The following is a 57,671-nucleotide window of genomic DNA, read 5'->3' as shown; positions in this document are numbered from 1 at the left end:
AAAAATGAATCAACAAAAAATTATTTATATATCAATTTAAAAGATAATTCTGTAAACCATAAGTGGAATTATGAAAAAAGCTCTTCGGTTTTTATAAATTCTAATATTGAATTACTTGAAAAAAGTTTGAATGTTTTGGATTTTTATTTGGATGACTTAATTGAGCAAAAGGAATTAGGGGAATATCATATTTTCCATCAACGATATGCAAACCTTTTAGAAAGATTACTCACTAAAATTGATAGTAAGTCTGTGTTAATTGGATTCTGGCAAAATCTTATTGAAGAAATGAAATTAGGGGTTATCTAAAATGAAATTTCTTTTCTCTCAGCTGCTCGAAGTATTCTCCCGATCGCGCGGATATGTCTCTACGTAAGATAGCGCGGAATTGTATTCCGTGCCCACAATCAAAGTCAAATAATACAAGTAAAAACAAAAAGCAACAAGTAAAATTGTTGCTTTTTTGTTTTGAAATTTCCTGCTGGCGATCGTTTGCAACGATTGCCAACAGCCTGTTATGCCAATGTCTCTGACTTCGTGCCTACTCCAATTCCATAATGCAAAGACGGTAACACAAAAAATAATTTCCTATAATTATATAAAGACTTAGACCAAACAGGTTTTAAAAACCTGTTAGGTGTAAAATAAATATATGAGCTATTCCCAACTGAGAATAAGCGCAGACAAACAAAGCAGAATGTGTTTACATCGCACATTTATAAAGCTAGAAATATAACTGCTCTTGAAAATTGAAGAGAGAATCGCTTATAAATCGACCATAATTTAGTATTTGATAAAAAGTTCAAAAAGTTTTAAAAAAATATCATACTATTGTAGTAAAAATCAACAATGTATATTTTATGAAAACAAAATTACTTTTGATGTTTATGTTTTTGACAATTACCTTGCAAGCCCAAACTAATTTGGTGCCCAATGGAAACTTTGAAAACTGGACATCCTCCTCACAACCAAATAATTGGTTTAGATTCTTTAACGGATTAGTATTCCAGAGTCCTTCGGCTCAAAATGGAAGCTCTAGTACCAAAATGCAAATTACAAGTGGTACTTTTAATTACATCAACAGTGAATTTTTTCCGGTTATAGCTGGTAAAACGTATCGCATTACGATGTATCACAAACTCGTTACGGGAACTTTCTCGGCCATTGACTTAAGTTTGTATCACAAACCAGGTACTTTTAAAACAGAAATTACCAAAAAAACCGATGCCATAACTTCAAGCACCGAATGGAGAAAAATAGAATTTGACTACACCCCAACCGTAAGCGAATCTATTGAAGTAGACATTTGGACAACCGGTACGCTGAACTCAGAAATCTTAGTAGACAATGTATCTGTGATAGATGTGGCAACTTTAGGACCACAATATACCCTGATCCCAGACCTTAATTTTGAGAAAAAATTAATTGCTTTAGGACACGACTCTGGAACTCCTGATGGTAAAGTATTGACTTCAAATATAGCATCAGTAACATCATTAAGTGTTTCTTCTAGCGCAATTGCTGATCTAACTGGAATTCAAGATTTTGTGGCTTTAAATAGTTTAACATGTTTTTCAAATCAAATACAAGTTCTTGATTTATCCAAAAATCCTGCACTTTCTATGATATCTTGTTCTAATAACAATATTCAAAGTATAAATTTATCAAATCAAAGCAACTTGATAACCTTGTATCTTAGATATAATAATTTAAAGAATCTGGACATATCAAATTGTAAAAAAATTGTAACTCTAGATTGCAGCATGAATAGCGAATTGACCGCTTTAAATCTATCAAACAACAAATCTTTACAACAATTAGAACTAATTGCATGCCCATTAACGTCTTTAGATTTATCTCAAAATAATGAGTTAACATTGGTAGATTGTACTGCAAACAGTATAACAAATTTGATTTTACCTGTTTCAAGCACTTTAAAAACACTGCGATGTCCACAAAATAAATTAACAAGCATTGATGTGACAAAAAATCCAAATTTGCTAACTTTAGTATGTTCTTTTAATCAACTCCCGAGTCTCGATGTTACTAACAATAAATTAATACAATTACTTTATTGTCATGCTAATAAATTAAAAACATTAGATGTTTCTCAAAACACAGTTCTTACTAGCTTATTTTGTCATAACAATTTACTTGAAAGTTTAAATTTAAAAAATGCAAATAACCCTTTGATAACAGGTTCTAAAATTCTGCTCAACTTAAATCCTAATTTAACTTGTATTCAAGTCGATAGTAAAACGTATGCTGATGCCAATTGGTCATCTGCTAAAGATGCTGCTGCCTCCTTCGCAGAGTCTTGTGGCAATTTATCTACATCAGATATTGTATTTGAAAAACTAAATATGTATCCTAACCCTACGAAAGGAGAATTGTACTTTGATAATGTTGCTATCGATAAAATAGCTGTTTATAATGCATTAGGTAAGCTCATGAAGGTTCCCTTCACAAGTACTGGAAATCGTTCTACTACAAATTTAGAACAATTACCAGCTGGTATTTATTATATTTACCTTACAAGCGATACGGCTACAACTGTTAAAAAGGTGATTGTTAATTAATTGATTAAAGTTTTTATTAATTTTAAAAGACGCTATTTCTTAATTGAAATAGCGTCTTTTGTTTTTAAAAACCTAGAACTGTATAAGTATCTAGCACTAACAGATTTTAAAAACCTGTTGTCTTAACAAAACGTTCTACACTAGCCCCGATGGAAGTGGAAATCCTTTGTTGAGAGCCGGTTTTTTACCCGGATCTTAATAAAGATTGTAGCGTACAGCGGGACAACTCTTATGCTGGGCAACAAATATGCTGCTCCTAGAAAAACACACGCATACTTGTGACGGACGTGCTTTGGGAATAAGCTTAAGGCATCTCACCACATTTTTAAGGTGCTGTTTCAATAAAAACAATCGATTATCAGGATTTTATATTGCTTCAAATAATTTGCCAGGTAATGGCCTTATAACGCCTTTTAGCTCCATATTTAAGAGCATTCCTGATATTTTATAAATAGGAAAATTACAATGTAGTGCAATAATATCCATCAATTCTTTTCCTGTTTTTAGGAGGTAATCGTATACTTTTTGTTCATCCTCATCAAGCGTTACGAACAATTGCTTTTGTACGGGTTTAGAATCCTGCTGAATGTCCCAATTTAAGATATACACCAAATCAGCAGCACTAGTAAGCACATTTGCTTTTTGGGTTTTAATGAGGTTGTTGCAACCTTGACTGTATTTATCGGTAACACGGCCGGGAACCGCAAATACGTCACGGTTGTAATCATTGGCCATATTGGCCGTAATCAAAGAGCCACCTCTATCTGCTGATTCAATAACGATGGTTGCCTCAGACATGCCTGCAACAATGCGGTTTCTGCGCACAAAGTTTTCTTTGTCTGGGTTGGTAGTACTCCAAAATTCGGTCATAAAACCTCCGTTTTGCTCAACTGCAGCAACATATTTTTTATGAGTTTTAGGATAAATTTGGTTCAATCCATGGGCTACAACTCCTATCGTTTGCAACTGAAATTCTATAGCCAGTTGATGGGCCACGATATCAACTCCGTAAGCAAAACCACTCACAATTATTGGATTAAGTGGAGCCAAATCTGAGATAAATTTTCTGCAAAATTCAATACCGTATGCTGTGATTTGTCGGGTACCCACTATGCTTATTATTTTTTTATTTTTTAAGTCTATATTTCCAGATTGAAACAATAATAAGGGTCCGTCAAAGCAATGTTTGAGTCGTTCCGGATAATCTTGATCTAAAAAACTGGTTGTCTTAATAGCATTAGCTTTTAGGAATGCTAATTCTTGATTTGCCTTTTCAAAAATTGATTTATCTTTGATGTTTTTTAAAAGCATTGCCCCAACACCATCAATGGCAGCAAGTTGAGAAGTTTTGGTTTTAAACACTTCTTCGGCAGAACCACAATGTGATAGTAATTTTTTGGCCATAATGTCCCCTACTCCCTCTACACGTTGCAAAGCTAAAATATAAAATAAATCTTGTTCGTTCATGCTAAATATTTGAAGGTGAAATGTATAAATTTTTATGGAAATTGTTAATAAAAATTGTGAATAAAATTGTGATAACTATTTTCATTGTATAACTTTGCTATTATGAAAATCGAAATTTACATCGCTCAGCTTTTATACCGTTACCAATGTGTAACTGTACCCGGTCTTGGGGCATTTTTGACTGAAATCCAATCTGCGAAACTTGAGCAAGGTTCTCATTCTTTTTCTCCGCCTACAAAGAAAATTGCTTTTAATGCCAATTTAAAAAATAATGATGGCTTACTGGCCAATCACATTGCGTTAGCAGAGAAAAAATCTTATGATTATGCCGTGGGCGCTATACAATATGAAGTATTCAAATGGAAAAAATCATTAGAAGAAAATAAGTATTTGACCCTTAATAATATCGGTGACTTGCGTTTGAATGATGAAAATAATATAGTTTTCACCCCATTTGACCAAACCAATTACTTGACCAGTTCTTTTGGTTTAGCTCCATTTGTTTCACCACAAGTAAAAAGGCTAGTTGAAGAACACGTGTTGAGTACTGAAGACAACACACCAACAGTAACTTTTATCCCTACTGAACCTAGAAGAATTTCTCCATACTTAAAATATGCAGCTGTATTTGTATTAGGTCTAGGACTTGTAGGCAGTGTGGGTTACCCTGTGTATGAAAACCAAGTTGCATCGCAAACCTTATTGGTTAAAACAGCGGTACAAAAACAAGTTCAAAATAAGATTCAAGAAGCTACTTTTATTATTGAAAATCCTATACCAGCGGTTACTTTAACTGTAAAATCTTCAGAAAAAGCTACCCTTCCTTACCACATTATGGCTGGAGTGTATAGAGATCAACATAATGCTGATGCAAGTTTAAAAAATCTTAAAAAATTAGGGTTTCCTGCTAGACGTATAGCACCTAACAAAAACGGATACTACCCTGTTTTATACGGAAGTTATGCCACATTTGCAGAAGCAGAAAAAGCAAAAAAAGAAATCAACGACACGCACAATCCTGATGCTTGGATTTTAATTCAATCCTTGTAAACCGAATTTATAAATACTAACTAAAATCCTCAAATAGCGAAAGTTGTTTGAGGATTTTTTTTTGGAGCTATTACCAGCTATTCGTTACAATCTTTTGCGCTAAAAGCTAGCGCATAAGGATTTTCACTTCTATCTGGGCTATGTTATGGTTGCCTGAAGGCGTATTTACTTGCTTTAGGCTCCTTATAAACGTTCTTTATAAAGATATTAATTCAGAATCAAAGGGGCTTAAAACTATTCCTTTACATAAAAAACTTAATTCAAACTCGCTTTAAACATGCGCGCTTCATCCCAAGAAAATTTGGTGCCGTGTTGCTCCATCAATGCATTAAGTGATTCTTCTTTATAACCTGCAAAAGCAATAGCTAATTCCTGAAGTTTATCTTCGGGTAGTACCTCATTTATAGCAACAGCTTTGGTTTGTATCAGTTTTACAAAATGTCCGTAAATGGTTTGCTTGGTCAAAACACGAATAGCAGCAATATCTTCAATCGACTTTTTCTCTACCCACAACTCGTAGGTTTCTTGCACGGTTGTTTTTTTAGGAACAGTCGTTTTACCCTTTTTGGATGTGTAACGTTCCAAATCTTTTTCGTCTTCGATGAGCGTAACATTCAATTCTTTAAACTGCTTTTGGATCGCTTCGGTTTTTCGAATGATATATGTTTTGATTTCCGAAGAAGTTAGTTTTTCTTTCGAGATGGTTTCGCCAGACACCACGGTTTCAATCAACAATTTGGCTTTCATCAAACGCAATACCGTTTTGGTTTGCATTTCCTCCAATATAGTTAATTCATCAAAAAAAGTTTTGGCTTTCTTACTGCGCTTTACTTCTTCAATTTTCCATAGAATCTCAAAAACAAGATCATCCAAAGATTTGAAAAAATAAGCATATGCAGCTTGAACGCGACCCGCAATGTGATTTAAATCAGCCGTTTCTTGACTAAAAAGCAGGTGTAATTGTTTAATAAATTTTTGCGAAGGCTCTAGCAATTCATCCATGGCATTAGCTTGGTTTTTCGCCCAAACCGCATGTTTTGATTTCTCAGAATTTTGAGCATCCTCGTTGTAGCTAAAGCGGTGATTGCGCCATTCTTGCGCCACATCATTCCAATCAAAAGATTGAACCAAATATTGATGAATAAAATTTTTAGTTTCAAAATGCAATGCATTAGCCAAAAAATCCTCGCTTGCTTTGTTATTGGCATAATCCATAACGTCTTGATCATTCGAAATGCCATTCATTCGCAACGCAGAAAGCAAAACAAGGCCGTTTAACGTACGTAAACGCGATAATGCTACGTATGCTTGTCCAGGCAAAAAAACTTGCGATACATCAAGCGCTGCTTTGTCAAAAGTTAAACCTTGACTTTTATGCACCGTAATAGCCCACGCTAATTTGATAGGATAATGTACAAAAGTCCCTAAAACTTCCTCTTCAATCTCTTTAGTAGCGGGATCTACTCTATACCTAATGTTTTGCCATTCGTATTTTTCAACTTCAATCGTTTTATTTTCTTCAGTAAAATGAACCAAAATTTCTTGACTTGCAAGTGATTTTATTACACCCATCTTCCCGTTAAAATAATGTTTATCAAACGACAAATCATTTTTTACAAACATAATCTGGGCACCCACTTTTAATTTTAAATCATGTTCCACGGGGAAAATTTTATCCGGAAAGTCACCGGTAATCTCGGGCTTATAGGTTATCAACTCTCCTTTCAAATCAGTTAGCGCATGCGCATTCATAGCGTCTGCTTTATGATTGTGAGTCGTCAAGGTAATATAGCCTTTATTGGCTTTTAAATCAAAATCAGGTTTTACGTATTGATTTAATGTTTGTAAATCCTGTTGCGTAATTTGATTGTTACGCAAATTATTAAGTACTGAAATAAAGGCATCATCGGTTTGACGGAAAATTTTGGATAGTTCAATGTACAAAGGCGGATGTTGCTGAATGACATGCGAATGAAAGAAAAACTTACCGCGGTAATAATTTTTTAAAGTACTCCACTCCTCATCTCGAATCACCGGTGGCAATTGCAGTAAATCACCAATATATAATACTTGAACCCCACCAAAAGGAAGACTTTTCTTTCGTACGGTTTGCATCATAAAATCCATAGCATCCAGTAAATCAGCACGTAACATACTTACTTCATCAATAATCAAAAGCTCCATATTACGAATGACCGATTTTTTTAAACCACTCATTTTAAAATGCCTCCGCAAAGTCGCTTTGGTTTCAAACTTGGTACTAGCAGAAAATTGTGGCGCCGAATTGTCAGGAATAAAACCTCCAAAAGGCAATTGAAACATGGAGTGAATAGTAACCCCTCCAGCATTTAAGGCAGCAATCCCTGTAGGGGCAACCACTACTGTATTTTTATGCGTGGTAGCAATGATTTCTTTAAGTAAAGTGGTTTTTCCCGTGCCCGCTTTTCCTGTTAGAAAAATAGAACGGTGCGTTTGATTGATAAAACGAAGGGTGTAAGCTGCTGCTTCAGAGATGGTTTGCATTAGGCGTGTATATAAAAAGCAAATATAGTAAACGAAAATTCAATTAAAAATAGGCCTAGAATTCTAAATGCGTATTTGAAGCAAATTTTGAGTTTAATCAATGTACTATTAGGCCGATAAATAGCATTCATAAATAAACTAAAAGAATTGTGTGGAATGAATGATTACATTAGATAATTAAGTCCACAAAATTTAATAGGTTGTATGTTAAAACAATGAAATACATAGAATTAAAATTTTAATTACAACAATTATAATCTTTTCACAAATAAAAAAACGATGGATACCTATAAAAAAATAAGCAAAAAAAAGCCTTCAATCTAATAATAGATGAAGGCAATATTTTGAATTTAGATACTAATTATTTTTTAGGATCTGCTTTTTCTTCTGTTTTTGCAGGAGCTTTGTATTTGTCATTCAATGCTTTAATGATATCTTTTGTTATATCAAATTTATCTTCGGCATATAAGATAGAGGCAGCATCACCTGTTCCATATATGTAAGCGTAACCTTTTTCTTTACCGTAAGATTTTATAAATTTCTTTACACCGCTTACTAGTGAATCCATTTCTTTACCACTTTCTGCTTGTAATTCTTGTGCTAAAGCTTGTTGCGCATAACCTAATTGTTGTTCTCTTTTTTGCAATTCAGCACCTTTTTTCTGAGCCCATTCTTGTCCGTTGGCTTGAGCTTGTGACTGAAAACCTGCTGCTTCTTGTTTAAATCTATTGATTTCGGCTTCTAATTGTCTTCCCTTTTCCTCTGCTTTAGATTTGTATTTAGCTTCAAGATCTTTAGCTTCGGTATATTGTTTCATTAATTCAGACGTATCTACATAAGCAGTTTTTACTTCCTTAGTCGCTTCTGCTGGTTTGTTACAGGATACAAGTGCAATTGTTAAAGCAACAAGTACTAACGCTTTTTTATTCATAGTAATTTTATTTATTATTTGAGATTGGTAATTATTAAATTTTGTTGTGATTGAAAATCAATTTTTAGTAACTGTGACAAAAATATAAAAAAATAGACAGCATTGACAAAAACTTAAAAAATTAGTCATTTTAATCGCTATAGTATTTACTTATGCCACTCATTAAAAAAATAATTTCAGCCTATTAAAAACAAAGCTCACAATTGATTTTAAATTAAAAATTAAAAAAAAGCGATATTTAGAGTGTTTAAACTCAAAATAGCGCCTTAAAAGCGCTTAAATTGATTTTTGATCGTTTTTAAGCACATAAATGTGCGATGAGTACTCTAAATTTTTCTTTCCGTACCAATTTGATTTGAGTCCTGTATAAATTGCCGAAAAATAATTCATTTTCCCAGTTTTGTATTTTTCAGATAGCAAGCTTACATAAAAGGCATCAAATTTCATTGGAAGTACTTTTACTAATTTCATTCCTTGTTTTTCGAAAAGCATTTTTATAGCTGTTTTCGAAAAATGCCAAAAATGAATAGGCACATCATAAGCTGCCCAAAAAGTTCCGTACTGTTTTGCATCGAAAGATTTAAAATTTGGAACGGCTACAATTAAAGTTCCATTTGGCTTAAGCAATCGTTTCAGTTCTAAAATTTGCTCCTCTAAATTAGGAACATGTTCTAGCACATGCCACATGGTAATTACATCAAAAGAATTATTTTCTAATACTGCTGTTTTTTCAACAAAAGAAACACCTTTATTTTTTGCAATGGTTTTAGCTTTTTCACTTGGCTCTACTCCTATGGTTTGCCAACCGTTTTGTTTTGCCACAGATAAAAAATCTCCTGTTCCTGCTCCAATATCCAAAATGCTTCCTTTATTTGGTTGAAAGGAATTAATCAAATCTAACTTATTTTTTAATGCAATGTTTTTTACAAAGTGATATGCTTTTTCAAACAACGAACGCTTACTATCAGTATGTGAAATATAATCTACGCTTTCGTAATACTTTCCTAAATTTTCTAAACTTGGTTGCGGAGTTGTTATCAACATGTCCAAATCTTCGTCATGATACAACTGAAAAGTTTCTTTTGAAACGGAATAATCTTTAACGGTTAAAAAATGCTTTTTGTTTGAAATATCCATTAATTAAATCTTCTTTATGTTTTGTTTTTAAACTAAACCCTGAAAGCATTTATAAAAGCTTTCAGGGTTAAAATTATGTATTATTCTAAATTCTCAATAACAGCAAGACTTCACGCCGTAGTTTCACGTGGAACAATTTTAGCACTCAGTAATCAATAACAGTATAATTAAAAATCAACGAATAACTAAAAACTGTATACTAAATACTGAAAACATACTTAACGCCCCATATAAATCAACAATACAGAAATATCACTTGGAGATACACCACTTATTCTTGAGGCTTGTGAAATTGTAACCGGTCTGATTTTGGATAATTTCTGTTTAGCTTCAATAGACATAGACTTGATTTTTTCATAATCAAAATTCTCTGGAATCTTAACATCTTCTAGTCGCAACAACTTATCAGCATTATTTCGCTCCTTTTCAATATAACCAGAATACTTTACTTGAATTTCTGCTTGTTCCAAGATTTCTTGATCTAAATCGTGCTCATCAATATAAGCAGTAACTTTTTCGAATTTTAAAATATCTTCTAAATCAATTTGTGGTCTAGAGAAAACTTTAAACATTTTATCCCCTTGCGTAATCAATGCAGTATTTTTTGACTCCAAAATAGGATTGGCTTCAGAAACAGAAATACTAGTCTCTTTAAAAAAAGCAACCATCTTTTCAGACTCTTTTAATTTATGTTCCATTCTCCGCAAACGAGCTTCAGAGGCAAGACCAATTTCATACGACATTGGAGTTAATCTAAAATCCGCGTTGTCCTGACGCAATAGAGTTCTGTACTCTGCACGCGAGGTAAACATTCTATATGGCTCCTCCGTTCCTTTAGTAATCAAGTCATCTATTAAAACCCCAATATAAGCTTCGTCTCTTTTTAAAATCAAAGGCGCTTTTTCGTTAATCTTTAAATGTGCATTTATTCCTGCCATCAATCCTTGAGCAGCTGCTTCTTCATATCCTGTAGTTCCGTTTATTTGACCAGCAAAAAACAAACCTGACACCAATTTCGTTTCAAGAGTATGCTTCAATTGCGTTGGCGGAAAATAATCATACTCTATGGCATAACCCGGTCTAAAAAATTTAACGTTTTCAAAACCTACAACAGAACGCAACGCTTTAAATTGAATATCCTCGGGTAATGAAGTAGAAAAACCATTTACATACACTTCACAGGTATTCCAACCTTCAGGCTCCACAAAAAGTTGATGTCTTTCCTTGTCTGCAAAACGATTAATTTTATCTTCAATAGACGGACAATACCTCGGGCCTAAACTTTTGATACGACCATTAAACATGGGTGAACGATCGAAACCTTCTCTAAGAATATCATGAACTTCAAGAGAAGTGTATGTCATGTGACATGATTTTTGGAAAGTCAAAGGTTTTGTGAAATCAGAATAAGAAAACTTATCCGGCTTTGCATCACCTTTCTCTTCATTCATTTTAGAATAATCAAGTGATCGTCCATCAACACGCGGTGGCGTTCCTGTTTTCATTCGGCCAGATTCAAAACCAACCGCAACGAGATCTTCAGTAATTCCATAAGAAGCACTCTCCCCTGCACGACCTCCACCAAATTGCTTATCACCAATATGAATCAATCCATTCAAAAAAGTACCATTTGTAAGCACCACAGATTTTGAACGAATCTCCAAGCCCAATGAAGTTTTGATTCCTTTGACTACTCCATTCTCGATAATCAACCCACTAACCATTTCTTGGTAAAAATCAAGATTAGGTGTTCCTTCAAGCATCAACCTCCATTCCTCAGCAAAACGCATTCGATCACTTTGAACTCTTGGAGACCACATAGCAGGTCCTTTTGATTTATTGAGCATCTTAAACTGAATTGCCGTCTTGTCTGAAACAATTCCAGAATAACCGCCAAGAGCATCAATCTCTCGAACAATTTGTCCTTTTGCTATACCCCCCATTGCAGGATTGCACGACATTTGCGCAATGTTTTGCAAACTCATGGTAACCAAAAGCGTCTTCGATCCCAAATTAGCAGCGGCAGCGGCAGCCTCAGAACCAGCATGACCCGCCCCAACTACAATAACATCATATTCTTGATAAAACATTTTTATAAAAGTTTAATCCTTACGGATTGAATTAAAAAATTCAGTGTGTGTTCCACGTGGAACTAAATATGCCCTTCGTTAAATTTGCGTTCCACGTGGAACTAATTTAAAACTTTAATTTTTTCGGTTCAACAAAAAACCAAAAAAAAAGAGTTATGTTCCACGTGGAACGATATGGTGTTAATAAAAGATTAGTGTTCCACGTGAAACATAACAATCTTTTCGTCTTCTTTCTTTCTCATTAATAAAGATTCAGAATTACTCTTATCTTTATAACCACAATAATGAAGTATACCATGGGCTAAGACTCTTTTTAATTCTTGATCAAAACTTACCTCGAAGTCATTAGCATTATCTTGAACACGTTCAATGGAAATGAAAATATCTCCATTTAATTCATTACCTATAGAGTAATCAAAACTAATGATATCTGTAAGAGTATCGTGATTAAGGTACTCTAGATTAATTTTGTGAAGGTATTCATCATCACAAAAAATATAATTTATTTCTCCTTCTTTTTTATTTTCTGAAACTATTACAGCAGACAACCATGTAGCATAACTATCTTCGTTGTCTAATGTAAACGTGGATTCGTAATTAAAATTGATCATTTGCTTTTAAAATAAACTTGAACTTTAGTGTTAAAATTTGAGCGCAAAGGTAAGGATTGTCTATTTAAAATCTCTTTACTATTTAAATAATCTAGTAACGCAGCTGGAATCCTATTTGAACTACCGTTAAACTCTTTTTGATTGGTCTCTGATTGTCTTTTAGTATCTTCTCCTTGCTCTTGAATAGCTGACTTTAATTTAAGTAGTTCTTGTTTAATATTCAGAATACGTTGCATGTTTTCATTATTGAAACCCTTATTGAGTAACTGCTTTTCTAAAGCTTTCATTTGTTCTAAGGCATTCTGACCCTTAGCTCCAATGCCTTTATTGTTAAGTTCATTTTGAAGAGACTCTCTCAACTGGCGTTGTTCTTTATAAATGTCCATTATGTCTTGAGCTTCTCCCTCACCCGATTCACCTTTTGACCCCGATTGAGATGGCTTTCCACTACTACCTGGTTTAGGGGTTTTGCCACTCTTTTGATCTTCTTTCATTTTATCGGCTAAACCATCCATCTTTTTAATAATATCCGGTAGTTGCATTCCATCATTGCTTCCGGATTTAGGCTTACCTTGACCCATACCCGACATCTGAGATTGCATACTGCTTAGAATAGAACTTAAAAAATCAGCAAGTTTATTAGCACTCGAAACTGTGTATTGCTGATGAGAGAGTCCTTTAGCAATTTGAGCATCGGTGAAAGTGCTAAGTGACTTATCTAAATTATAAGAAACGTTTCCAATTTCCTTAGTAATGTCATCAGTAAATTTTGGATTTCTAAGTGACATTGCAAACAAACTATCATCAGCATGTTTGAACTGTTGTTTTAAATCTTGTTGGATTTTAATGTTTTTATTAAACGCAGGAGAACCAGGTTTAAATTTTTTAAACTGATACATTAGGTCTTCTTGAGTCAAAGAAAAGGATAGTAAATTATCTAAAATTTGTCTCAACATAGCTACGTCCTCCTCCATTTGTTCTTGTTCAGCAGACTCCATTTCTTGAGCCATTTCTTGAGCCATTTGCTTCATCTTTTTAGATGCGTTCTTTTGATTAGATTTAGCTTTTTCTTTGTTATTTTTTGATAATTCAGAAATAGCTTTATTCAATTCCTCATCAACATCTTTCTTTTTAGAATCAGAATTTGGCAAAGATAAAGGTGCTTTTAATTCTTTATTATCTTTAGACAATGCATCCAATTCTTGCTTTAAAGAATTAAATTCTTCATTAATCTCCTTTTGATTATCCGTTTTATTGAGTTTATCATCATTAGATAAATTCTCTTGCTTGTTAGCTAGTTTTGAAAGTTGTTCTTGTAATTGTTCCACTTTCTTTTCTACGTAATATTTTTTTGTAAGCTCAACTAATTGTTCCAAACTCTTAACTTGATTCTTACTGTTTTGTTTGAATTTTTCCAATTTAGAAAACAATTGATCGTTCTGAATTTTTTCAGTTAAGGATTTTAATTCGTCTAATAACTTATCATTTTTATCTAAATCTTTCTCCGCTTTCTCTAAACGTTTTTGAAGTTCTTCTTTAAAAGCATCTTTCTTTTCCGTTTTAAATTGAGAAAGGTTTTCATTCATTTTCCTTGTGAAATCTTTCATGACAGCATCTTGCTTCATTTGACGTTGCATAAAATCATCTAATTTTTGTTGGTCTTTAAAATCAAGAATGTCCTTTTCTTTGCCTAGTTGCTGTAATTTATCTAAAGACGAAAATTGATTATCTTGTTGCTTTAAAGATTTAGAAAGTCCAGAAACATTACGGGACTGCGACTCTAAAACTTCAGCTACTTTTTCCTCTTCAGTTACTACCCTATTTGAGAAAATAGAAGACTTTGAACTTTTGAAATTATGCAAAGCATCCGTATCAAATACTTCAAAATAATACTCATAATCTACCCCTTCACTAACAGGTAGATTGCTTGGAAAGGCAAAAACAAACTGATCAAAAGAAGCTTTTTTAATAGCAATAGTTCCACGTTTAATCTGAGATGGATTCTTTCGATCATAGTAAACAATTTGTAGTTTCGAAAGTCCATAATCATCAGATACTTGACCAATAACAAAATTCTTACTAACATTGAGACTATCTGGAGCTTTTGATACCATAATAGAAGGAAACTGATCTGCTATTGTATTAATTTCATAATTAAGCTTCTCAAAGTTAGTAACAGCAGTATTAGAAGTAGTAATTTGATAATCCAGATTTCTAGAAATTCGCTTTGACAATTGGAAAGTATTATTCGATTTAACGAAAAAAGATTTTTGATTATCTTCAAAAAACGATACAGATTGTGTTTTAGAAGTGTTCAACTTCCATGTAACAACTGTGCCTTCTGGAACCATAGCATTGCCTGTTCCTTTAATAATTTCAGACTTTTTATTTAGGTAACCGGGAAATTGTAAATACATTTCAAAGTCGGCAATAGAGGGAACTTCAATTACATTCAATTCATAATCTGGGGATAAAACTCCGTTAGCCTCCACGTGAAACAATAAGGACTGAATAGGTTTAGTAATTTTAAATGAAAACTCTCCTTGGGCATCCTGTTCCATAAAATAAGTTTCATCATTTAAGAAAACGACTATGTTTTCGGGCACTACTTTACCAACTGTTTTCATGCGTAAAGTAAAATCAGCACCTTGCTCTACTTGTAAATTCTTGTTAAGAATAATAAATTTAAATGGGGCTGGTGGCTGAAAAGGTGAACTAAAGTTAACAACACGATTTAAACTTTGAGAAATTACAGCACTGTTTCCCGTGAAATAAATAAGAAAGACAAAAACTAAAGGTGCTAAAGCTAAAGGATAATACTTAGAATTAGCTTTAAAATTTATAGCATTCCCAAAAGGAATTGGCGACAGTGAATTGGATTTTTGTTCGATAGAAGCTAAAACTAATTCCGAAGATACTGAAGATTGATCTTGAGATAGCTGTAAAAAATTGATCAATTTATCTTGAACTTCAGAAAAATGTGTTCCAATTATAGCTGAAGCTTCCTTATAATCAATACCCGATTTTAATTTAAAAAGCTTAAAAACAGGAATCAAAATAAAGCGAAAGAACAAAAAAGATTCTACAATGATAAATAGAACAAATAAAAAAGTTCTATAACTAGGTTTAAGCCATAAAAAGTATTCAATAAAAAGGGTAACTAAAAAATAAATTAAACCTAAACCGATAAAGAAAAGAGATCCTTTAATGAGTTCATTGGTGTAATACTTTTTAATAAAAGCTTCTAGTTTATCGTAAATAACATGCTGACTTTTAAGCATAAAATTGGTATTTATTTAACCTATAAAACTAATAATTTTAATTGATGCAGAATATCAATTTAAGTTAAATAATATACCAAAATTAGAAAAGCATATTAAAAGTATAGAATTGTATCTTTGCAATAAAAAAAATCGATGTCTAAACAAGTTCGTGTGCGTTTTGCACCAAGTCCAACAGGACCTTTACATATTGGCGGAGTTCGTACCGCATTATTCAATTATTTGTTTGCCAAGAAAAACAATGGTGTTTTCTTTTTACGAATTGAAGATACAGACCAAAACCGATTTGTTCCTGGTGCCGAAGAATATATCAAGGAAGCATTAGAATGGTTAGGAATTGCTCCTGATGAAACCATTGGTAAAAACGAAAAATTTGGACCTTACCGTCAAAGCGAAAGAAAAGAAATATACCAAAAATTTGCAGCTGATTTGATCAATTCAGGCAATGCGTATTATGCATTTGATACGGCAGATGCTTTAGATGCGGCTAGAAAATTAGAAGAAGAACAAGGAAAAACGTTTATATACAACCATACTAACAGAGAAAAATTAGATACATCTCTAGTAATTTCTGAAGCGGAAACAGCAAAAAGAATTGCTGCAGGCGAACATTACGTAATTCGCTTTAAAACTCCAGTAGATGAAACTTTAAATTTACATGATATTATTCGTGGTGATGTAAAATTTGAAACAAATCTTTTAGACGATAAAGTATTATTTAAAAGCGATGGAATGCCAACGTATCATTTAGCCAATATTGTTGACGATCATTTAATGGAAACTTCGCATGTTATTCGTGGTGAAGAATGGTTGCCTTCAATGCCTTTACACCTTTTATTGTACAGAGCATTTGGTTGGGAAGCACCGGAATTTGCTCATTTACCGTTGATCATGAAACCGATAGGTAACGGAAAATTATCAAAACGTGATGGCGATAAAATGGGATTCCCTGTATTTCCATTAGATTGGAAAACAGAAGAAGGAGTTTCATCAGGTTACAGAGAGAAAGGATTTTTACCTGAAGCAGTCCTAAACTTTTTAGCATTACTAGGTTGGAATGACGGAACAGATAAAGAATTATTCTCATTAGAAGAACTAGTTACAGCATTTGATTTAAATAGGGTTCACAAATCTGGAGCAAAATTTGATCCTGAAAAAAATAAATGGTTCAATCACCAGTATTTAATCAAACAAGAGGATGCTACTTTAGCAAGATCCTTCTCCCCTATTTTAATTGAAAAAGGTTTTGATGTTGAAGAAACAAAACTTACTAAAATAGTTTCCTTGATTAAAGAACGTGCCCATTTTGTATCAGAATTTTGGGAAATGAGTGATTTCTTTTTTGTAGCTCCAACAGCATATGATGAAAAAGCAAGTAAAAACTGGAAAGCTGAAACTCCTCCATTAATGCAAGAATTAATTTCTGTATTAGAAGAAATTACTAATTTCACATCTGCAAATATCGAAACCATAGTAAAAGACTGGATGACGAAAAACGAAATTGGGATGGGAAAAATTATGCAACCATTTCGTTTGAGTTTGGTTGGAGCCTTAAAAGGCCCTCACCTTTTTGATATTGTGGAAGTCATTGATAAAGAAGAAACTATTTCGAGGATTCAGAAAGCAATAGCAAGTTTGTAATAAAATATAAAACGCCTTAAAATTTAAGGCGTTTTTTTATGCTAAATAAAGAAAGATAAATACGATAAATTGTAAAGTTTAATTTGTAAATTTATAGATAACTAAATCAAATTATCATGAACATAGCATTAATTGTCATTCTTGTCTTTGGACTATTCATTTTATTATCGTCATTTTTTACTGTAAAACAACAAACGGCTGTTGTAATAGAGCGCTTTGGAAAATTCTTAAGCATTAGACAATCTGGATTACAACTCAAAATTCCTATCATTGATAGGATTGCTGGAAGAGTAAATTTAAAAATCCAACAATTAGATGTTATCATTGAAACTAAAACTAAAGATAACGTATTTGTAAAACTAAAAGTTTCGGTTCAATTTATGGTTGTAAAAGAAACGGTTTATGATGCCTTTTACAAATTGGAATATCCACACGATCAAATTACTTCTTATGTATTTGATGTAGTTCGTGCCGAAGTACCAAAATTAAAACTAGACGATGTTTTTGAAAGAAAAGATGATATTGCAATTGCCGTAAAAAGAGAATTAAATGAGGCCATGACCACTTATGGTTACACAATAATCAACACTTTAGTCACTGATATTGATCCAGATATACAAGTAAAAAATGCCATGAACCGCATTAATGCTGCCGATCGAGAAAAAACAGTTGCAGAATTTGAAGCAGAAGCATCACGTATTAGAATCGTTGCAAAAGCAGAAGCAGAAGCAGAAAGCAAGCGATTACAAGGACAAGGTATTGCAAACCAACGAAGAGAAATTGCAAAAGGTCTAGTAGAAAGTGTGGATGTACTGAATAGAGTTGGTATCAATTCTCAAGAAGCATCAGCGCTTATTGTAGTAACCCAACATTATGATACATTGCAAGCCATAGGTGCCGATACTAATTCGAATTTGATATTGTTGCCAAATTCACCACAAGCAGGAAGCGATATGTTGAATAATATGATTGCATCATTTTCAGCTTCTAACCAAGTTGGTGAACTAATGAAAAAAAGAAATGAAAAAGATCACAGATCGAAAGATCATAAAATAGAAAATCACAGTTCAACTGATCATTCCGAAATTCAGGATAAAGAAGAATAAAAAATTAAAGAGGCCAAGTGCCTCTTTTTTTGTGCCATCATTTTTTTTGAAACTAAAATAAAAAATGAACTCCTCACCTACTCTTTCATTTTTTTAATAAAATGGTAACCAAAATTTTTTAGCTTTTTAAAAAAATAATTTTCACGTGGAAAAACAGAAAAAAGTGCATTTTCTAAATTTCAACAGTCTATTGGAACAAATAGGTACAAAAAGTAACTGTTTTTACGTCAAAAACTAATTACAACCTCTTGATTGAACGAAATTTTTAAAAACATATAAATTGAGGTCTAAATAAAATTAATTGCTTAAAATTAAAATATGAGCGTCAATTTTAATAGTTAAAAATAATAATTTTAAGAAATAAAATAGATATTACTAATAATAACAAAACTCCCGATTAAAGGAGTTTTAGTATTGGTAATATCTATAATTAAAAGGTGATTTTTCTAATTTAATAAAGCAAGTACTTTTTCGTTTTTTTCTACATTTTTCAATTCTGATAATACTGCTTCAAATAAAACTAAATTATCAGCATCATTTTTCAAATTCAAAATTGCAGCTATTCGGACGGAAGTCAATTGACTTTTTAATGACATAGTATAAAATTTTTGAACCATATCTGCATCAAACGAATTAATTTCAACTTTATCAGAATATTGAACAATCAAATTAGCAAACAACAAAGCATTGTTATCATTTTTGATATTTTTGATAACCGTTTGCACTAACAAACTGTAGTTATCAACACTCTTAATGTTTTCAATAATTGGTGTTAAAAGAGCAGCTGCGGCAGTTTCATCTTTTTCCTTAACGTACTTATTCAGATCTTTTTGAGTGTTCATCAAAAGATTTTCTTCTTTTTTGCCCTTTTCTTCCCAAGCATCTTTTAATCCAACAGTTTTGTTGAAAATAATAGTCTCAGCCGTACTGTCTTTATCAACATTAAAATATCCTAAACGCTGAAATTGAAACTTATCACCCGATTTTACAGTAGCTAAACTAGGCTCTACATATCCTTTTACAACTTGAAGTGAATTCGGATTCATGAAGTCCAAGAAGTTTTTATATTTATGACTGTCAGGTGCTTGGTCTAAAAACAATCTGTCATACAAACGAACTTCCGTTTCCAAAGCATGAGCAACTGACACCCAATGCAAGGTACCCGCAACTTTACGTTGGCTAGCTTCACTTCCACTTCCACTCTTGCTATCTGCATCATAAGTAGCGTGAATTTCAAGAATTTCTCCTGAATCATCTTTTATAACAGATTCACCTTTAATGATATAGGCGTTTTTTAAACGTACTTCACGACCGATACTTAATCTAAAAAATTTAGCAGGAGCATCTTCTAAAAAGTCTTCTCTTTCAATAAACAATGTCTTTGCAAAAGGTACTTTTCTGAAACCAGCACTTTCATCTTCTTGATTATTCTCAGCATCCAACCACTCTTCTTGACCTTCAGGATAATTGGTAATAACCAACTTTATTGGGTCTAAAACAGCCATTACACGTGGTGCAGTTTTGTTTAAATCTTCGCGCAAACAAAATTCTAATAACGAATAATCGATGATATTTTCACGCTTTGCAACTCCGATAATTTCGCAAAATTTACGAATAGAATTAGCTGTATACCCTCTTCTTCTAAGACCAGAAATAGTTGGCATTCTAGGATCATCCCAACCGTTTACAATGTTTTCTTGAACCAATTGAAGTAACTTACGCTTACTCATTACGGTATAATTCAGGTTCAAACGAGCAAATTCGTATTGATTTGGGCGCACTTTAGTGTCGTCATAAATTTGATCCAAAAACCAATTGTACAACTCACGGTGCATTACAAATTCTAGAGTACAAATCGAATGTGAAATTTGTTCTATAAAATCACTTTCTCCATGAGCATAATCATACATTGGATAGATTTTCCAATCATTACCTGTTCTATGATGATGACGATGTAACACTCTATACATCAATGGATCACGCATTAACATATTGGTAGAAGCCATATCAATTTTGGCACGTAAAACATGACTTCCTTCCGGATAATCACCATTTTTCATGCCTTCAAATAAAGTTAAATTTTCTTCAACAGAACGATTTCTATAAGGTCCATCAACACCTGGTTGCGTTGGCGTTCCTTTTTGTGCAGCCATTTCTTCAGAAGACTGACTGTCTACATACGCCTTTCCGTTTTTAATCATCGTTACAGCCCAATCATACAATTGCTGAAAGTAATCAGATGCGTAACGTTCTTCAGCCCAGTTAAAGCCCAACCATTCTAGATCTTCTTTAATCGCATCAACATACTCCTGCTCTTCTTTGGCTGGATTAGTATCATCAAAACGTAGATTAACTGGCGCATTGTACTTTAGGCCTAATCCAAAATTCAAGCATATAGACTTGGCATGGCCAATGTGCAAATAACCATTAGGTTCTGGTGGAAAACGGAAACGTAATTTATCTTGAGGAAAACCGTTCGTTAAACTGTCTTCAATGATTTGTTCTATAAAATGGAGTGATTTTTCTTCAGTTGACATCTTTTTGTTTTATTTTAGCAAAGATAAAAAAAACTTTAAGGTTTGAGTTTAATGTTTACAACGAAACCAATTAATAGCTGGGATTTCAGCAGTATCTTTATACATAAAACTAACAATCAAAAATGGGAATAATAAAACTTAAAAATATCAGAACGTTCTCTTATCACGGTTGCTTAATCGAGGAGGGAAAAATAGGATCAGACTATCTCGTTAATCTTGAAGTAAAAACAGATTTACGTAAATCAAGTATCTCGGATGATTTAAAAGATACTGTAGATTATGTGCTGTTAAACCGCATTGTAGTGGAAGAAATGGACATACGATCAGATTTATTGGAGCATGTGGCGCATAGAATTGTAAATCGTATTTTCAATGAGATTGCGGCTATATCAAGAATTGTGGTTCAGGTTTCAAAACTAAATCCTCCTATTGGTGGTGACGTTGAAGCAGTTACTATTGAAATGGAAGAATATAGAAATTAATTTCTGTCATTCTAAATAAAGAAAATTACTTTGTAATAGAATTATATGCTTTATTTAGAAATTGAAACTTGCATTTAAGAAATTTTATAGTACATTTGCAAACCAATTAAATATTGGCGTCGTGGCCGAGCGGCTAGGCTGGGCTCTGCAAAAGCTCCTACTCCGGTTCGAATCCGGACGATGCCTCTAAAACCTTCAAGGAAACTTGAGGGTTTTTTTGTGATTTATTTTTAGAAAAAATAAAGTAAAATAATGGTTCGAATCTGGACTATCCACAACTAAACATCAGAGAAAATTGGAAGTGTTTTTGTGATTTATTTTTAGAAAAAGTAAGGTAAATTAAGGTTCAAATCAAGACGTAAACAATTAAAAATCAATACAATTTGGAGTTTTTTTTTATGTCATACTTATTTCTAAAATAACATATAAACATTAAGCATTTAAAAAAACTTACTTTATAAAAGTAAAATTTATTTCAACGCAATTCATACTTCCACTTTTTTTCATTTGCTTCATAATAAATACCAATAAATTGTATGTATGAAATAGGAATTTTAGAAACTGGAATTCTCCTAATTTCCCATTTTTTTACATTTAATATTAACTCAATTGCATCTGTTGCAAATTCTGATATTTGTATAGTTGGGACAATCTGAATATCTTTCTTAAGATTATAAATTGAATCATAAATTGGAATCAATTGATTTTGCATATTAGCAGATTTAAGATTACCTTCTTTATCAATTAAAAGATAAAGTCCAATATATTTATCATCATATTCTTTTTTTAGACCATTCTTAAAAATAGAATCAACAGGTGAATATGAAACAGAAAAATTGGTTCTAAATTCATTATCGTAGATAAAATCATCCAATTTTAACTTCTTAACATTATCCAACCAACGTTGATAGCGATAATAAAGAGGAGAATTAATTTGTTGTGAATTTGAACAATATTTTGAAAAGTATAGTTCACCATCACTGGATTTATTCACATAAACTAACCACTTTTCATTAATATTTACATCCCAGTTACAGGAGGTAACATTTTTTGTATATCTAGATTCAATAGTTAAAACAAAACTTAAATTTTTTGGGTTGTTACCATTCTTGTAATGTTTAAGAATTTTAAAGGTAATTTTATAAGTTAAATAATCTTTACTATATTTTTTAGATACTACTATACCCTCAAAAACATAGTCAGAAGTTGTAAATTCCTCTACAGTCGAAGGTACATTGCATTCACACGCAAAAATTTTTAATGAAAAAGAAAAGAAAATAATGAGAATGTATAAAAATTTCAAAATAATATCCTTTGTAAAATTACTTATTCTCTATTTTTTCAAATGCTTTTTTAACCAATTCTTTTTCTTCAGGAAACCAACCTTGAGTGATTAGTACTATCCCAAAAACCATCATCACTACACTTATTCCTTTTTTAATTTTAAGAATATTTACTGGTGTAAGTTTAGTTTTTAATTGTTTGGCTAACAATATCTTAAAACAATCAATGATTAAATAACTCAATATTACAGATATAAAAAAAGTTATCATTCTAGACGTTTGCATCTCCAGTTTTGGTCCCACAGATATTATAATGGCAACCCAAAAACCTAGAACACCTATGTTAATAAAGTTGAGCAAAAATCCTTTTACAAAAAGACTTATGTAATTTTTTTTGACAATTTCTTTGTCAATAATATCGGTATTTATTTTTTGTTCTTTTTTTAATTGAACAAAAGAAATAATGCCGTACGCTAACATAATAACACCACCAAAAATGAATAATGCCGGTTGGTCTTTAATACTTTGTATCAATCTGTAACTTCCTAAATACGCAATAGCAATAAAAAAAATATCTCCTAATACAACACCTAAATCAAAAACTAAAGCGGCTCTGAATCCTTTTATAATACTGGTTTCAAGTAGTATAAAAAAAACAGGACCTATCATAAAACTAAGAAATATTCCCCAAGGAATACCCGCTAAAATATCGTTTACCATTCAAAATTAAAATTTGTTGCCTGTAAATATACCAAGGATTATCTACTTTTCTTGAATTTTACCACCTATGAAAACTTCTTTATTAATTTGTTTGGGTTTACCATAAATAAAAATTGAACCTCCAGCACGAACTTTTGCATCTACGAGCGTGGTAGCATAAACATCTGCTTCACCACCTGCAGAGACACTTATGGCGGTTTGTGTGGTAATTAAATCTTTGGAACTTAAAATACCTCCAGATGTAATTACAACGTCTTGATTTGTTGCTTTTCCAGTTAAGGTAACAATTCCACCAGCATTGACTTTTACGTTTACTTTTTCTACATTTAAATCTAAAATAACTTCGCCTCCAGAAGTTGCATTTACTGCTAAGCTAGTTTGTTTAAAATCATATTCACTAGAAACATAAGCACCTTCACTAACTGAAATTTCTTCAATTTTATTAAAATATAATTTTACAGTGATGTCATTACCTGAAAGTAATTTTGGGAACGGCATTCTTATTTTTAAAATTCCGTTTTTATTTACCGTCTCTAATTCTTCAGAACGATCACCAGTAATAACAATCTTGTTTTCTGGAGCTGGAATTAATACAACTTTAATCTTATCAAAAACTTTAACTTCATCAAAATCACCTAGATTTCTAGATACTTGAGCATTCGTAATTTGACTTAAAATTACAAATGCAAGTAGTACTATTTTTTTACTTAAATTTCTAAAATTACTTTTTTGGTATTCTTGAATCTTTGATTTCATTTTTTTTTTTTACTTAATAGGTTCACTAACTCTTCTTAAAAAATTAAAATCCAATTGTTTTTTAACTAAATCGGCATTTTTAACTTTAACGAAAATTTCATCTCCTAATTGCAATAATTTACCAGAAGTTGCTCCTGTCAATGCATATTGTTTTTCATCGAAAGTATAATAATCATCGCGTATGTCTCGAATACGAACCATTCCTTCACACTTATTTTCGATAATTTCAACATAAATTCCCCATTCAGTCACACCCGAAATTACACCCAAAAACTCTTGATCCTGATGGTCTTGCATGTATTTTACTTGCATGTACTTAATAGAATCACGTTCCGCATTGGTTGCCAAACCTTCCATAGTTGATGAGTGCAAACATTTGGTTTCATACGTTTCTTCATCTACTGATTTTCCTCCATCAAGGTAAAACTGTAACAAACGGTGCACCATAACATCTGGATAACGACGAATTGGTGATGTAAAATGAGAATAATAATCAAAAGCAAGTCCGTAATGACCAATATTATCTGTCGAATATTTGGCTTTACTCATACTTCTAATAGCCAGTGTATCGATTAAGTTTTGCTCTTTTTTACCATTAACATCAGCCATTAATTGATTCAAAGATTTCGAAATATCGCCTTTGTTTCTGAAATCAATTTTGTAACCAAACTTAGCGATTACGGTTTGCATGGCTATTAATTTGTCTTCATTAGGCTCATCATGGATTCTATAAATAAAGGTTTTCTTTTGTTTACCAATGTATTCGGCCACTTTTTTATTTGCCAAAAGCATAAACTCTTCAATCAAATGATTGGCATCTTTTGAAACTTTAAAATAAACTCCTTGTGGTTCACCCGCATCGTCTAAGTTGAATTTTACTTCTACTTTATCAAAAGAGATGGCACCATCAGCCATTCTCTTTTTTCTAAAAATCTTAGCTATTTCGTCCATTTTAAGCGTTGCTGCAACAATTTCTGCAGGAACTTGATAAGTTGCTCCAGTAATCGAAATTTCTACAGGAATCACATCTTGTTTCGTTTCTATGATATGTTGCGCTTCTTCATAAGCAAAACGTTGATCCGAGTAAATTACGGTTCGACCAAACCACTGGTTTACCACTTGGGCTTTATCAGTAATTTCAAATATGGCCGAAAACGTATATTTCTCTTCATGCGGACGAAGGGAACATGCAAAGTTTGATAAAACCTCAGGCAACATGGGTACTACCCTATCCACTAAATAAACCGATGTAGCACGTTGATAGGCTTCATCATCAAGGATGGTTCCTTCTTCTAAATAATACGATACATCGGCAATGTGAATTCCTATTTCGAAATTTCCATTTTCTAATTCTTTGAAAGACAAGGCATCATCAAAATCTTTAGCATCTTTTGGATCTATGGTAAAGGTCAATGTATCACGCATATCACGACGATTGGCAATTTCAGCCTCCGTAATCGAAGTATCTATTTTTTGAGCAAAAGTTTCCACTTCAATAGGAAACTCTGATGGCAAACCGTATTCAGCCAAAATCGCATGAATCTCCGTATCGTGTTCGCCTGGTTTACCTAAAACTTTCACAACGGTCCCAAACGGACTATCAGCACGTTTTGGCCAGTCTTCGATATGCACCAAAACCACATCACCTTGCTCCGCCTCTCCTATTTTATCCTTTGGAATAAAAATATCAGTATACATTTTTGGATTGGCAGTAGAGACAAAAGCAAAATTAGCTTGGATATCAATTACGCCCACAAAATCTGTTTTGTGTCGTTCTATGACTTCTATGACTTCACCTTCAGGACGTTTTCCTTTTCTGCGGTTATACACATATACTTTTACGATATCTTTATCTAAAGCATGATTCAAGTTTGCGGTAGGAATAAAAACATCATCCTCAAGATCTGGACAAACAAAAAAGGCTGTTTTACGACCCGTCATGTCTATTTTACCTTCGTAGTAATCTTGACTAGCAGCTTTCACCAAAAATTTACCTGGTTCCGACTCAATAATCTTATTTTGTGAGGCTAAAATCTTTAAATCTTTTATAATTTGATTTCTACTCTCCGTATCATCAAGTTCTAGCTTGGCTCCTATTTGTTTATAATTGAATGCTTTATTAGCACTTTGAGATAGTATTTTTAATATTTTATCCGTGAAATCTTTCCCTTTCTTTATCGGCTTTCTTAATCTTTTACTCATAAATCTTGTTCTTAAAAGTCTAAAATTACGAAATACTACAGTGTAATCACTAAAATAGAGCTAGTTTTAAATAAAATATAACTTTACGATATAATTGTATCTTTATAAAAACTATACCAATGGAAGCATTTAAAACGATTGCCATTTTCAATTATGCTCACGAAATTGTGGTCATCAAACATTTATTAGAGCAAGAAGCAATTGCTTTTTTTTTCGAAAACGAAAATCTCGTATCAGTTGATCCTTTTAGCAGTTTTGCCTACGGCGGAATCAAACTCAAAATTCATCAAAACGATTTTGAAAAAGTGCAAGCTCTTTTGGATCACTTGAACCACAATTTGAAAATCGTTTGAGACAATCTTTTTATTTTCATTTTTTCAAAGTTGTCAACATATATTTAAATAAACAAAAAGAAAAATTAAATTTTAAATCCTTCTTGGTTGTTATTATAGTGTGTTAATAATGGCAATAAATTTTTAAAAAATGATATTGAAAATCAGTTTTAAGATGTTATTTAGACTTATCAACATACTTATATTAGAATAATCTATTGATTTTAAAAGAGTTTCTATTTTTAATTAACAACGGTTGATAATTACAAATGAAATGAATTTGTAAATAAGTAATTTTTTAAAATTAGTTAATAAAGTACTTTTGAGTATTGATAACTTTTCTAAAAATTCTTCAAACTAAATTAGGAATTAATAAGTCAGTTTTGGATTAGTTATTTTTTTCATTTTACCAAAAAATAGTTCTTATTTTCTATCTCAAGTTATGAACATTTTATGTTAATTTAAAGTTATCTGAATATCAAGCATTTGCGTTTTGGTATTAACAATGCAAAATTTTAACATTTAAATCATACATTTTATACTGATTTACAAGTATTTATATACTTATTAAAATTGTTAATAACTGCTAAATGCATCATAATTAAGCCTTTAAATAAAACTTTTTTTATAGCATGAAAATAGTGTTTATAAGAATCAATTTTCGGCAATAAACTTAGATGTATTTCCTCTTCAATAGTAGAATAGTTTATATAAATTTGCAACACACAACTTAAAACATACAAAATGAAAATTTCAATAGGAAACGATCACGCTGGACCAGATTACAAAAAGGCAATTGTTGAAATGCTTATCGCAAAAGGACATCAAATAACCAATTATGGAACTGATTCAGTTGATAGTGTTGATTATCCTGATTTTGGGCATCCAGTAGCTAATGATGTAACAGAAGGTAAAGCTGATTTAGGAATTGTAATTTGCGGAAGCGGAAACGGAATTGCAATGACTGTTAATAAACATGCTCAAGTTCGTGCTGCTTTATGTTGGACTAAGGAAATTGCAGTTTTAGCACGCCAACATAATGATGCTAATATTATTAGTATTCCTGCTCGTTTTACTTCTATCCCACAAGTATTAGAAATGGTTGAAGCTTTTATAACTACTGATTTCGAGGGTGGCAGACACCAAAATCGTGTCAATAAAATAGCCTGTCCATAAAATTTGGGCTGCTTCGCAGCTTTATAATTACATCAAGCTCGGTTTTTCACCGGGCTTTTTTTATTTTTCAATTAACTGAATTAAAGTTTTATCACTTAAAATTCCAAAGTTAAAACATAGATAAAGCAGTGCAATTTGTAAAGTAGCAAGTAACCAAAACTTCCATAAATAGCTTGTTTTGGCTGTTTTATGTCTAAAAAGTATCATTGCAATTCCTGAACCAATTGTTCCACTTAGAAATACAAAACTTAAAAGAGTACGTTCTGATATTCTTCTTTTATGATTTTTAGCTAAAAATTTATCATAACCTATACTCACAAAAGCGATTAGGTTAATCACAAAAAAGAAATAGAATAAAACAGTCATTTGATTTAAATTAAAGTCAAAGATATTATTTTAGCCTTTAGAAAATAGAGACAATGACAAATATAGATTTCATTAAAAAACAGGTTGCTACAGCGGCTATAAACATTCAAAAAACAGTTCAACTTTTACAAGAAGATTGCACGATTCCATTCATTTCCCGTTATCGAAAAGATACCACTGGAAATCTAGATGAAGTACAAATTGAACAAATTGCCAAACTTCAAAAAGAATACGAAGCCATTACAAAACGCAAAGAAGCAATCTTAAAATCAATTGAAGAGCAAAACGGATTAACACCTGAATTAGATAGAAAAATACAACAAAGTTTTGATTTACAGGAATTAGAAGATTTGTATTTACCTTTTAAAAAGAAGAAAAAAACAAAAGCTGATGTGGCTCGCGAAAATGGATTGGAACCTTTAGCGAAAATTATCATGGCTCAAAACAAAGATGATGTTGATTTCCTAGCAACGAAATATTTGAATGATGCTGTAACAAATGAAGATGCCGCTTTGCAGGGTGCAAGAGATATTATTGCTGAATGGATTAACGAAAATATTTTTGTTCGTAAACAATTGCGTCGTTTGTACGAGCGCAAAGCAACCATTACAACCAAAGTAGTAAAAACCAAAAAAGACGAAGAAGGCGCTCAAAAATTCAACCAATATTTTGATTGGTCTGAACCGTTGACAAAAGCACCATCGCATAGATTATTAGCAATGCTTCGTGCCGAAAACGAAGGTTTTATCAAATTTAAAGTCGAAGTAGATCTTGATGAAGCCTATGATATTATTGACGAATTGGTTTTAAAAGGAGACAGTCCAGCCACGCCACAAGTTCAATTAGCCATTGAAGACAGCTATAAACGATTGCTAAATCCTGCTATTTCAAACGAAGCTTTACAGGAAGCGAAAGCCAAGGCTGATGCCAATTCTATTCAAGTTTTTGCTACTAATTTAGGGCAGTTATTGCTTGCGCCACCGTTGGGTGAAAAAAGAATTTTAGCGATCGACCCAGGATTTCGTTCAGGTTGTAAAGTAGTTTGCTTAGACGAAAAAGGCGATTTGATTTACAACGAAACCATTTATCCGCATGCGCCACAAAACGAAACCGCGATGGCCATGAAAAAGATAAAATCAATGGTAAACGCGTATAATATCGACGCAATTTCCATTGGAAACGGAACGGCATCTCGAGAAACCGAATTTTTTATCAAGAAAATTGCTTTTGATAGAACGGTTCAGGTTTTCATCGTTTCAGAGGCGGGTGCTTCGGTATATTCCGCTTCCAAAATTGCTCGTGAAGAATTCCCCAATTATGATGTAACCGTGCGAGGATCGGTTTCTATCGGTCGCCGATTGAGTGATCCTTTGGCGGAGTTGGTAAAAATTGACCCAAAAGCCATTGGCGTGGGCCAATACCAGCACGATGTGGATCAAAGTAAATTGAAAGAAGAACTGGATACTACTGTGGTGCGTTGCGTGAATTCAGTAGGAGTAAATATCAATACGGCGAGTAAACATTTGTTGAGTTATGTGAGTGGAATAGGAGAGAAGCTAGCCGAAAATATTGTGAATTACCGATCTGAAAATGGTCCTTTTGAGGATCGAAAACAACTCAAAAAAGTACCTCGTTTGGGCGAAAAAGCTTTTCAACAAGGAGCAGCTTTTATTCGAATTAAAGACGGCAAAAACCCATTGGATAACTCAGCCGTTCACCCCGAAGCTTATTCAATTGTGGAAAAAATGGCCAAAGATTTAAAGCTGAAAGTCACTGATTTGATTGCTAACAAGGAGAAAACAGCCTTAATTAAACCAGAAAATTATGTTACGCCTGAGATAGGTTTATTGACTTTAAAAGATATTATTAAGGAATTAGAAAAACCCGGTTTGGACCCTAGAAAAGCTGCAAAAGTTTTTGAATTTGATCCGAATGTAAAAACAATTAAAGACGTAAAAACAGGAATGATTTTGAACGGAATTGTCAATAACATTACCAATTTTGGTTGTTTTGTAGACTTGGGTATTAAAGAAAGTGGTTTGGTACACATTTCTCAACTCAAAGCAGGCTTTGTAAGCGACGTAAACGAAGTGGTGAAGTTGCACCAGCACGTTACTGTTAAAGTAACGGAAGTAGATGAGGATAGAAAGCGAATTCAGTTGACGATGGTTTTGTAAAATAAAAAAATCCCAAAATTCAATACCTTTCATTGAATTTTGGGATTTCTAAATTTGTAAGCTGACAGTTTTTATTTTATAGTGATTATCCAAGAGCTCATTTTGTCAAGAACTTTTGGTGAAATGGTTTGCTCAATATCGGCATATTCAGCAAAAGAACCCGTTTTACATTCTTGGAAAAGATGATTCATGCCCTGAAATTCGTAGGTTTCAAAATTTTTGTTTTTAGCCTTGGTCAATGATTTTTTTATGGCTTCCAAATTTTCTTTTGCAGGTACTTGAAAATCTAAACTTCCGTTGATTGCTAAAACAGGAATCTTTACCTTAGAAACGTATTCGTCTGGATTAAAAGCGATAAAGTATCTGAACCAAGCATTTTTCATCTGTTTTTTTTCATCTTCTGCTACTGCTTCTCCTGAGGTTTTAATAAAATTGTCAAAGTCGGCATCAAAAGAAGTGCCTTTGTAATTTTTAATAAAATCAAACTTGATTCGGTTGATTTGATTGCTTTTTTGAAGCTCTTCTTCACTCATTCCCGCTAGTTTTCCACCCGAGTAAATTTGTTGCACCAAAAGTTCGTTTATAGGTTGACCAGGCCCAGCCATTAAGACTAAAAATTTAACGTCTTTGTTTATAATGGCTACAATGGGAGCAATCATTCCTCCTTCGCTATGACCAATTAAACCAATGTTTTCAAAACCTTTTGCTTTTAAAAATAGTACTGCTGCATTGATATCTGTTGCAAAATTTAATGAAGTATCTTCATTACTCCCTTTTGATGAGCCACCAATTCCGCGATCGTCTAGCCTGAGTGTAGCAATACCTTTTTTAGCAAAATCATCAGCGATTACTGCAAATGGTTTGTGACCAAAAAGTTCTTCATCACGATTTTGTTTACCTGAACCCGTAATCATAATCAAAATGGGCTGTTTTTTATTGAAATTGTTCGGTTCAGATAGTGTGCCAGCTAAAGTATTTTTATCTGAGGAATTGATAAAAGTTATTTCTTCTGTTTTGTATGTAAAAGGTGCTTTTGGAGTTTGTGGTCTGTTCAATTTTGGCGTAAGCCCATCACCTTTAATTTTAGAAAGTATCAAAGGTAATTCCATTCCACCTTGTTTAAAAGTACCGTTAATGCTTTCATTTGTTACTTTTCCGGAGTATGAGATTCCCAATGCAGGAAGCTCGAGGGCTAATTGATCAGCAGTGAAGCTGGTTGTATTAACTGGAATATTTGTGGCCCCTTGTTTTGGACTGTCAAGAGTTGAAATGAGTTTTTCACCATCTTTTTTAATGTGAAAAACCAGTGGCAATTTCATTCCTTGAACGTCAAGTTCGCCTTGCCAAGAACCCGTTATTTCTTGAGCAAAAATAAACTGAATGCTTAATAGTAAAATGCTTAAAATTTTAGTTTTCATAATGATTAGTTAATTAAATTAGTAGACAATAGTTTTCTAACCTTGACAAATTTTGGTTTTTGTCAAAGTAAATTTTGAAAGGAAAAGAATTTTGATTTTTTAGTTTATATCACCAATAAATTTTGGATATAAACCTGGTGAAACAATATAAAAATGAATAATAGAACTACGAATAAAATAATATGATACCATTTCTTAAAATTTGTAGCTGTTTTAAAACCATTATAAATTAAAACAAAACCGTACATCGAAATACCAAGAACTATTAAAACAGAAAAAGTAAATTGAATTAAATCAACAGTTCCCCCAATTCCTGAATTTGTTTTTAAGTTTTTAGCCAATGCGTCCATTCCGCTAAATTTTATACAAAGTAGGACAATACAATTAAGCATTTGAGAAATTAATACGGTGTTTACAATGTCAATAAATCTGGTTTTCTTATTAAGTATTAGCGCAAATAAAAATAGAAATAGTATAGCAGATAGTATACTGATACCAACGAATATAAAGGCAAATTCAATAGCTAGATTTTTATTTTCAGAAAAATGAAAAATACTATCCATTTGTGTTTTAGTAAAAAAACAAACAAAACAATTTACAATTAAAAAGACGAAACCAACAACGAACAATTGTTTCTCTGAATATCTAGAAAAAGGATTAAAAATACTTTGCCAATTCATAACTAAGATTTTAAGTTTTTAATTTTTTCAATCAAATCGTCCATTTTATTGCGCATGGTAGGATAGGAGTTTCCGGCTTGCTTTGCCATTTCTTTTATACTACCGCTGGATAAAAAAAATTCTAAAACAAAATCTTGTTCATCTCTGGTCAATTTTAAGTAAAGTGGCAAATCATAATTTCCGTTTACTTCGGTTTCACATTGATCGCATTTCATTTGACTAACACGAAGTGCATTTTCGCAACTTGGACAAACAATTGGTAATTTCATTTTAATAAAGTTAAAAATATTTTTAACAAAGTTAAAATAAATTTTATGATATAAAACTTATTTTTTAAAAAATTTTATAAAAAACATTTTTTATCCCATTAATAAAAAAATATTTTAACACAAAAAAAAGCCCAAACAACAAATTTTACTTGCTGTTTGGGCTTTTTTAATAAGTTTAAATGAGTTACTCTTTAGGAGTACTTTCGTCTTTTTTACTTAAAGTCTGGCTGTCTTCTTTTGCAGCATTCTTAAATTCCTTGATCCCACCACCAAGACCTTTCATTAATTCCGGTATTTTTTTACCACCAAAAAGAAGTAAAACAACAGCAATGATTAAAATCCACTCTGAACCACCCGGCATGAAACCTAAAGTTATGTTTAAAAAATTCATATCTCTAATATTTAAATATAAGTTACAAAGGTAAATAGAAATATGCAACCTAATTTTTTTTTGCTGAGTTTTTTTGATTCAATCATCGTTAAAAATTTACTAAATGTGGTATTTTTATTTTAACGGCTTGTAAAAACTAGTAAATACAAGCAATAACAATTATTGTTATATTTGTTTGATAAACAAATTCTATGTCCAAGAAAAGACTAAAACGTAAATTTATAAAGGAAAATTTATTCAATAAGAGGCGTTTAATTATCTTAAACGAGGATACTTTTGAAGAAACTTTTTCCTTGAAACTTACTTTGATGAATGTATTTGTAGTAGCAAGCGTTGGGGCAATACTTATTATAATTGTTACTACTTTTATAATTGCATTTACGCCCTTGAGAGAGTTTATACCAGGCTATTCATCCTCAAAATTAAAAAGAGAAGCCATAGAACTTGCTTTAAAATCAGATTCTTTGTCTAAGGCTATTAAACAAAATGAGGATTATTTGAAAGGAATAAAAAAGGTATTGACCGGAAAATTAGAATACGCAAAATTCAACAAGGATTCCATTTTAGAATCGGCAACTACTTCAGATAAAGAAATAGACTTGTCCGCTACTGATGCGGAGTTGGAGTTACGAGAACAAGTTGCACTTGAAGACCAAAAAGCAAAATCATCTGGTTCTAAAACTAAAAAGTCAAACTAAAAATCTTTAAAAAGAAGCACTTACATAATGTCAATAAAATCATTTGCTGCAAAATTATTTGCACATAAAATATACCAGAAAACGCAAAAATGGGCAGCAGAACCAGTTGCTACACAGCAAAAAGTATTGCAACAATTAATTGCTCAAGCAAGCACTACTCAGTTTGGAAAAGACCATCATTTTGAAAGTATAAAAACCGAAAAAGACTTTGCAAAGCAAGTACCTATTCGAGATTATGAGGCGTTAAAACCTTATGTTGACCGAGTCGTACAAGGCGAAGCAGATATTCTATGGAAAGGGAAACCTTTGTATTTTGCTAAGACATCCGGAACTACATCAGGAGCAAAGTATATTCCGTTGACTAAGGAATCAATGCCGTATCATATTGAGGCTGCTCGCAACGCGATCTTGCATTACATTCATGAAACCGGAAATGCAGATTTTGTAGATGGTAAAATGATTTTCTTGCAAGGAAGCCCGATCTTAGAAGAAAAAAACGGAATAAAACTAGGAAGATTATCCGGAATTGTAGCACATTTTGTTCCAAAATACCTTCAAAAAAACAGAATGCCATCTTGGGACACCAATTGTATTGAAGATTGGGAAACCAAAGTAAATGCAATTGTAGAGGAAACGTTTCACGAGAATATGGCTGTGATTTCCGGGATTCCATCTTGGGTGCAAATGTATTTTGAGAAGTTGCATCAAAAAGGAGGGAAGCCTGTGGGCGAAATTTTTAAAAACTTTAATTTGTTCATTTACGGCGGTGTGAATTACGAACCGTATCGGGCGAAGTTCGAGAATTTAATAGGTCGAAAAGTAGACAGCATTGAATTATTTCCAGCTTCGGAAGGATTTTTTGCGTATCAAGATTCTCAAAAGGAAAAAGGAATGCTACTACTGCTGAACTCCGGAATTTTTTACGAGTTTATCAAAAGTGACGAATTTTATACCGAAAATCCAAGACGATACACCATTGGCGAAGTTGAATTGAGTGTAAATTATGTTTTAATTATTTCAACCAATGCTGGACTTTGGGGCTATAATATTGGTGATACCGTTCAGTTCACGAGTTTAAAACCGTATCGAGTCATTGTATCTGGCAGAATCAAACATTACATATCGGCTTTTGGAGAACATGTTATTGGTAAGGAAGTAGAAAGTGCGTTGCAAGAAGCTATTATTGGAACATCAATCAGAATTAATGAATTTACAGTAGCCCCACAAATCACGCCAGCCGAGGGATTACCGTATCACGAATGGTTTATAGAATTTGAAAACGAACCAGAGGACAGCGTAGCATTTGCGGAAGCGCTGGACAATGCCATGCGCAAACAAAACATGTATTATGATGATTTGATTGTGGGCAAGGTATTGCAAAAAGTAGTGGTTACCAAAGTAGTTAAAAACGGTTTTCAAGAATACATGAAATCGATTGGTAAATTAGGGGGTCAAAACAAAATTCCAAGACTTTCGAATGACAGAAAGATAGTGGATTTGTTAAAAAGAGAATAAATGTCATACCTTTGCAGGTTAGAAAATAAGTAGAAAATGAAAGAAACAAAAAATATATCGCGCTCAAGAGCACAAGAATCATCGGCAGCCATTGAAAAAATGTACATTACCATGCGCCACCTTTTTAATAGAGGATTTTACAAGCCAATGGGAGTGTCAGGGGATACGCTTCGCGAGGCGTTGCTTGCTTTACGACCTGAGATTTACGGGAATATTGCCGAAGAGAAAGTAGAATTGAACGGACTTTTATACGTAATTGAACGACTTCCGGTAGGAATTGAAGAATGCCGTTTTATCAATCTTACTTCAGACGAAGGTTACTCTAAATCGCATTTTCAAGCTATTGTTCCTCCAAAAAGACGTCGTAATTGCTACCGAATTGATGAGGAGCAAATGAATGTTGAAATTACAAGAGGGCGATCAGATATTTACGATATTTTAACGCACTTGACCTTCATATTTATTGAATCGCACAAAATCAGGAACCGTGTTTTACTGGATGATGCTGGTGAGGTTTCTCGTGACTGGTACAAACTAGAACAGGCAGTTTCTCAAAAGAAAAAGCTTACGCAAGTAGAGAAAGAAAAAGCCATCTCGCATGCAGCTAACATATTAGGTAGAACTTTTGCTGAGGTTTTGGATATTTATGATGCCTTTGGTTCAGCAGCAGCACCAGACCGTTTTTTACATGTGATTTATTGGTTAGGAAAATTAGCTATTGAAGAAATAGTTGATGATAATAAGAGAACAATCACTTTTAGTCCTATTTTAAGAGAACGTTTGGGACACCACATTCATGGCGAAGTTTGGGCTACCAATATTAAAGAGGTTTTAAAAGAAAATCAACTTTTAGACCGACCAATTCACGTAATCAGTGCTAATATGCACAGTGTGATGAATTCGATTTTTGCAACTGAAGTTTTAAAAACAAAGTTCAAAGACAAATCGGATTTCTTTATTTATGAAGAGCTAAGTAGATCCGGAGCTGATGAGGTACGCAATCAAGTTACTGCGGTTGCATTGAAACAAGGAATGATTTCTTTGCCAGATACCTCAGGAACTAATATTGATGTACAAATTTTTGATACCGCTAAAATCAATTGGACTAAAACCTCATTTCCTAGTGCCAAGACTGATGATAAAAAACCAGTTTTAATAGTGATGGATTATGCTTTTGGGGAACAAGCCTATGAGACAATTGACGAGTTGTTGAAACCTTTTAAGAAAGACACTTTATTAAACGTAGAATCGGTTTCTATCATGGGTAAAGCAGGAATTTTAGAGGGAGGAAAAGGAGATATCATGATTCCTAATGCGCATATAAATGAAGGAACTGCAGACAATTATTTCTTTGAAAACGAACTAACTGCTGAGATGTTTGAAGGAAATGACATTGCTGTCTTTGCAGGTCCAATGGTAACTGTTTTGGGAACTTCATTACAGAACAGAGATTTATTAAAGTTTTTCCACGAGTCTACTTGGGGAATTATTGGTCTTGAAATGGAAGGTTCTTATTATCAAAAAGCCATTCAATCGGCCTCAAAAATTAGAAGAAGTGTTCCTCATGACATCAAAGTACGTTATGCCTATTACGCCTCAGATAATCCGCTTGAAACAGGAAGTACACTGGCTTCAGGTGGTTTAGGAACAACAGGTGTAAAACCTACTTACTTGATCACAATTAAAATATTGGAACAAATTTTCAACGTAAAATAATAACAATAAATGAGTACAAATGTGCCCAATAACCAAGAGGATCAAGAAATAGATTTGAATCAGGTTTCCAAAAAAATTGGAAAATTTTTTGATTGGATTGGCACTTCTATTTTTAAAGGAATCCAGTTTTTTATTCGCAATGCAATACTGGTTTTTGTTTTGGTTCTTGTTGGTTTTGGTCTGGGCTTGTATCTAGACAAGACACAAAAAAGTTATGAGCATTCTATTATTGTTCAGCCTAATTTTGGTAGTGTAGATTATTTATATTCAAAAGTGGATTTGATCGAATCAAAAATTAAATCAAAAGACACATTATTCTTAAAAAACGTAGTTGGGATTGTTCATCCTAAGCGTTTGTCAAGAATTGAGATTGAACCTATTGCTGATGTGTACAATTTCATTAAGAACACGCCAGAAAATTTTGAGTTGATCAAATTAATGGCGGATAATGGCGATATCAAAAAAATTATTGAAGATAATGTAACTAGTAAAAATTATACCTATCACACTATCTTATTTGAGAGTGACCGTTTAATTTCTGATAAAGAAATAGCTGAGCCACTGATATCTTTTTTAAATGAATCTGAGCATTTTAAAAAAATTAAAAAAGTAAGTTTAAAGAATATTGAGGTCAAAATGAAGCAAAATGACACCATTATTTCTCAAATAAACAATGTATTAGGTTCTTTTTCTGCTACTGCAAATGCTACTCAAAAAAATGATAAACTGGTATATTACAATGAGAATACGCAGTTGAATGATGTCATTAAAACTAAAGATTTATTGGTGGTTGAACAAGGAATACATCAAATTAATCTTTTGGGAAGTGATAAGATTATAAAAGACGTAAGTATAACGTTAAACATTAAAAAAATAGGTTTGCTTCATGGAAATAAAAAAATAGCACTACCGATATTGTTTATTGTATTGTTCGTTTTGGTAAATTCTTTCATGATTTTTTATAAAAAGCAATCCTTAATTGCAATGCAAAGCAAATAGGTTGTAAATGTTGATATTTGATATCTTAAAAACAGAAAATGAATAGTTAAACAGTTGGCATCTTGTAGATTTTAAAATTAAACAATAATGCCGAAATCTTTAAAAACATGAAAAAACAATTATTTTTTGCATGCATAATTTTATCAATAGTATTTAGTTCTTGCAAAAAGGAGGAGAATAAAAAAGAGGAAAGCCCTGTTAAAACTGAAGCTATTAAAAACAGTTTTAAAGTAACTTTGACAGCCACAGTTACAGTAGATGATAATTTTCAGTTGTATTATAGTCAAAATGATTATGAAGCTCCTTATCAAGAAGATAATTCGGTTTGGGTAGCTGTAAAAGCGAGTGACAAGCCTCAAGATATAGTTTTTATACTTCCAGAAGATGTACTTCCAAATTACATTCGAATTGATTTCGGAACCAATGAGAAGCAAAAAGAGATCATTATTCAAAATTTTAAAATGAACTATTTTAGTAAAAGTTTTGAGGCTAGAGGTTCTTTGTTTTTCAACTATTTTATTCCAAATGATTGCGTTACAATTTTAGAAAAAAACAAATCAGTTGTTCAAAATATAAAGTCAACAGACGGAAGATATGATCCATTATTTTATTCAGAAAAAGCACTTTATGACCAGATTCAATTGCTTATTAAATAATTAATATTCAAGCTAAAAGGAGTCACAAATTGTGGCTCTTTTTTTTGATTATATAAAGTATAGTTTTAGTTTAAAATGAATTTGAAAGAGGACTAACACTGCTTATGTTATATTTGTAATTAATCACATCATTTTGTTTAAATCAATAGGTCTACAGGTATTTAAGAATAGTAGAATTAAAAATGGTACTATTTATGGAATTGGTCAAATTGTCAATTTGATTAGTCCGCTTGTGGTTATGCCTTATCTAATAACGATTTGTGAAAAAGAAGGATTAGGTAAAATAGGTGTAGGCTTTTCATTTGCTTTAATATGTAACGTAATAGTGGATTATGGCTCTTATATCAATGGTACCAAAGCTATTGCGATAGGTAGAAACCAAGTTGAAAGTATCAATCAAAAAATTGTTTCTATCTATGTAATGAAATTATTTTTACTTGCTATTTTACTACTTTTTTCCTTTCTATTGATTTGGTTTGTTCCTTTTTTTAAGCAGGAACAAGCAGTTTTCTTTTTAAGTTTATTGTATGTATTGGGACAAGTAATCAATCCTACTTGGGTTTTTCAAGGATTAGAAAATTATAAATGGATTTCATGTATAAATATTATATCCAAATTAATTTATGTTGTGGCTGTTTTTTCTTTTATCAATAAAAAGGAGGATTACATCTATGCTAATGCTTACTTGGGAGTTGGATTGATTGTTTCAAGCGTCATTGGATTATTTTATTTGATAAAAAAATACCATTTACGGTTTTATTCTTCGGTTTGTAAAGATGCTATAGAGTTATTGAAACAAGATTTTTCATTAACAATATCCCAGTTGTTTTTGTCTTTTTATCAATATCTTCCCATTATGATTATTAGCTATCTGGGAGGAAATGCAATGGCAGGACAGTATAGAATTATAGACCAAATTGTAATGATTTTTAGGACTTACTTACAGATGTTCTTTAATTTTATTTATGCTGATGTTTGTTTGCAAATACATAAAAATCTGAAAAAAGGCATTACACATTGGTTGCAGTATTATGGGCTTAATTATACGGTAGTGGTACTGTTAGTAATTGTTGCATTTGTGTGTACTAAGCCTATTTTGTTGTTTTTTAATATACGTTCTAATGAGCTAGATGCAATGAACATTTTTTTTAAAATAGGTCTTATCATACCTTTGTTTATGGCAATTTCTATTGCCTTAAAACAATTGCTTTTTGCTTTAAATAAAAACAAAGAATATATCAACATTACCATTGGCTCTTCTATTTTTAGCCTGCTTGTTTTTTTTATATTTATTAAAAATGTGGGTCTTGAGGGTGCATTTTTAGCTATAATTTTTATTGAATTAGTAGTGATTGTTCTATATTGTATTGTTTTGAAACCATTAATTAGATTGGAAAAATAATGATGAACTTTACAATTTATAAAAGTTTCCCCTACCAGATTTTATTCTTATTCTGTATAGTAGTTTCGTTGTTTGCAAACTATGAGCTTACTTTTGTGGTATGGTTTTTCACTTTATTGATCACCATAAAAAGAAAATATTCAGTTACTATACTAAAATATTGCGCTATCTTCTTGGCTATACTTTTAGTTGCAACGGTCTCTACTTTATTTAGTAAAACGACTCTTTTTTTATTTATAAGAGACTTTACATACCTGGTAAAACCCATTTTAGGATTATTAGTGGGCTATCAGCTTTGTAGGTTTAGCAGTAAGTTAGCCTTAAAGGTTTTAATTTATACAGGCCTAGCCATTTCAATACTACATTTGGTTACCTTATTTTTCACCATAATCCAATTTAGAACGTTAAGTGTTAATTTCTTGAGGCAGCAAGGTGGCTATTTTAGTGATTATGAAATCTATGTTTTAATTATACTTATTTTTTATAAAAACTTCAAAATTGAAATTTCAAAAAAACAAAGAACGGTTTTATTACTCATTATAGGTTTGTCTAGTTTTTTGTATTTGGCGCGAACTAATCTGATTCAATTTATTATTTTATACGTGGGTCTAAAAGGATATTTAGTATACAGCCACAGATCATTAAAAGTGATTTTATCGGTACTTTTAGTTACAATTATAGGCTATACAGCCATTGTCTATAGCAATCCAAAACGAGAAGGAAAGGGGATTCAAGCGTTTTTGTACAAAATAAAAATTGCTCCCGAAGAGGCATTTAAAACACGAATTAATAAGGATGACTGGAAAGATTTCAATGATAATTACCGCTCATTTGAAAATATTATAACTGTAAAACAAGTTTCAAATAACGGACCTCGAGCTGTACTTTTTGGGGAAGGGTTGGGGTCAACATTAAATATTGGTCGAAAAATATTGACAAATGACAATGAGTACGTTCAATACATTCCTATTGTTCATAACGGTTACATGACTATTTTTCTAAAATCAGGGCTGTTAGGAGTTATTTTGCTGCTAGTTTTCTTGATTCATTTATACAGACAAAAGAAATCTAATCTTGAGGCCTTACAAGCCATTAATTATTTATTATTGGGTTCTAGTGTTTTTTTAATTGTATCTAATTGGGTTTTTTTAGGTTTGTATTTAAAATTAGACAACAAATCAATAATAATAGGATTTTTAATTGCCCTAAGAGAGGTCATGTTAAGAGAGTATAAAAGTCAAAAAAGCAGTTTAAATGAATATTAAAAACACAACCAACATCTTTGTTGACTGTCATGTTTTTGATAGCGGTTTTCAAGGTACTAGAACCTATATTCAAGGTCTTTACACGGCTTTGATGCAGTATGAAGATCTTCATTTGTATTTGGGTTCCAATTATCCAAAATCCTTACAAATTATTTTTGGAGATCACCCTAACGTGACGTATGTAAAATACCAGTATCATAATAAATTTTTAAGGCTTCTTGTTGATATTCCTAATATTATCAAAAAAAACAAAATTGACTTTGCGCATTTTCAATACACTGTTTCGCCCGTAAAAAGATGCAAATATATCGTGACAACACATGATGTATTATTTGTTGATTTCCCAAAATATTTTTCGTTTTTTAGTCGATTTATCAATAACATTTTATACCAACAAAGCGCTAAATGGGCAGATATTAGACTCACGGTTTCTGAATATTCCAGACAAAAATTAGAGCAGCATTTAGGATTTTCTGATTATGTATTAACTCCAAATGCAGTTGACGGTGCTTTTTTTGAAACCTATATTAAGGAGCAAGTCAAAGCTCGAGTTGCAAATGAATATTCCTTGAACGATTATATAATTTATGTAAGTCGCTGGGAACCCAGGAAAAATCATCAAATGGTTTTGAAAGCTTTTGTTGACTTGGAATTGTATAAAAAACACCAACTTCTTTTTTTAGGTAATGAAAGTATTTCTAATCCTGAGTATCAAGAAATATTTGATGGATTAGCACCTGAGATAAAAAATCAAATAACAACTGTAAACAACACTGATTTTCAAACGATGTTGTTGTTACTAAGAGGAGCAAGTGCAGCTGTTTATCCTTCATTTGCTGAGGGGTTTGGTATTCCTCCGTTAGAATCAGTTGCAGCAAAAATCCCTACAATTTGTTCTAATAAAACGGCCATGTCTGATTTTAGCTTTTTTAACGAATTTTATTTTGACCCAAATAATCAAACCGAGTTCAACCACAAATTGCTGTATATTCTTGAAAATAACACAACAGCAGAGTTTGAAAAAATGGCCAATTCAATACAAGAAATTTTTAATTGGGAAAAATCAGCAAAGGTGGTTTACCAACTTTTAAAAGAAACTACAAAGTAATTTAGTTTATTGATTTTTTGCAGTACCACTGCCAAAGATTTTGTTTTTTGTTTTCACTAAAAGGTTATAATTTTTAGCAAATTGTTTCTTTAAAAATGATGCATCTTCCTTTGGGAACCAATCGGTAGTGCGAATTTTTTCAATTTGGCAGATATGATTTTGGTATGCATATGTTGCAATTGAGGTTCTAAAATGGCCTTCAGGAAAATTTGTTAAATCATATCCATGCAGCGTGTATGGTGCACATTGTTGAATAATAAAACGATTAAACGGAACATCCAGTTCGGCTTCTTCTCCAGTTCTAAGATCTTTTATTTTTAACTCACCTTTATATTCCTTTTTCCAGTCTTTGTTGAGGTATAATAAGAGGTTTAACTCACGGTACCAGTTGTTTTGAATGGGATGGTAATTAAAGTCTAAGTGCATATCGAGAAAGCTGTTTTTCTTTCCTTGATGCAAGCCTCCTCCATGATTTTTTGGGTCTACAAAAATCGATTTTGATGTGATATAGGATAATATTTTATTGAACCTTTCAGAGGAAAAGTCTTCGTACAGTTCCAGTAATTCTGGTCCAAGTATTTTATAATTTGATTTTTCAAATTTATTATTTGCAAAGGCATAATCCCTACTTTTATTATGCAGTTCTGGAATGCTATTATATGCTTTGATTAGTTTTTCCTCATCACAAAATTGATCAATGATTAAGTGTGGAAACGGTTTAGCGGTTACATACGTTAAACGTAGTGGGTTTAAATTATGTTCTAGGTATTCAAAATTGATCATAAATTGCTGAGGTGATGTATTTGTAAACAAAAATAGCTATTAATGAGCGTATTTAATTAGATTAGAATTAATTTTCGCTATCAATTCCAGTATTTGAGACTTTTAAACTTTTAAAATCATTATTTTTGGAACTTGATTAAAAATAATGAAATGAAAATTGCAATTCTCGGGACTAGAGGAATTCCTAATAATTATGGTGGTTTTGAGCAATTTGCCGAGATTTTTTCAGTTTACCTTGCCAAGCAAAATCATGAGGTTTATGTTTACAATACTCATGATCATGTTTTTAAAGAAAAAATGTTTCAAGGTGTGCATATCATCCATAAGTACAATCCAGAACATAAAATAGGTACGGCAGGGCAGTTTATTTATGACTTGAATTGTATCATAGATTCTAGATCAAGAAAATTCGATATTATTTTGCAATTAGGATACACTAGCAACTCCATTTGGTCTTTTCTGTTACCCAAAAAATCTATGATCATCACCAACATGGATGGAATGGAGTGGAAGAGAACTAAATATTCTGCAAAAATTCAAAGATTTTTACAATTTGCCGAGAAAAGAGCTGTAAAAAGTAGTGATTTTTTAATAGCAGATTCTATTGGAATACAAAAATATCTTAAAGAAAAGTACAACAAAGAGTCTACGTACATAGCGTATGGAGCAGCACCATTTTGGAATTCAAATGAGGAGTTACTCTTACCTTATAACTTAGAGAAGTATACTTATGACTTACTTATAGCTCGGTTTGAACCCGAAAATAATTTAGAAATGATTCTGGATGGAGTAGCCGCTTCAAAAAATGATAGACCGATAGTTGTTGTGGGTAATAGCAACAATAGTTTTGGTAATTATTTAAAACAAAAGTTTAAAAACAATCCTAAAATTCGATTTATAGGTGGCGTCTATAACAAGGAACATTTAGATAATCTTAGGTTTTTTTCATCGCTTTATTTTCATGGTCATTCTGTAGGTGGTACTAATCCGTCTTTGCTAGAGGCAATGGCTGCTAAAGCATTAATTTCAGCTCATAGGAATGAATTTAATCAAGCCATTTTAAAAGACAATGCCTTTTATTTTTCGAATGCTAAAGAGGTTCAAAAACTAAGAGAAACAGTTCATAAGAGTCACCATAATCAAATTGTTCAAGATAACTTTGATACCATAATTCAGGAATTTAATTGGAATAAAATAAATGAATCCTACCTTACCTTATTCAAAAAAAGTCTTTCATAAAATTGAAGAATTGTGGCAAAATCAAACACTATTGGTTTATCTTTTAGCTGCAATGCTCATGACGCTTCCGTTGAAACACAACATCGGGAGTATGACTTGTATTACTTTTTTACTGGTTTGTTTTTCTAAGGCTAAAAATGCTAATTTTTCAATTTCAAAAGTTGAAATACTTCCTATATTCCTTTATGTGTTAATGGTGCTTTCCTTACTATGGACCATTGACGTTCACGCTACAAAGGCCGGATTACAAAAGGAAATATTGGTTTTATTAATTCCCATTGCTTTTTGCTTTTTACCCCATTTAAATCAAGAAGTAAAGCATCGGGTTTTTAAAATTTACAGTTTCTCAATGGTGTTTTTTGCCATTTTTTGTTTAGCAAAAGCAGTCCTTAAATTTAGCAGTTCAGGAGATTTTAGCGTGTTTTTTTATCATGAATTGGTTACTGTTAGCCTTAATGCAATATATGTTTCGGGGTTTGCCTCATTTGGGATGTTCTATTTTTTGGTCCAAAAAAACAAAACAATTTTTGATCAATTAGCATTAGTAACACTAGTTGTATTTGTGTTTTTATTGTCATCAAAGAATATTATAGTTTGTGATTTTATTTTGGTCATGGTGTATCTTTTCTTTTTTTCTGGATTTTCTAGAAAAATAAAAACTGCAATACTTGTAGCCATTGTTTTTATTACAACAACCTGTATAGCATCAATAAAACCAATAAGAGACCGGTTTATGATTGAGTTACAAACCATACTGGTTGATAGTTCTTTAAAAGAAGGATCTGATGAAAATCAAAATTCAATCTACAGCATTAGTTTAAAACAGGCTTGGAGCCAAGATACGTTTCAGGAGAATGATTTTTTTCCTGGGGCTGCTTTTCGAGTTTATCAAACGAGGATTTTTTTAGAAATGCTTCAAGATGAGAGCATCTTTTTCACTGGATTCGGATTAGATGCAGCTCAAACTAAAATTCAAAATAAAGTCAAAGAACATCATTTGCACCACAGTTATGGTGTATATAATTTTCATAATGAATATGTACAAATTTTTTCTGAACTTGGTTTTTTTGGTTTTTTAATTCTGGTTTGTATGTTGTTTATTTCCATTAGAAACGGAATTAGAAACAAAGATTTTGTGCATATCGCTTTTTCGGTAACAATGATAGTGTTATTTTTGACCGAATCCTTTTTGAGTAGACAAAGAGGTATAATTTTCTTTATTGTATTGTACTGTTTGTTAAACAAAGTAAATCATAATAAAGAACAGAACTTATTGTAATGAAAAGAATACTTATCACTGGAGCCGCAGGATTTTTAGGATCACATCTTTGTGACCGTTTTATCAAAGAAGGCTACCATGTTATTGGGATGGATAATCTCATTACGGGAGATTTAAAAAACATTGAGCATCTTTTCAAATTGGAGCAGTTTGAATTTTACCATCATGACATCACCAAGTTTGTTCATGTCCCTGGAAATTTAGACTATATTTTACACTTTGCATCGCCTGCAAGTCCTATTGATTATTTAAAAATCCCTATACAAACCTTGAAAGTAGGTTCCCTTGGCACCCATAATTTATTGGGTTTAGCAAGAGTCAAAAAAGCAAGAATTCTTATTGCATCTACTTCTGAAGTGTATGGAGATCCATTGGTACACCCACAAACAGAAGAATATTATGGCAACGTAAATACCATAGGACCTAGAGGAGTGTATGACGAAGCAAAACGCTTTCAAGAATCCATAACTATGGCGTATCATACTTTTCATGGCGTAGAAACCAGAATAGTTAGAATTTTCAATACCTACGGACCAAGAATGAGGCTCAATGATGGTCGTGTTATTCCAGCTTTTATTGGTCAGGCCATACGTGGTGAAGATTTAACCATTTTTGGGGATGGTATGCAAACCCGTTCTTTTTGCTACGTTGATGATCAGGTAGAAGGTATTTTTAGATTGTTGCATTCGGATTATGTTTTGCCTGTAAATATTGGAAACCCAGATGAAATTACCATTAAAGATTTTGCCGAAGAAATCATTAAACTCACAGGTACCAGTCAAAAAGTAGTCTACCATCCGTTACCAATAAATGACCCGTTGCAGCGCCAACCAGACACCACAAAAGCCAAAGAACTGCTTGGTTGGGAAGCTAAAGTAGGCCGTGCCGAAGGAATGAAAATCACCTACGAGTATTTTAAATCCTTATCTAAGGAAGAATTATCCAAAGAAGAGCACAAGGATTTTTCTAAATATATTTTTTAGTTTATTCTACTCTTTTATTTTGTAACTAAATGAAATAAAAATTTTAGAACAATTTCTTTTTATAAGATTCGCAACGGCTTGAGGTTGCTTACATGCTATTTTAATTTGTATCCTATTGAAAACAAAAACAGGAAGATATTCGGGCTACATTCGTCCCTTTTCATTTGCCATTGATTTATTGATAATCAATGTCTTACTATGGTATATGACTGATTTTCCTGTAAAGACACCTTTTTATTTTGTTATCATAAGTATAAGTTGGTTTATTATTGCTGCCAGTTTGGGTTTTTATGAGGTTTACAGGTATACTAAAGTGATTTCTATATTAAATTGTGCCTTAAAACAAGGAGTTGTATTTTCTCTTTTTTGTCTTGCCTTAGCCTTTTACGACTCCTATAATTCTAGTTTTGAAAGCATTGGGTATTTTACTCTACTGTCTCTATTTATCATTTTAATTGTCAAGCTGGCTATTTATTATTTTCTAAAAAAGTATAGGCTATTGTATGGTGGAAACTTTAGAAAAGTAATTTTGATGGGCAATGCAAAAAGCACTGAGCCTTTGCAACATTTTTTTACAGAGAACCCAGATTATGGGTACAAACTTGAGCGTGTTTTTGAACTTGAAAAAAATAAATCCCGAACCCTTAAAGAGAGTTTTGAATATGTAATAGAACATCAAATAGATGAATTGTATTGTTCTATGAGTGATTTAAACCAAAACCAAATTAATGAAATTGTTTTTTTTGCCGATAATAATTTGAAGACATTAAAGTTTATTCCCAGCGAAAAACAAATTCTTTCGCGGAATTTCACATTTGAATATTACAATTATATTCCTGTAATATCATTGCGTAACATTCTACTTGATGATACTTTGAACAAGGTAATTAAGCGTGTTTTTGATATTGTTTTTTCATTAATCATAATTGCAGGAGTGCTCTCATGGTTGACACCCATATTGGCTATATTCATTAAATTGGAGTCAAAAGGGCCGTTGTTTTTTATTCAAAAAAGAAATGGATTGAATTACAAAGAATTTTTTTGTTATAAGTTTAGATCTATGGAGCTTAATGAGGAAGCCCACTTGAATCAAGTATCAAAAAACGATATTAGAGTTACTAGGGTAGGTCGTTTTATAAGAAAGACTAGTATTGACGAATTACCACAATTTTTTAATGTTTTACTGGGCGAAATGTCAGTAGTAGGTCCTAGACCACACATGGTAAGTCACACCCAGAAATATGCACTTACTGTAGATAAATTTATGGTACGTCATTTTATAAAACCAGGTATTACTGGACTCGCTCAAACAAAAGGTTTTAGAGGAGAAGTTGAGACCGATAAGGACATTATCAACAGAGTAAAATATGATATCTTTTACATGGAAAATTGGTCTATTTTATTAGATATTAAAATCATTTTTTTGACCATTTACAATACGATTCGGGGCGATAAAAAAGCATATTGATATGAAAAACAATTTAGTATCTATCCTAATGCCCTGCTACAATTCAGAGAAGTACATTCTTGAAGCTATTTTGTCAGTACAGCAACAAACACACACAAATTGGGAATTGATTCTAGTTGATGATTGTTCAAGTGATAGCACTGTATCTATTGCTACAGTAATTGCAAATCAAGACAGCCGAATACGTATTTTTAAACTTTCTACAAACTCAGGAACAGGTATTGCTAGAAATACAGCTTTATCAAAAGCCACTGGAGATTACATTGCTTTCTTGGATGCTGATGATAAATGGAAACCCAATAAGCTAGAACTACAATTGCAATTCATGCAGCAGCATAAATTACCATTTACTTTTTCTTTTTACGAATGTATGAATGAAGCAGGAACATTGTTAGATAAACGCGTAGAGGCACCAAAAAGACTTACGTATAGGCAACTTTTTTTTTGCAATTATATAGGCAATCTCACTGGGATTTATGATGTTTCTTTCTACGGAAAAATCCCTATTGCTCAATCTAGAAAAAGACAAGACTGGATGATGTGGCTTACCATTCTTAAACCTATAAAAATGATACGGCCCGTACCAGAAAGTTTAGCGTTTTATAGAGTAAGGGACAACTCTATTTCGGCCTCTAAATTCGATTTGATAAAACATAATTTTGCAGTATATCGTTCTTTTCATGGATACAACATAATACGGGCATTATTGTGCATGTTAGTTTTCCTGTTTACGCAACTTTTGGTCAAGCCGCGCTACACAAAAAAACTTATAGCAGAGACTTAAACTGTTTTAGTTTACCTCTATTGGTTCTATCTAAAATATTTTTGCGGATAAATGTAATGCTCAAATTAGGCTCTAGATATAAAGAAATTGCAGCTTCAATTTTTTTAATTTGATTGGAAACGAGTTCTTTTTCACTTACATAATCAATTTCAAAACAATCTAATTTAGTTTGTTTTATGGTAAATTCTTTTACATTTCCATCATCTTCAATGATACTTTTAGTCACGTAATAAAATGTAAGTCCTGCTGATTTTTTTCCGCTAGGTAAAATAACCACATCATTGGAGCGCCCAATTAATTGTTGTAAAATGGGCTTTTGTAAGGTGCTTTTTTCATCCAAAATGCCAATATCACCAATATCATACCGTATAAACGGATGCGCTTTATTGTACAAAGAGGTAATGACAACACGGCCAGCTTGACCATAAGGAACTGCTTTATTATTTTCGTCTAAAATTTCAACAAACAAGGTTTCAGAGTTTATTTGCCAAAGCCCTTCAGGATTTTGAAACGCAATCAGGTCTAGCTCAGAGGCACCGTATTCATTGACAATAGGAACTCCAAGTTGTTTTTCTAATAAAATTTTATCGTCATCAAAAAGCATTTCAGAGGTAACCATACATACCTTTAAACTAGGACAAACACTGGTTAATACAATATTTTTGTGCTGTAAAAATTTAGCAAACAAAACAATAGCGCTGGTATACCCATTGATGTAATCAAATTTTTTTTGGCTAAAGGTTTTCAAAATCGTTTCTAAAACAACATCTGACAAATCAAATACAGAAAACCGGTATCGATGACTCAAGAAATCTTTGAACCGTTCTTTTTTATTTCCAATAAAATCCATCGGGATGCCATAAAACCGGGCTTGGTATGAAGTATTAAAATCAATGCCGTACCAACCAAATCGGTACATGTTTGAAGCCCAAGTCAAAGCATGAGAATAATTGTCTTTTGCAAATATAAATGGAGTACCGCTAGAGCCAGACGTTTTGTTTGTATAGCAGTTTTTTAAAGTATAACCCCTAGAAAGTCTTTCTTGAAGTGGTTTTTGTAAATTTTGTTTGCTCAAAATGGGTAAATCATCCCAGTTTTTATAATTTTTTGTACCTACAAGTTTACTGTAAAACGGATTGTTTTCTAAATGATACAGAACAATTTCTCGTTTCTTTCTCTCAATAAATTGCTCATGTTCTTGCGGTGTATGTGCAATTATTTTTAGTAATTCCTGCTTTGCTTTACGAATGGGAAATCCGTTCCATTGCAGTGCTATATCAAATAATCGAAACATTCTTAAGGAGTATTGTGTAATCAAAAATAGTATTTATGTCTTACTTATTAGTCGCTTTGGGGAAGTTTTTACTATTTAATTGTTTTTTGAGTTCAAAACCAATTATTTTTGCACGACAACTAAAAACAACACACATGACAATTTTACTACTCGGTTCTGGCGGAAGAGAGCACGCATTTGCTTGGAAAATGGTTCAAAGCCCATTATGCGAAAAACTTTTTGTAGCTCCTGGAAATGCAGGAACTGCTGCCATTGCAACCAATCTTGCTATGAGTCCAACAGATTTTGAAGCTATAAAAACATTTGCCATTCAAGAGAATGTAGGCATGGTGGTTGTAGGTCCTGAGGATCCTTTGGTAAAAGGGATTTATGATTTCTTTTTAAATGATCCAGCTTTACGTCATATTCCTGTTATTGGTCCTTCAAAAATAGGCGCTCAGCTAGAAGGGAGTAAGGAATTTGCAAAGGAATTTTTAATCAAACATAACATTCCAACGGCTGCTTATGATAGTTTTACAGCCGAAACCGTAGAACAAGGATGTGAATTCTTAGAAACATTGCACCCTCCGTATGTGTTAAAAGCAGACGGTTTGGCCGCTGGTAAAGGAGTTTTGATCATTCAGGATTTGGCTGAAGCCAAAGAAGAATTAAGAAACATGCTCGTACATCAAAAATTTGGTGTAGCCAGTTCGAAAGTAGTTATCGAAGAATTTCTGGACGGAATAGAATTGAGCTGTTTTGTACTCACAGACGGAAAAAGTTATAAAATCTTGCCAACTGCTAAGGATTACAAGCGCATTGGCGAAGGCGATACAGGACTTAATACAGGCGGTATGGGAGCTGTTTCTCCAGTTCCTTATGTAGATGCCGTTTTAATGGAAAAAATAGAAACACGCATTGTAAAACCTACAATTGATGGTTTTCAAAAAGATGGAATAGCCTACAAAGGTTTTGTTTTCATAGGGTTGATCAATGTTAATAATGAACCTATTGTTATTGAATACAATGTAAGAATGGGAGATCCAGAGACTGAAGTAGTAATCCCAAGATTAAAAACTGATTTGGTTGAATTATTTTTGGCTGTAGCCAATGAAAAACTGGACGAAATCAACTTAGAAATTGATCCAAGAAGTGCCACTACGGTGATGCTGGTATCTGGAGGTTATCCAGAAGATTTTGAAAAAGGAAAAGTAATTACGGGACTAGAAAACGTTCAAGATTCAATTGTATTTCATGCTGGAACTAAGCTAGACCAAGGAGCTGTTGTTTCAAATGGGGGTAGAGTGCTAGCCATTACATCGTACGGGAATGATTTTCAAGAGGCCATAAAAAAATCTTACCAAAACATAGACAAGCTACATTTTGATAAGATGTTTTTTAGAAAAGACATTGGAAATGATCTTAAATAACAAAAAGAGCTCTCAATCCCACTAGGGGTTGAGGGTTCTTATTTTAAAAAAGAGTGAGCCGTAGTATCTTGATTTTCTGTTCCTGCATCATTAAAGATTTGCAATTGTTTGATCCAATATACCATTGCAGATGCACAAATAATCATGAAAATCCAGTTGATAGTGTTAGCAACAAACCATGAGCTAAGCTCTAAAGAACGTAAAAAATCTAGAGGAGCAAATAAAATGTCTACAAATAAGTATTGTATTCCTTCGAAAAATGCTTTCATAATATATAAATTGATTTAAGTAATTGTTTTGTAAACACGATACTAACGAATGTTTTTTAAAATAAAATAATCTTTATTAACAAGCAGGGTTTACTTTTTAAACAAGTATTATATTTACAAACACAAAAGTATAAAATATCCTTATGATAACAAGTGTTTTTAGAAAATCTACACCATTAAATTTTTCATTGGTTGTAATTTTTATGCTGGTTTTCTTTTTAGTAGTACAATTCCAAGAAACTTCCTGGATGACATCTTATTTTTTAATGTTTAAAAAAGGGGTATCTTTTTGTTTTATAGTTGCTTCGGTGTTTTTAACTGATTTTATTGCCAAAAGAAATGGCTTGAGTAAAGACAGCACTTTCACTACATTTTTCTTTTTGTTGTTCTTGTTATTTTTCCCAAGTATTTTTGACAATATTAATCTCATTATTGCAAATTTTTTTCTGCTTTTAGCCCTTAGGAGATTAATTTCATTGCATTCTTTAAAAGCATCCAAGGAGAAAATATTTGATGCTTCGTTGTGGATTTTCCTTGCTACTTTATTTCATTTTTGGAGTATCCTTTTTATAGTATTGGTTTTTATTTCTATCATTTTTCACGTAGCCAGAGACTATAGAAACTGGATTTTACCTTTTATTGCTTTTTTTGTTACCGGAATCATTTTCTTGTTGTTTACAACGGTGTTCCAAATTGATAGTTTGGCTTACATTAAAAACAGTATCAGTGTAAATTTTGCATTAGATTATTTCACAAACAATTATCAAAACGGGGCAATGTCTATTTATGCAACTATTGCTTTGTTTTTTATAATCTCTATGTTTGCTAGTTTGTCCAGTAGACCTCAAATACTTCATACTTCTTATAAAAAAGTAGTAGCTTCTTTCTTTTTAGGCGTTGTTATTTATGTAATTTCAGATCATAAAAGTAATGATTTACTCCTTTTTACTTTTGCACCCTTAGCCATTATGGCAACCAGTCATATTGAGATACCACAAGAAAAATTAAAACAAGAAATTGTAGTTTATGTGATGATTGCCTGCAGTATGTTTGCTTTTTTTACACAATTATAATTTAATCCCATAGGCTAAATCACCTGCATCTCCTAGTCCAGGAACGATATAGCTCTTTTCATTGAGTTTTTCATCGAGTGAGGCAACCCATAAGTGGCAAGTATCAGGCAACTGTTCTTGCAGGTAAGCAATCCCCTCTGGAGCTGCAATAACCACAGCAATATGAATTTCTTTTGGTGTACTATTTTCCATTAATTTATTGAAAACAGCTACCAGTGATTGTCCTGTAGCAAGCATAGGATCAACAAGAATCAAATTTTTTCCGTTGAGGTCAGTAATGGCTTGGTATTGAACCAAAATATCAAATGCTTCATCATTGTTTGGGTGGTGCCGGTAAGCTGATACAAAACCGTTTTCGGCTTGATCAAAGTAATTTAAAAAACCTAAATGCAAAGGCAAACCCGCCCTCAGTACTGAACATAATACGAGTTGATCTGCTATTTCAGTAGTTTTTTTTATTCCTAGAGGTGTTTGGATTTCAATATTAGTATACTCTAAATTTTTACTTAATTCGTATGCCATTATTTCACCAATACGTTCAATATTTCTTCGGAAACGCATGCTGTCGTTGTGTACAGTAACATTTCGAATTTGCCCTAAAAAGTGATTAAGGACACTGTTTTCCTCTGATAAATAATGAATTTGCATGGTTGTTTTTTTCGAATTAAACTTAGTACTTATTTTTTATGGTATAAAAGTATAAAAAGTATCTTTGTGTTTTAATATATAAAGATATGTTTTCAAAATTAGCCTACTCCGTATTCGAGCAAAGCATCAAGGATTATCACCAGTTTGATAATGTTGATCAACCTATAAACAATCCTTTCCCAAAGGATAAATTTGAACATTTATTGTATCACAAAAACTGGATTGACACCGTTCAATGGCATTTTGAGGATATTATTCGTGATCCAAATATTGATCCAGTTGCTGCCTTAACATTGAAAAGAAGAATTGATGCTTCTAATCAAGAGCGTACGGATATGGTGGAATATATTGACAGTTATTTTCTTCAAAAATACAGTCATGTGTTGGTAAAAGATCATGCAAAAATCAATTCAGAAAGTCCTGCTTGGGCGTTTGACCGTTTGTCTATCTTAGCTTTAAAAATTTACCACATGCAAGAAGAAGCTACTCGTGACGAGGCTTCACAAGACCACAGAGATAAATGTCAGACGAAATTGAATGTGCTATTAGAACAAAGAACAGATTTGTCAATTGCAATTGATGATTTACTTACGGATATTGAAAATGGTGATAAATTCATGAAAGTGTACAAACAAATGAAAATGTACAATGATGATGAATTGAATCCTGTTTTGTACCAAAACAAGAAGTAAAAGATATTTTGAACATTAATTAATTGTCAAAAAAAATCCATAATATAGCCGTCATGAGACTCTCTGCAATGGGAGATGTCGCCATGACGGTTCCTGTTTTACGAGCTTTCGTAAAGCATTATCCACAAATTAAAATCACGGTTATTTCCCGACCTTTTTTCGAACCTTTTTTTGAAGGAATTCCTAATCTTTCTTTTTTTGCTTTTGATGAAAAAGAGAGACATAAAGGATTTCTTGGATTGTTGCGTTTGTTCCAAGATTTGAAAGGTTTACAAATTGATGCTTTTGCCGACTTACACAACGTTTTGCGTTCTAAAATTATCCGAAATCTTTTTGCCTTGATCGGAAAAAAAACAGCCTCAGTAGATAAAGGAAGAGCAGCAAAAAAAGCATTGACCCAACCCGAAAATAAAGTATTCCAACAACTGCCTACGATGTTTGAAAGACACGTAAAAGTTTTTGAAAAACTTGGTTTTACCGTTGATCTTTTCCAACCTGAGTTTCCTGAAAAAGCAGTTTTGAGTCCTGAAATACTCGAATTAATTGGAAAAAAAAATCAGAAACTGATTGGAATAGCGCCTTTTGCACAGTACGATTCTAAAGTATATCCGTTGGATTTAATGGGTGAAGTAATTGATCAATTAGCATTGGATACAACCCAAACCATTTTACTTTTTGGCGGAGGAAAAATCGAAATAGAACTCTTAAATTCACTGGCTGATAACAAAGAAAATGTGATTGTAGTTGCAGGAAAAATTAAGTTTCAGCAGGAATTACAACTCATCAGTAATCTGGATGTAATGCTTTCTATGGACTCCGGAAATGCGCATATTGCGGCTATGCTTGGTGTAAAAGTCATTACACTTTGGGGCGCAACGCATCCGTATGCGGGATTCTCACCGTTTAACCAACCTTTAGAGAATGCTTTGGTCTCTGACAGAAATTTGTTTCCTAAATTACCAACTTCGGTTTATGGAAACAAAAAAGTATTGGGTTATGAAAATGCCATGCGTACGATTTTGCCGGAAACTATTGTTTTAAAAATTAATGGTATTTAGGATAACCATTTAGAATTTTAAAGCAAAACACCCATCAAAAATTGCCCTTTTCAGATGAGTTTTCGTTTTAACAAGACTGTTTCCTAAACATGATTACAATCTTTAGAAGTGCTTTCTGAATTACAATTGTAGTTTTAGGCTCATAGACTTTTATGTAAGAATAAATTTAACATTAAAATAACAAAAACGCATTATTTTTGCAGTAAGAATAATACTATTTTTGATTTTGAAAAATTCAATTTGTTTCAATCTGTTTTGGTTAGAAGAAAATATTCATTCGATAATCAAACTTTTTAGAAGAATTTTGAATCGTTCCATTCACAAAATCAGATACTCTTTATGCCAAAAATTATTGTAACCCTTGTAATTTTCTTTTATTTCTGCTTTTCAGCATTTTCTCAAAAAACCAAACTTTCTGGAGTGATAATGGATGGTAATGAAAAAACTCCAATTCACAATTCAGTTGTAGCTTTATTAACTCCGGTAGACTCTGTCCTATTTCAATTTACACGATCCAACAAAGACGGTAAGTTCTTACTACAAAATATAAAGCCAGGAAAGTATATTATGATGACTGCTCACAATCAATATGCAGATTATTTAGAGGATATTACCATTACTGATAAAGACATGTACATGGGTAACATCAACTTAATGAGTAAAATGGAGTTGCTCCGTGAAGTGGTCATTAAAACGGGTTCTATCAAGATTAAAGGAGATACCACTAGTTATAGAGCTAGTGATTTTAAAGTGGATGCCAACGCAAATGTGGAGGAATTACTAAAAAAATTACCAGGAATACAAGTTGACAAAAACGGTACGATTAAAGCCATGGGAGAAACCGTTGAAAAAGTATTGGTAGATGGCGAAGAATTTTTTGGAGATGATCCAGGAATGGCTGTTAAAAATTTACGTGCGGATGCGATCAAAGAGGTACAAGTTTTTAATAAAAAAAGCGATCAAGCAGAGTTCACAGGAATAGACGATGGTGACACTAAAAAAACAATCAACCTGCGACTGAAAGAGGACAAGAAGAAAGGTTATTTTGGTAAAATAGATGGTTCGAACCAACCCTTTACCGATGCAGATTCCAGATACAATAGCAATGTTATGGTGAGTAGTTTCAAAGGAAAAAGAAAGCTCTCTGCGTTTTTATTAAATGGAAATACAGGCCAAGATGGATTGGACTGGCAGGATAGTGACAAATTTGGAGGTGGATCAGGTAATGTAAGCATGAGTATGGATGATGATGGAAACGTAAACTATGAATGGACTGGTGGCGATACAGATCAAGAACCTTATGTAGATACTCAAAATGGATTTATAAAGAATACCAATGCAGGTTTACAATACAGTAACAAATGGGGTGAAAAACACAGTTTGAATTTATCACCAAAATACAACAGACAAAGCTACCAAAACAATAATTCTAGAAGTACACAGACTCAAGTAGGCGACACACAATTGAACGAGAATAGATCAACCGTAAGCCATGTTAACAGAGATAACTTTAAATTAAACGCGGTTTATGATGTAAAAATTGACTCCGTAAATACCTTAAAAATTACTGCAAAAACTAATTTTTATAATACAGAAAGTGATGAGTTCACAACTGGTAATACAACCGGTAGCGACGGCTTGATACGAAACAATCAAGAGCGTTTGTTTACTACTAAATCTGAGAAAGTAGCGCTTTCAGCTGGCGCTTTATTCAAGCATAAATTTGCTAAAGCCCGCAGGACATTGTCTGTAAATACCAATTGGAATACTCTTAATACCAATGCCAATAATTTTTTGAAATCGGCGAATGAAAGTTATGAAGGTGGTGTTTTTGCTTTTAGTAATGAAGTGGACCAAAACAAAATAGGTGAAAAAAACACGCAGAATCTTACAGTAAACACTACGTATACAGAACCTTTAGGGAAAAAATTCGCATTGCAATTATCTTATCAAATTGCAAATAACAGCGGCGATAGCAATTTTATTACCTACGACTTCTCTGACATTACTGGCAAATATGATGTAGTAGTAGAGTCACTTTCGAATCAGTTTGAACAAAATATTACAACCCATAAACCGGTTATAAAATTAAATTACAATGCCAAAAAAATCAATTACAGTTTTGGTA

Annotated in this window: 48 protein-coding genes and 1 tRNA gene (2 of these 49 cut by a window edge); 28 read left to right on the top strand and 21 right to left on the bottom strand. The window is 32.4% G+C overall.

Features of this window, described 5'->3' with window-relative positions; genetic code table 11:
* Positions 1–309: the 3' portion of a hypothetical protein gene (locus K5V07_RS00505; protein ID WP_221915936.1), read on the top strand. It extends 162 nt beyond the left edge of the window; only the last 309 of its 471 coding nucleotides appear in the window; its start codon lies beyond the left edge, outside the window; its stop codon occupies positions 307–309.
* A 551-nt stretch (positions 310–860) separates the two neighbouring features.
* A complete protein-coding gene (locus K5V07_RS00500; protein ID WP_221915935.1) occupies positions 861–2,579 on the top strand; it encodes a T9SS type A sorting domain-containing protein in 1,719 nt (572 codons plus the stop codon).
* Positions 2,580–2,945: 366 nt separating this feature from the next.
* On the opposite strand, the gene dprA is transcribed toward K5V07_RS00500, so the two are convergent.
* Positions 2,946–4,046: a DNA-processing protein DprA gene (dprA, locus tag K5V07_RS00495; RefSeq protein WP_221915934.1), complete on the bottom strand. Its 1,101-nt coding sequence runs from the start codon at positions 4,044–4,046 to the stop codon at positions 2,946–2,948.
* Between the two features lie 102 nt (positions 4,047–4,148).
* Between dprA and K5V07_RS00490 the strand changes: the two genes are divergently transcribed.
* On the top strand, positions 4,149–5,096 hold the full coding sequence (locus K5V07_RS00490) for an SPOR domain-containing protein (RefSeq protein WP_182650472.1): 948 nt from the start codon (positions 4,149–4,151) through the stop codon (positions 5,094–5,096).
* 255 nt (positions 5,097–5,351) lie between these two features.
* On the opposite strand, the gene K5V07_RS00485 is transcribed toward K5V07_RS00490, so the two are convergent.
* From K5V07_RS00485 to K5V07_RS00460, 6 genes are all read right to left on the bottom strand, one after another.
* The gene (locus tag K5V07_RS00485) at positions 5,352–7,619 is read right to left on the bottom strand and encodes a helix-turn-helix domain-containing protein (RefSeq protein ID WP_221915933.1); all 2,268 of its coding nucleotides are present in this window, start codon (positions 7,617–7,619) and stop codon (positions 5,352–5,354) included.
* 361 nt (positions 7,620–7,980) lie between these two features.
* Complete coding sequence (locus tag K5V07_RS00480; RefSeq protein WP_221915932.1) at positions 7,981–8,550, bottom strand: OmpH family outer membrane protein; 570 nt, start codon at positions 8,548–8,550, stop codon at positions 7,981–7,983.
* A 276-nt stretch (positions 8,551–8,826) separates the two neighbouring features.
* On the bottom strand, positions 8,827–9,687 hold the full coding sequence (locus K5V07_RS00475; RefSeq protein WP_221915931.1) for a bifunctional 2-polyprenyl-6-hydroxyphenol methylase/3-demethylubiquinol 3-O-methyltransferase UbiG: 861 nt from the start codon (positions 9,685–9,687) through the stop codon (positions 8,827–8,829).
* 218 nt (positions 9,688–9,905) lie between these two features.
* Positions 9,906–11,777 (bottom strand): tRNA uridine-5-carboxymethylaminomethyl(34) synthesis enzyme MnmG, encoded by a 1,872-nt coding sequence (gene mnmG, locus K5V07_RS00470; RefSeq protein WP_221915930.1) that lies wholly within the window; start codon positions 11,775–11,777, stop codon positions 9,906–9,908.
* A gap of 191 nt (positions 11,778–11,968) precedes the next feature.
* On the bottom strand, positions 11,969–12,388 hold the full coding sequence (ybeY, locus tag K5V07_RS00465) for an rRNA maturation RNase YbeY (RefSeq protein WP_221915929.1): 420 nt from the start codon (positions 12,386–12,388) through the stop codon (positions 11,969–11,971).
* Positions 12,385–15,669 carry a DUF4175 family protein gene (locus K5V07_RS00460; RefSeq protein WP_221915928.1) on the bottom strand — a complete coding sequence of 1,095 codons (3,285 nt, stop codon included), beginning with the start codon at positions 15,667–15,669 and terminating at the stop codon, positions 12,385–12,387. Before K5V07_RS00460 ends, ybeY begins: the two co-directional genes overlap by 4 nt.
* Before the next feature lie 135 nt (positions 15,670–15,804).
* On the opposite strand from K5V07_RS00460, the gene gltX reads away from it, so the two are divergent.
* The gene (gltX, locus tag K5V07_RS00455) at positions 15,805–17,310 is read left to right on the top strand and encodes a glutamate--tRNA ligase (protein WP_221915927.1); all 1,506 of its coding nucleotides are present in this window, start codon (positions 15,805–15,807) and stop codon (positions 17,308–17,310) included.
* Between the two features lie 116 nt (positions 17,311–17,426).
* Positions 17,427–18,416, top strand: coding sequence for an SPFH domain-containing protein (locus K5V07_RS00450; RefSeq protein WP_221915926.1), 990 nt, complete (start codon positions 17,427–17,429; stop codon positions 18,414–18,416).
* 446 nt (positions 18,417–18,862) lie between these two features.
* Here K5V07_RS00450 and K5V07_RS00445 read toward each other — a convergent pair whose 3' ends face one another.
* Positions 18,863–20,953: a glutamine--tRNA ligase/YqeY domain fusion protein gene (locus K5V07_RS00445; protein ID WP_221915925.1), complete on the bottom strand. Its 2,091-nt coding sequence runs from the start codon at positions 20,951–20,953 to the stop codon at positions 18,863–18,865.
* Between the two features lie 122 nt (positions 20,954–21,075).
* Here K5V07_RS00445 and folB point away from each other — a divergent pair, with 122 nt between their 5' ends.
* Both folB and K5V07_RS00435 read left to right on the top strand, forming a co-directional pair.
* The gene (folB, locus tag K5V07_RS00440; protein ID WP_086455422.1) at positions 21,076–21,435 is read left to right on the top strand and encodes a dihydroneopterin aldolase; all 360 of its coding nucleotides are present in this window, start codon (positions 21,076–21,078) and stop codon (positions 21,433–21,435) included.
* A 115-nt stretch (positions 21,436–21,550) separates the two neighbouring features.
* Positions 21,551–21,621: transfer RNA gene (locus K5V07_RS00435), tRNA-Cys, on the top strand.
* A gap of 289 nt (positions 21,622–21,910) precedes the next feature.
* Here K5V07_RS00435 and K5V07_RS00430 read toward each other — a convergent pair.
* The 4 genes from K5V07_RS00430 to rnr are packed head-to-tail and all read right to left on the bottom strand — an operon-like array spanning position 21,911 to position 26,396.
* Entirely contained in the window at positions 21,911–22,738 is an 828-nt protein-coding gene (locus K5V07_RS00430) for a hypothetical protein (RefSeq protein ID WP_221915924.1), read from the bottom strand.
* Between the two features lie 19 nt (positions 22,739–22,757).
* A complete protein-coding gene (locus tag K5V07_RS00425) occupies positions 22,758–23,438 on the bottom strand; it encodes a LysE family translocator (protein WP_221915923.1) in 681 nt (226 codons plus the stop codon).
* 42 nt (positions 23,439–23,480) lie between these two features.
* Positions 23,481–24,194: a head GIN domain-containing protein gene (locus K5V07_RS00420; RefSeq protein WP_221915922.1), complete on the bottom strand. Its 714-nt coding sequence runs from the start codon at positions 24,192–24,194 to the stop codon at positions 23,481–23,483.
* A gap of 9 nt (positions 24,195–24,203) precedes the next feature.
* Complete coding sequence (gene rnr, locus K5V07_RS00415) at positions 24,204–26,396, bottom strand: ribonuclease R (protein ID WP_221915921.1); 2,193 nt, start codon at positions 26,394–26,396, stop codon at positions 24,204–24,206.
* A 119-nt stretch (positions 26,397–26,515) separates the two neighbouring features.
* Between rnr and K5V07_RS00410 the strand changes: the two genes are divergently transcribed.
* Entirely contained in the window at positions 26,516–26,749 is a 234-nt protein-coding gene (locus tag K5V07_RS00410; protein WP_221915920.1) for a DUF2007 domain-containing protein, read from the top strand.
* Positions 26,750–27,472: 723 nt separating this feature from the next.
* Positions 27,473–27,904, top strand: a complete 432-nt coding sequence (gene rpiB, locus K5V07_RS00405) for a ribose 5-phosphate isomerase B (RefSeq protein ID WP_221915919.1) — start codon at positions 27,473–27,475, stop codon at positions 27,902–27,904.
* A 60-nt stretch (positions 27,905–27,964) separates the two neighbouring features.
* On the opposite strand, the gene K5V07_RS00400 is transcribed toward rpiB, so the two are convergent.
* Positions 27,965–28,270, bottom strand: coding sequence for a DUF1294 domain-containing protein (locus tag K5V07_RS00400; protein ID WP_221915918.1), 306 nt, complete (start codon positions 28,268–28,270; stop codon positions 27,965–27,967).
* Between the two features lie 53 nt (positions 28,271–28,323).
* Here K5V07_RS00400 and K5V07_RS00395 point away from each other — a divergent pair, with 53 nt between their 5' ends.
* Positions 28,324–30,447 carry a Tex family protein gene (locus K5V07_RS00395; RefSeq protein WP_221915917.1) on the top strand — a complete coding sequence of 708 codons (2,124 nt, stop codon included), beginning with the start codon at positions 28,324–28,326 and terminating at the stop codon, positions 30,445–30,447.
* Positions 30,448–30,518: 71 nt separating this feature from the next.
* Here K5V07_RS00395 and K5V07_RS00390 read toward each other — a convergent pair whose 3' ends face one another.
* The 4 genes from K5V07_RS00390 to K5V07_RS00375 all read right to left on the bottom strand — a co-directional run bounded on the left by K5V07_RS00390 (position 30,519) and on the right by K5V07_RS00375 (position 33,205).
* The gene (locus K5V07_RS00390) at positions 30,519–31,865 is read right to left on the bottom strand and encodes a S9 family peptidase (protein ID WP_221915916.1); all 1,347 of its coding nucleotides are present in this window, start codon (positions 31,863–31,865) and stop codon (positions 30,519–30,521) included.
* Between the two features lie 104 nt (positions 31,866–31,969).
* Positions 31,970–32,428, bottom strand: coding sequence for a hypothetical protein (locus tag K5V07_RS00385; protein ID WP_370632438.1), 459 nt, complete (start codon positions 32,426–32,428; stop codon positions 31,970–31,972).
* A 119-nt stretch (positions 32,429–32,547) separates the two neighbouring features.
* Positions 32,548–32,814, bottom strand: a complete 267-nt coding sequence (locus K5V07_RS00380) for a DUF2089 family protein (protein ID WP_078210777.1) — start codon at positions 32,812–32,814, stop codon at positions 32,548–32,550.
* A 184-nt stretch (positions 32,815–32,998) separates the two neighbouring features.
* Positions 32,999–33,205, bottom strand: a complete 207-nt coding sequence (locus K5V07_RS00375; protein ID WP_305070129.1) for a twin-arginine translocase TatA/TatE family subunit — start codon at positions 33,203–33,205, stop codon at positions 32,999–33,001.
* Positions 33,206–33,396: 191 nt separating this feature from the next.
* On the opposite strand from K5V07_RS00375, the gene K5V07_RS00370 reads away from it, so the two are divergent.
* The 8 genes from K5V07_RS00370 to K5V07_RS00335 all read left to right on the top strand — a co-directional run bounded on the left by K5V07_RS00370 (position 33,397) and on the right by K5V07_RS00335 (position 42,564).
* Positions 33,397–33,903: a peptidase gene (locus tag K5V07_RS00370; protein ID WP_221915914.1), complete on the top strand. Its 507-nt coding sequence runs from the start codon at positions 33,397–33,399 to the stop codon at positions 33,901–33,903.
* 27 nt (positions 33,904–33,930) lie between these two features.
* Entirely contained in the window at positions 33,931–35,418 is a 1,488-nt protein-coding gene (locus K5V07_RS00365) for a GH3 auxin-responsive promoter family protein (protein ID WP_221915913.1), read from the top strand.
* A 36-nt stretch (positions 35,419–35,454) separates the two neighbouring features.
* Positions 35,455–37,134 (top strand): hypothetical protein, encoded by a 1,680-nt coding sequence (locus K5V07_RS00360; RefSeq protein ID WP_221915912.1) that lies wholly within the window; start codon positions 35,455–35,457, stop codon positions 37,132–37,134.
* A gap of 9 nt (positions 37,135–37,143) precedes the next feature.
* Positions 37,144–38,133, top strand: coding sequence for a hypothetical protein (locus K5V07_RS00355; RefSeq protein WP_221915911.1), 990 nt, complete (start codon positions 37,144–37,146; stop codon positions 38,131–38,133).
* 107 nt (positions 38,134–38,240) lie between these two features.
* Positions 38,241–38,789, top strand: coding sequence for a hypothetical protein (locus K5V07_RS00350; RefSeq protein WP_221915910.1), 549 nt, complete (start codon positions 38,241–38,243; stop codon positions 38,787–38,789).
* 133 nt (positions 38,790–38,922) lie between these two features.
* Positions 38,923–40,191, top strand: a complete 1,269-nt coding sequence (locus K5V07_RS00345) for an oligosaccharide flippase family protein (protein WP_221915909.1) — start codon at positions 38,923–38,925, stop codon at positions 40,189–40,191.
* Positions 40,191–41,456: a hypothetical protein gene (locus tag K5V07_RS00340; protein WP_221915908.1), complete on the top strand. Its 1,266-nt coding sequence runs from the start codon at positions 40,191–40,193 to the stop codon at positions 41,454–41,456. Before K5V07_RS00345 ends, K5V07_RS00340 begins: the two co-directional genes overlap by 1 nt.
* Positions 41,446–42,564 carry a glycosyltransferase family 1 protein gene (locus tag K5V07_RS00335; RefSeq protein WP_221915907.1) on the top strand — a complete coding sequence of 373 codons (1,119 nt, stop codon included), beginning with the start codon at positions 41,446–41,448 and terminating at the stop codon, positions 42,562–42,564. The genes K5V07_RS00340 and K5V07_RS00335 overlap by 11 nt, the downstream gene beginning before the upstream one ends.
* A 6-nt stretch (positions 42,565–42,570) precedes the next feature.
* Here the strand turns inward: K5V07_RS00335 and K5V07_RS00330 are convergent, their stop codons facing one another.
* The gene (locus K5V07_RS00330; RefSeq protein ID WP_255577385.1) at positions 42,571–43,377 is read right to left on the bottom strand and encodes a 2OG-Fe(II) oxygenase; all 807 of its coding nucleotides are present in this window, start codon (positions 43,375–43,377) and stop codon (positions 42,571–42,573) included.
* Positions 43,378–43,497: 120 nt separating this feature from the next.
* Here K5V07_RS00330 and K5V07_RS00325 point away from each other — a divergent pair, with 120 nt between their 5' ends.
* From K5V07_RS00325 to K5V07_RS00305, 5 genes are all read left to right on the top strand, one after another.
* The gene (locus tag K5V07_RS00325; RefSeq protein WP_221915906.1) at positions 43,498–44,586 is read left to right on the top strand and encodes a DUF1972 domain-containing protein; all 1,089 of its coding nucleotides are present in this window, start codon (positions 43,498–43,500) and stop codon (positions 44,584–44,586) included.
* Positions 44,546–45,865, top strand: coding sequence for an O-antigen ligase (locus K5V07_RS00320; RefSeq protein WP_221915905.1), 1,320 nt, complete (start codon positions 44,546–44,548; stop codon positions 45,863–45,865). The genes K5V07_RS00325 and K5V07_RS00320 overlap by 41 nt, the downstream gene beginning before the upstream one ends.
* Positions 45,865–46,848 (top strand): UDP-glucuronic acid decarboxylase family protein, encoded by a 984-nt coding sequence (locus K5V07_RS00315; RefSeq protein ID WP_144889931.1) that lies wholly within the window; start codon positions 45,865–45,867, stop codon positions 46,846–46,848. Before K5V07_RS00320 ends, K5V07_RS00315 begins: the two co-directional genes overlap by 1 nt.
* A gap of 115 nt (positions 46,849–46,963) precedes the next feature.
* Complete coding sequence (locus tag K5V07_RS00310) at positions 46,964–48,316, top strand: exopolysaccharide biosynthesis polyprenyl glycosylphosphotransferase (RefSeq protein WP_221915904.1); 1,353 nt, start codon at positions 46,964–46,966, stop codon at positions 48,314–48,316.
* 1 nt (position 48,317) lies between these two features.
* The gene (locus tag K5V07_RS00305; protein ID WP_221915903.1) at positions 48,318–49,100 is read left to right on the top strand and encodes a glycosyltransferase family 2 protein; all 783 of its coding nucleotides are present in this window, start codon (positions 48,318–48,320) and stop codon (positions 49,098–49,100) included.
* Here K5V07_RS00305 and K5V07_RS00300 read toward each other — a convergent pair.
* Positions 49,084–50,394, bottom strand: a complete 1,311-nt coding sequence (locus tag K5V07_RS00300; RefSeq protein ID WP_221918109.1) for a phenylacetate--CoA ligase family protein — start codon at positions 50,392–50,394, stop codon at positions 49,084–49,086. The genes K5V07_RS00305 and K5V07_RS00300 overlap by 17 nt on opposite strands.
* A 134-nt stretch (positions 50,395–50,528) precedes the next feature.
* On the opposite strand from K5V07_RS00300, the gene purD reads away from it, so the two are divergent.
* Positions 50,529–51,803, top strand: a complete 1,275-nt coding sequence (gene purD / locus K5V07_RS00295; protein WP_221915902.1) for a phosphoribosylamine--glycine ligase — start codon at positions 50,529–50,531, stop codon at positions 51,801–51,803.
* Positions 51,804–51,841: 38 nt separating this feature from the next.
* Here purD and K5V07_RS00290 read toward each other — a convergent pair whose 3' ends face one another.
* Positions 51,842–52,072, bottom strand: a complete 231-nt coding sequence (locus K5V07_RS00290) for a uracil phosphoribosyltransferase (protein WP_144889941.1) — start codon at positions 52,070–52,072, stop codon at positions 51,842–51,844.
* A gap of 143 nt (positions 52,073–52,215) precedes the next feature.
* Here K5V07_RS00290 and K5V07_RS00285 point away from each other — a divergent pair, with 143 nt between their 5' ends.
* A complete protein-coding gene (locus K5V07_RS00285; RefSeq protein WP_144889943.1) occupies positions 52,216–53,145 on the top strand; it encodes a DUF6427 family protein in 930 nt (309 codons plus the stop codon).
* On the opposite strand, the gene upp is transcribed toward K5V07_RS00285, so the two are convergent.
* Positions 53,140–53,793, bottom strand: coding sequence for a uracil phosphoribosyltransferase (gene upp, locus K5V07_RS00280; protein ID WP_221915901.1), 654 nt, complete (start codon positions 53,791–53,793; stop codon positions 53,140–53,142). The genes K5V07_RS00285 and upp overlap by 6 nt on opposite strands.
* Positions 53,794–53,879: 86 nt before the next feature.
* Between upp and K5V07_RS00275 the strand changes: the two genes are divergently transcribed.
* The 3 genes from K5V07_RS00275 to K5V07_RS00265 form a co-directional block, all read left to right on the top strand.
* On the top strand, positions 53,880–54,485 hold the full coding sequence (locus K5V07_RS00275) for a DUF4254 domain-containing protein (protein WP_221915900.1): 606 nt from the start codon (positions 53,880–53,882) through the stop codon (positions 54,483–54,485).
* A gap of 53 nt (positions 54,486–54,538) precedes the next feature.
* A complete protein-coding gene (locus tag K5V07_RS00270; RefSeq protein WP_221915899.1) occupies positions 54,539–55,543 on the top strand; it encodes a glycosyltransferase family 9 protein in 1,005 nt (334 codons plus the stop codon).
* 339 nt (positions 55,544–55,882) lie between these two features.
* A protein-coding gene (locus tag K5V07_RS00265) for an outer membrane beta-barrel protein (RefSeq protein ID WP_221915898.1) crosses the window boundary here: on the top strand, positions 55,883–57,671 show its 5' portion. It continues 995 nt past the right edge of the window; only the first 1,789 of its 2,784 coding nucleotides appear in the window; it begins with the start codon at positions 55,883–55,885; its stop codon lies beyond the right edge, outside the window.

This window comes from Flavobacterium sp. CHNK8 (assembly GCF_019774515.1).
GTDB classification, from domain to species: domain Bacteria; phylum Bacteroidota; class Bacteroidia; order Flavobacteriales; family Flavobacteriaceae; genus Flavobacterium; species Flavobacterium tiangeerense.
This window is presented reverse-complemented; position numbering and strand designations above follow the sequence as displayed.

What these genes read in the sequence shown, in the direction of transcription:
- K5V07_RS00290 (WP_144889941.1), bottom strand. Translation starts at nt 52,072, where the DNA reads ATGAAAGCATTTTTCGAAGGAATACAATACTTATTTGTAGACATTTTA.
- K5V07_RS00360 (WP_221915912.1), top strand. Translation starts at nt 35,455, where the DNA reads ATGAAAGAAACAAAAAATATATCGCGCTCAAGAGCACAAGAATCATCG.
- K5V07_RS00365 (WP_221915913.1), top strand. Translation starts at nt 33,931, where the DNA reads ATGTCAATAAAATCATTTGCTGCAAAATTATTTGCACATAAAATATAC.
- mnmG (WP_221915930.1), bottom strand. Translation starts at nt 11,777, where the DNA reads ATGTTTTATCAAGAATATGATGTTATTGTAGTTGGGGCGGGTCATGCT.
- K5V07_RS00350 (WP_221915910.1), top strand. Translation starts at nt 38,241, where the DNA reads ATGAAAAAACAATTATTTTTTGCATGCATAATTTTATCAATAGTATTT.
- K5V07_RS00500 (WP_221915935.1), top strand. Translation starts at nt 861, where the DNA reads ATGAAAACAAAATTACTTTTGATGTTTATGTTTTTGACAATTACCTTG.
- K5V07_RS00420 (WP_221915922.1), bottom strand. Translation starts at nt 24,194, where the DNA reads ATGAAATCAAAGATTCAAGAATACCAAAAAAGTAATTTTAGAAATTTA.
- K5V07_RS00335 (WP_221915907.1), top strand. Translation starts at nt 41,446, where the DNA reads ATGAATATTAAAAACACAACCAACATCTTTGTTGACTGTCATGTTTTT.
- dprA (WP_221915934.1), bottom strand. Translation starts at nt 4,046, where the DNA reads ATGAACGAACAAGATTTATTTTATATTTTAGCTTTGCAACGTGTAGAG.
- K5V07_RS00380 (WP_078210777.1), bottom strand. Translation starts at nt 32,814, where the DNA reads ATGAAATTACCAATTGTTTGTCCAAGTTGCGAAAATGCACTTCGTGTT.
- K5V07_RS00285 (WP_144889943.1), top strand. Translation starts at nt 52,216, where the DNA reads ATGATAACAAGTGTTTTTAGAAAATCTACACCATTAAATTTTTCATTG.
- K5V07_RS00410 (WP_221915920.1), top strand. Translation starts at nt 26,516, where the DNA reads ATGGAAGCATTTAAAACGATTGCCATTTTCAATTATGCTCACGAAATT.
- K5V07_RS00315 (WP_144889931.1), top strand. Translation starts at nt 45,865, where the DNA reads ATGAAAAGAATACTTATCACTGGAGCCGCAGGATTTTTAGGATCACAT.
- K5V07_RS00355 (WP_221915911.1), top strand. Translation starts at nt 37,144, where the DNA reads ATGAGTACAAATGTGCCCAATAACCAAGAGGATCAAGAAATAGATTTG.
- K5V07_RS00300 (WP_221918109.1), bottom strand. Translation starts at nt 50,394, where the DNA reads ATGTTTCGATTATTTGATATAGCACTGCAATGGAACGGATTTCCCATT.
- rnr (WP_221915921.1), bottom strand. Translation starts at nt 26,396, where the DNA reads ATGAGTAAAAGATTAAGAAAGCCGATAAAGAAAGGGAAAGATTTCACG.
- K5V07_RS00390 (WP_221915916.1), bottom strand. Translation starts at nt 31,865, where the DNA reads ATGAAAACTAAAATTTTAAGCATTTTACTATTAAGCATTCAGTTTATT.
- K5V07_RS00480 (WP_221915932.1), bottom strand. Translation starts at nt 8,550, where the DNA reads ATGAATAAAAAAGCGTTAGTACTTGTTGCTTTAACAATTGCACTTGTA.
- K5V07_RS00460 (WP_221915928.1), bottom strand. Translation starts at nt 15,669, where the DNA reads ATGCTTAAAAGTCAGCATGTTATTTACGATAAACTAGAAGCTTTTATT.
- folB (WP_086455422.1), top strand. Translation starts at nt 21,076, where the DNA reads ATGGGAATAATAAAACTTAAAAATATCAGAACGTTCTCTTATCACGGT.
- K5V07_RS00475 (WP_221915931.1), bottom strand. Translation starts at nt 9,687, where the DNA reads ATGGATATTTCAAACAAAAAGCATTTTTTAACCGTTAAAGATTATTCC.
- purD (WP_221915902.1), top strand. Translation starts at nt 50,529, where the DNA reads ATGACAATTTTACTACTCGGTTCTGGCGGAAGAGAGCACGCATTTGCT.
- K5V07_RS00325 (WP_221915906.1), top strand. Translation starts at nt 43,498, where the DNA reads ATGAAAATTGCAATTCTCGGGACTAGAGGAATTCCTAATAATTATGGT.
- ybeY (WP_221915929.1), bottom strand. Translation starts at nt 12,388, where the DNA reads ATGATCAATTTTAATTACGAATCCACGTTTACATTAGACAACGAAGAT.
- K5V07_RS00400 (WP_221915918.1), bottom strand. Translation starts at nt 28,270, where the DNA reads ATGACTGTTTTATTCTATTTCTTTTTTGTGATTAACCTAATCGCTTTT.
- upp (WP_221915901.1), bottom strand. Translation starts at nt 53,793, where the DNA reads ATGCAAATTCATTATTTATCAGAGGAAAACAGTGTCCTTAATCACTTT.
- K5V07_RS00275 (WP_221915900.1), top strand. Translation starts at nt 53,880, where the DNA reads ATGTTTTCAAAATTAGCCTACTCCGTATTCGAGCAAAGCATCAAGGAT.
- K5V07_RS00320 (WP_221915905.1), top strand. Translation starts at nt 44,546, where the DNA reads ATGAATCCTACCTTACCTTATTCAAAAAAAGTCTTTCATAAAATTGAA.
- K5V07_RS00450 (WP_221915926.1), top strand. Translation starts at nt 17,427, where the DNA reads ATGAACATAGCATTAATTGTCATTCTTGTCTTTGGACTATTCATTTTA.
- gltX (WP_221915927.1), top strand. Translation starts at nt 15,805, where the DNA reads ATGTCTAAACAAGTTCGTGTGCGTTTTGCACCAAGTCCAACAGGACCT.
- K5V07_RS00425 (WP_221915923.1), bottom strand. Translation starts at nt 23,438, where the DNA reads ATGGTAAACGATATTTTAGCGGGTATTCCTTGGGGAATATTTCTTAGT.
- K5V07_RS00490 (WP_182650472.1), top strand. Translation starts at nt 4,149, where the DNA reads ATGAAAATCGAAATTTACATCGCTCAGCTTTTATACCGTTACCAATGT.
- K5V07_RS00445 (WP_221915925.1), bottom strand. Translation starts at nt 20,953, where the DNA reads ATGTCAACTGAAGAAAAATCACTCCATTTTATAGAACAAATCATTGAA.
- K5V07_RS00385 (WP_370632438.1), bottom strand. Translation starts at nt 32,428, where the DNA reads ATGGATAGTATTTTTCATTTTTCTGAAAATAAAAATCTAGCTATTGAA.
- K5V07_RS00270 (WP_221915899.1), top strand. Translation starts at nt 54,539, where the DNA reads ATGAGACTCTCTGCAATGGGAGATGTCGCCATGACGGTTCCTGTTTTA.
- K5V07_RS00395 (WP_221915917.1), top strand. Translation starts at nt 28,324, where the DNA reads ATGACAAATATAGATTTCATTAAAAAACAGGTTGCTACAGCGGCTATA.
- K5V07_RS00340 (WP_221915908.1), top strand. Translation starts at nt 40,191, where the DNA reads ATGATGAACTTTACAATTTATAAAAGTTTCCCCTACCAGATTTTATTC.
- K5V07_RS00305 (WP_221915903.1), top strand. Translation starts at nt 48,318, where the DNA reads ATGAAAAACAATTTAGTATCTATCCTAATGCCCTGCTACAATTCAGAG.
- K5V07_RS00375 (WP_305070129.1), bottom strand. Translation starts at nt 33,205, where the DNA reads ATGAATTTTTTAAACATAACTTTAGGTTTCATGCCGGGTGGTTCAGAG.
- rpiB (WP_221915919.1), top strand. Translation starts at nt 27,473, where the DNA reads ATGAAAATTTCAATAGGAAACGATCACGCTGGACCAGATTACAAAAAG.
- K5V07_RS00485 (WP_221915933.1), bottom strand. Translation starts at nt 7,619, where the DNA reads ATGCAAACCATCTCTGAAGCAGCAGCTTACACCCTTCGTTTTATCAAT.
- K5V07_RS00370 (WP_221915914.1), top strand. Translation starts at nt 33,397, where the DNA reads ATGTCCAAGAAAAGACTAAAACGTAAATTTATAAAGGAAAATTTATTC.